Source organism: Bradyrhizobium sp. UFLA05-108, from assembly GCF_059803455.1.
The window spans coordinates 55,008-112,006 of the sequence record NZ_JBANAZ010000012.1 but is presented as its reverse complement, the minus strand read 5'-3'; the positions used below and the strand labels follow the sequence as shown (position 1 = coordinate 112,006).

General features: G+C 64.3%; 52 protein-coding genes, 1 tRNA gene, 1 other RNA gene and 1 pseudogene (2 of these 55 cut by a window edge). 17 read left to right on the top strand and 38 right to left on the bottom strand.

The window, feature by feature from the left end; all coding sequences use genetic code 11:
- The 7 genes from nudC to SO140_RS11915 form a co-directional block, all read right to left on the bottom strand.
- On the bottom strand, positions 1-259 hold the start of the coding sequence (gene nudC / locus SO140_RS11945; protein WP_449378233.1) for an NAD(+) diphosphatase. Its footprint begins 686 nt before the window's first position; only the first 259 of its 945 coding nucleotides appear in the window; the start codon lies at positions 257-259; the stop codon falls past the left edge of the window.
- Positions 260-286: 27 nt separating this feature from the next.
- Positions 287-706 carry an HIT domain-containing protein gene (locus SO140_RS11940; RefSeq protein WP_449378232.1) on the bottom strand — a complete coding sequence of 140 codons (420 nt, stop codon included), beginning with the start codon at positions 704-706 and terminating at the stop codon, positions 287-289.
- A 325-nt stretch (positions 707-1,031) separates the two neighbouring features.
- Positions 1,032-2,159 (bottom strand): muconate cycloisomerase family protein, encoded by a 1,128-nt coding sequence (locus SO140_RS11935; RefSeq protein WP_449378231.1) that lies wholly within the window; start codon positions 2,157-2,159, stop codon positions 1,032-1,034.
- Positions 2,156-2,911: an SDR family NAD(P)-dependent oxidoreductase gene (locus tag SO140_RS11930; RefSeq protein ID WP_449378230.1), complete on the bottom strand. Its 756-nt coding sequence runs from the start codon at positions 2,909-2,911 to the stop codon at positions 2,156-2,158. Before SO140_RS11930 ends, SO140_RS11935 begins: the two co-directional genes overlap by 4 nt.
- Positions 2,911-3,729 carry an amino acid ABC transporter ATP-binding protein gene (locus tag SO140_RS11925; protein WP_449378229.1) on the bottom strand — a complete coding sequence of 273 codons (819 nt, stop codon included), beginning with the start codon at positions 3,727-3,729 and terminating at the stop codon, positions 2,911-2,913. Before SO140_RS11925 ends, SO140_RS11930 begins: the two co-directional genes overlap by 1 nt.
- Entirely contained in the window at positions 3,726-4,388 is a 663-nt protein-coding gene (locus tag SO140_RS11920; RefSeq protein ID WP_254110009.1) for an amino acid ABC transporter permease, read from the bottom strand. Before SO140_RS11920 ends, SO140_RS11925 begins: the two co-directional genes overlap by 4 nt.
- A 217-nt stretch (positions 4,389-4,605) precedes the next feature.
- Positions 4,606-5,466, bottom strand: a complete 861-nt coding sequence (locus SO140_RS11915) for a transporter substrate-binding domain-containing protein (protein ID WP_449378228.1) — start codon at positions 5,464-5,466, stop codon at positions 4,606-4,608.
- 178 nt (positions 5,467-5,644) lie between these two features.
- Between SO140_RS11915 and ffs the strand changes: the two genes are divergently transcribed.
- From ffs to SO140_RS11890, 5 genes are all read left to right on the top strand, one after another.
- Positions 5,645-5,741, top strand: an RNA gene (gene ffs / locus SO140_RS11910) — signal recognition particle sRNA small type.
- Positions 5,742-5,835: 94 nt separating this feature from the next.
- Positions 5,836-7,674, top strand: coding sequence for a DNA polymerase III subunit gamma/tau (locus SO140_RS11905; protein ID WP_449378227.1), 1,839 nt, complete (start codon positions 5,836-5,838; stop codon positions 7,672-7,674).
- Between the two features lie 26 nt (positions 7,675-7,700).
- The gene (locus tag SO140_RS11900) at positions 7,701-8,021 is read left to right on the top strand and encodes a YbaB/EbfC family nucleoid-associated protein (RefSeq protein ID WP_449378226.1); all 321 of its coding nucleotides are present in this window, start codon (positions 7,701-7,703) and stop codon (positions 8,019-8,021) included.
- A gap of 1 nt (position 8,022) precedes the next feature.
- The gene (recR, locus tag SO140_RS11895; protein ID WP_284271008.1) at positions 8,023-8,625 is read left to right on the top strand and encodes a recombination mediator RecR; all 603 of its coding nucleotides are present in this window, start codon (positions 8,023-8,025) and stop codon (positions 8,623-8,625) included.
- A 30-nt stretch (positions 8,626-8,655) separates the two neighbouring features.
- Positions 8,656-9,087 (top strand): hypothetical protein, encoded by a 432-nt coding sequence (locus tag SO140_RS11890; protein WP_449378225.1) that lies wholly within the window; start codon positions 8,656-8,658, stop codon positions 9,085-9,087.
- A gap of 139 nt (positions 9,088-9,226) precedes the next feature.
- On the opposite strand, the gene SO140_RS11885 is transcribed toward SO140_RS11890, so the two are convergent.
- From SO140_RS11885 to SO140_RS11875, 3 genes are all read right to left on the bottom strand, one after another.
- A complete protein-coding gene (locus tag SO140_RS11885; RefSeq protein WP_449378224.1) occupies positions 9,227-10,600 on the bottom strand; it encodes an AmpG family muropeptide MFS transporter in 1,374 nt (457 codons plus the stop codon).
- Positions 10,601-10,686: 86 nt separating this feature from the next.
- A complete protein-coding gene (locus tag SO140_RS11880; RefSeq protein ID WP_449378223.1) occupies positions 10,687-10,989 on the bottom strand; it encodes a GIY-YIG nuclease family protein in 303 nt (100 codons plus the stop codon).
- 78 nt (positions 10,990-11,067) lie between these two features.
- Positions 11,068-12,264, bottom strand: a complete 1,197-nt coding sequence (locus SO140_RS11875; RefSeq protein WP_449378222.1) for a DNA recombination protein RmuC — start codon at positions 12,262-12,264, stop codon at positions 11,068-11,070.
- 170 nt (positions 12,265-12,434) lie between these two features.
- Here SO140_RS11875 and def point away from each other — a divergent pair, with 170 nt between their 5' ends.
- The 3 genes from def to truA all read left to right on the top strand — a co-directional run bounded on the left by def (position 12,435) and on the right by truA (position 14,888).
- Positions 12,435-12,962, top strand: coding sequence for a peptide deformylase (gene def / locus SO140_RS11870; RefSeq protein ID WP_449378221.1), 528 nt, complete (start codon positions 12,435-12,437; stop codon positions 12,960-12,962).
- 137 nt (positions 12,963-13,099) lie between these two features.
- Positions 13,100-14,035, top strand: coding sequence for a methionyl-tRNA formyltransferase (fmt, locus tag SO140_RS11865; RefSeq protein ID WP_449378220.1), 936 nt, complete (start codon positions 13,100-13,102; stop codon positions 14,033-14,035).
- Positions 14,036-14,150: 115 nt separating this feature from the next.
- A complete protein-coding gene (gene truA, locus SO140_RS11860; RefSeq protein WP_449378219.1) occupies positions 14,151-14,888 on the top strand; it encodes a tRNA pseudouridine(38-40) synthase TruA in 738 nt (245 codons plus the stop codon).
- Positions 14,889-15,070: 182 nt separating this feature from the next.
- Here truA and dapE read toward each other — a convergent pair whose 3' ends face one another.
- From dapE to rpmH, 10 genes are all read right to left on the bottom strand, one after another.
- The gene (gene dapE / locus SO140_RS11855; protein ID WP_449378218.1) at positions 15,071-16,237 is read right to left on the bottom strand and encodes a succinyl-diaminopimelate desuccinylase; all 1,167 of its coding nucleotides are present in this window, start codon (positions 16,235-16,237) and stop codon (positions 15,071-15,073) included.
- Between the two features lie 251 nt (positions 16,238-16,488).
- Complete coding sequence (gene dapD / locus SO140_RS11850) at positions 16,489-17,334, bottom strand: 2,3,4,5-tetrahydropyridine-2,6-dicarboxylate N-succinyltransferase (protein ID WP_449378217.1); 846 nt, start codon at positions 17,332-17,334, stop codon at positions 16,489-16,491.
- 92 nt (positions 17,335-17,426) lie between these two features.
- Positions 17,427-18,122, bottom strand: coding sequence for a pyrimidine 5'-nucleotidase (locus SO140_RS11845; RefSeq protein WP_449378216.1), 696 nt, complete (start codon positions 18,120-18,122; stop codon positions 17,427-17,429).
- Between the two features lie 204 nt (positions 18,123-18,326).
- The gene (locus SO140_RS11840; protein WP_449378267.1) at positions 18,327-19,313 is read right to left on the bottom strand and encodes a DUF1036 domain-containing protein; all 987 of its coding nucleotides are present in this window, start codon (positions 19,311-19,313) and stop codon (positions 18,327-18,329) included.
- Between the two features lie 155 nt (positions 19,314-19,468).
- Positions 19,469-20,356: an acetylglutamate kinase gene (argB, locus tag SO140_RS11835; RefSeq protein ID WP_449378215.1), complete on the bottom strand. Its 888-nt coding sequence runs from the start codon at positions 20,354-20,356 to the stop codon at positions 19,469-19,471.
- A 108-nt stretch (positions 20,357-20,464) separates the two neighbouring features.
- Positions 20,465-20,833, bottom strand: coding sequence for a DUF423 domain-containing protein (locus SO140_RS11830; RefSeq protein WP_449378266.1), 369 nt, complete (start codon positions 20,831-20,833; stop codon positions 20,465-20,467).
- Positions 20,833-21,486 carry a ribosome biogenesis GTP-binding protein YihA/YsxC gene (gene yihA / locus SO140_RS11825; RefSeq protein WP_449378214.1) on the bottom strand — a complete coding sequence of 218 codons (654 nt, stop codon included), beginning with the start codon at positions 21,484-21,486 and terminating at the stop codon, positions 20,833-20,835. Before yihA ends, SO140_RS11830 begins: the two co-directional genes overlap by 1 nt.
- A gap of 138 nt (positions 21,487-21,624) precedes the next feature.
- On the bottom strand, positions 21,625-23,478 hold the full coding sequence (gene yidC / locus SO140_RS11820; protein ID WP_449378213.1) for a membrane protein insertase YidC: 1,854 nt from the start codon (positions 23,476-23,478) through the stop codon (positions 21,625-21,627).
- 16 nt (positions 23,479-23,494) lie between these two features.
- Complete coding sequence (rnpA, locus tag SO140_RS11815) at positions 23,495-23,872, bottom strand: ribonuclease P protein component (RefSeq protein WP_449378212.1); 378 nt, start codon at positions 23,870-23,872, stop codon at positions 23,495-23,497.
- A 29-nt stretch (positions 23,873-23,901) separates the two neighbouring features.
- Positions 23,902-24,036: a 50S ribosomal protein L34 gene (gene rpmH / locus SO140_RS11810; RefSeq protein WP_008542748.1), complete on the bottom strand. Its 135-nt coding sequence runs from the start codon at positions 24,034-24,036 to the stop codon at positions 23,902-23,904.
- A gap of 350 nt (positions 24,037-24,386) precedes the next feature.
- Between rpmH and SO140_RS11805 the strand changes: the two genes are divergently transcribed.
- Both SO140_RS11805 and SO140_RS11800 read left to right on the top strand, forming a co-directional pair.
- A complete protein-coding gene (locus SO140_RS11805) occupies positions 24,387-25,928 on the top strand; it encodes an ATP-binding protein (RefSeq protein WP_449378211.1) in 1,542 nt (513 codons plus the stop codon).
- A gap of 287 nt (positions 25,929-26,215) precedes the next feature.
- Positions 26,216-26,292: transfer RNA gene (locus tag SO140_RS11800), tRNA-Arg, on the top strand.
- Positions 26,293-26,333: 41 nt separating this feature from the next.
- Here the strand turns inward: SO140_RS11800 and SO140_RS11795 are convergent.
- A complete protein-coding gene (locus tag SO140_RS11795) occupies positions 26,334-29,807 on the bottom strand; it encodes a DUF4132 domain-containing protein (RefSeq protein ID WP_449378210.1) in 3,474 nt (1,157 codons plus the stop codon).
- A 39-nt stretch (positions 29,808-29,846) separates the two neighbouring features.
- Positions 29,847-30,305 carry a hypothetical protein gene (locus tag SO140_RS11790; RefSeq protein ID WP_449378209.1) on the bottom strand — a complete coding sequence of 153 codons (459 nt, stop codon included), beginning with the start codon at positions 30,303-30,305 and terminating at the stop codon, positions 29,847-29,849.
- 525 nt (positions 30,306-30,830) lie between these two features.
- Between SO140_RS11790 and SO140_RS11785 the strand changes: the two genes are divergently transcribed.
- On the top strand, positions 30,831-31,205 hold the full coding sequence (locus SO140_RS11785) for a hypothetical protein (protein WP_449378208.1): 375 nt from the start codon (positions 30,831-30,833) through the stop codon (positions 31,203-31,205).
- 110 nt (positions 31,206-31,315) lie between these two features.
- On the opposite strand, the gene SO140_RS11780 is transcribed toward SO140_RS11785, so the two are convergent.
- Complete coding sequence (locus SO140_RS11780; protein ID WP_449378207.1) at positions 31,316-31,675, bottom strand: hypothetical protein; 360 nt, start codon at positions 31,673-31,675, stop codon at positions 31,316-31,318.
- A 237-nt stretch (positions 31,676-31,912) separates the two neighbouring features.
- Here SO140_RS11780 and SO140_RS11775 point away from each other — a divergent pair, with 237 nt between their 5' ends.
- Entirely contained in the window at positions 31,913-32,152 is a 240-nt protein-coding gene (locus tag SO140_RS11775) for a hypothetical protein (RefSeq protein ID WP_449378206.1), read from the top strand.
- Positions 32,153-32,210: 58 nt separating this feature from the next.
- Here the strand turns inward: SO140_RS11775 and mctP are convergent, their stop codons facing one another.
- From mctP to SO140_RS11720, 11 genes are all read right to left on the bottom strand, one after another.
- Entirely contained in the window at positions 32,211-33,764 is a 1,554-nt protein-coding gene (mctP, locus tag SO140_RS11770; RefSeq protein WP_449378205.1) for a monocarboxylate uptake permease MctP, read from the bottom strand.
- 66 nt (positions 33,765-33,830) lie between these two features.
- Positions 33,831-34,082 carry a DUF3311 domain-containing protein gene (locus SO140_RS11765; RefSeq protein ID WP_449378204.1) on the bottom strand — a complete coding sequence of 84 codons (252 nt, stop codon included), beginning with the start codon at positions 34,080-34,082 and terminating at the stop codon, positions 33,831-33,833.
- A 422-nt stretch (positions 34,083-34,504) separates the two neighbouring features.
- The gene (locus tag SO140_RS11760; protein WP_449378203.1) at positions 34,505-35,326 is read right to left on the bottom strand and encodes a TIGR04222 domain-containing membrane protein; all 822 of its coding nucleotides are present in this window, start codon (positions 35,324-35,326) and stop codon (positions 34,505-34,507) included.
- Entirely contained in the window at positions 35,323-35,886 is a 564-nt protein-coding gene (locus SO140_RS11755; protein WP_449378202.1) for a glycine-rich domain-containing protein, read from the bottom strand. Before SO140_RS11755 ends, SO140_RS11760 begins: the two co-directional genes overlap by 4 nt.
- Before the next feature lie 171 nt (positions 35,887-36,057).
- Positions 36,058-37,077 (bottom strand): alpha/beta hydrolase, encoded by a 1,020-nt coding sequence (locus SO140_RS11750; protein ID WP_449378201.1) that lies wholly within the window; start codon positions 37,075-37,077, stop codon positions 36,058-36,060.
- Positions 37,078-37,191: 114 nt separating this feature from the next.
- Entirely contained in the window at positions 37,192-37,527 is a 336-nt protein-coding gene (locus tag SO140_RS11745) for a hypothetical protein (protein ID WP_449378200.1), read from the bottom strand.
- Positions 37,528-37,553: 26 nt separating this feature from the next.
- Positions 37,554-42,368: an NAD-glutamate dehydrogenase gene (locus SO140_RS11740; protein ID WP_449378199.1), complete on the bottom strand. Its 4,815-nt coding sequence runs from the start codon at positions 42,366-42,368 to the stop codon at positions 37,554-37,556.
- A 70-nt stretch (positions 42,369-42,438) separates the two neighbouring features.
- Complete coding sequence (locus SO140_RS11735; RefSeq protein ID WP_449378198.1) at positions 42,439-42,861, bottom strand: CBS domain-containing protein; 423 nt, start codon at positions 42,859-42,861, stop codon at positions 42,439-42,441.
- Between the two features lie 113 nt (positions 42,862-42,974).
- Complete coding sequence (locus SO140_RS11730) at positions 42,975-43,445, bottom strand: aminoacyl-tRNA deacylase (RefSeq protein WP_449378197.1); 471 nt, start codon at positions 43,443-43,445, stop codon at positions 42,975-42,977.
- Positions 43,446-43,654: 209 nt separating this feature from the next.
- On the bottom strand, positions 43,655-44,338 hold the full coding sequence (locus SO140_RS11725) for a DUF2270 domain-containing protein (RefSeq protein ID WP_449378196.1): 684 nt from the start codon (positions 44,336-44,338) through the stop codon (positions 43,655-43,657).
- Positions 44,339-44,504: 166 nt separating this feature from the next.
- Positions 44,505-46,526 carry a YgiQ family radical SAM protein gene (locus SO140_RS11720; protein ID WP_449378195.1) on the bottom strand — a complete coding sequence of 674 codons (2,022 nt, stop codon included), beginning with the start codon at positions 46,524-46,526 and terminating at the stop codon, positions 44,505-44,507.
- Between the two features lie 194 nt (positions 46,527-46,720).
- On the opposite strand from SO140_RS11720, the gene SO140_RS11715 reads away from it, so the two are divergent.
- Both SO140_RS11715 and SO140_RS11710 read left to right on the top strand, forming a co-directional pair.
- Positions 46,721-47,668: a PAS domain-containing protein gene (locus tag SO140_RS11715; protein WP_449378194.1), complete on the top strand. Its 948-nt coding sequence runs from the start codon at positions 46,721-46,723 to the stop codon at positions 47,666-47,668.
- Positions 47,669-47,694: 26 nt separating this feature from the next.
- Positions 47,695-49,647: a putative bifunctional diguanylate cyclase/phosphodiesterase gene (locus SO140_RS11710; protein WP_449378193.1), complete on the top strand. Its 1,953-nt coding sequence runs from the start codon at positions 47,695-47,697 to the stop codon at positions 49,645-49,647.
- A 114-nt stretch (positions 49,648-49,761) separates the two neighbouring features.
- Here SO140_RS11710 and SO140_RS11705 read toward each other — a convergent pair.
- Both SO140_RS11705 and SO140_RS11700 read right to left on the bottom strand, forming a co-directional pair.
- Positions 49,762-50,749, bottom strand: a pseudogene (locus tag SO140_RS11705) (aldo/keto reductase).
- Position 50,750: 1 nt separating this feature from the next.
- Entirely contained in the window at positions 50,751-51,503 is a 753-nt protein-coding gene (locus SO140_RS11700; RefSeq protein ID WP_449378192.1) for an SDR family NAD(P)-dependent oxidoreductase, read from the bottom strand.
- A 102-nt stretch (positions 51,504-51,605) separates the two neighbouring features.
- Between SO140_RS11700 and SO140_RS11695 the strand changes: the two genes are divergently transcribed.
- The 3 genes from SO140_RS11695 (at position 51,606) to SO140_RS11685 (ending at position 56,134) form a co-directional block, all read left to right on the top strand.
- Complete coding sequence (locus SO140_RS11695; RefSeq protein ID WP_449378191.1) at positions 51,606-52,499, top strand: LysR family transcriptional regulator; 894 nt, start codon at positions 51,606-51,608, stop codon at positions 52,497-52,499.
- A gap of 137 nt (positions 52,500-52,636) precedes the next feature.
- Entirely contained in the window at positions 52,637-54,961 is a 2,325-nt protein-coding gene (locus tag SO140_RS11690; RefSeq protein WP_474800396.1) for a TonB-dependent siderophore receptor, read from the top strand.
- Positions 54,962-54,964: 3 nt separating this feature from the next.
- Entirely contained in the window at positions 54,965-56,134 is a 1,170-nt protein-coding gene (locus SO140_RS11685) for a PepSY-associated TM helix domain-containing protein (protein WP_449378265.1), read from the top strand.
- Positions 56,135-56,262: 128 nt separating this feature from the next.
- Here the strand turns inward: SO140_RS11685 and SO140_RS11680 are convergent, their stop codons facing one another.
- Together SO140_RS11680 and SO140_RS11675 are read right to left on the bottom strand one after the other, a co-directional pair.
- Positions 56,263-56,928, bottom strand: coding sequence for a GntR family transcriptional regulator (locus tag SO140_RS11680; protein WP_449378190.1), 666 nt, complete (start codon positions 56,926-56,928; stop codon positions 56,263-56,265).
- 6 nt (positions 56,929-56,934) lie between these two features.
- Positions 56,935-56,999 carry the final stretch of an FAD-binding oxidoreductase gene (locus SO140_RS11675; RefSeq protein WP_449378189.1) on the bottom strand. 1,342 nt of this gene lie beyond the right edge of the window, so the window shows 65 of its 1,407 coding nt (coding positions 1,343-1,407); the start codon falls outside the window, past its right edge; its stop codon occupies positions 56,935-56,937.

Here is a 56,999-nt window from a genome sequence, read left to right as displayed (position 1 = left end):
CGCCATCGCGCAGCCCCAGGAAGATCGTGCCGGGATTGGCGCCGCATTTGGTGGCTTCATCGATCGAGAGCAGGGCGCGGACGCGCTCGCCCTCGCGCTTCACCAGGAGCGAGTCGCGGTAGATCACATAAGCGCGCGACGACGGGTTCTGTTCGAGTGCGAAGAGTTTTTCGTCATTGAGGCGCAGATGCGCGGCGCGATCGAGGACGTTGGTGACGAAGGCCGGCTGCCCCAGCGGAAACGAGTCGAATGCTGACATTATTGTTCTTTCAACCCAATCGTTCTTTCAACCCAACCAGATCTTGCGGCGAAGCGCGCTGATGAAGTTCTGCACCTCTTCGGCGTCATGCGCCAACGGCGGCATCACCCCCCAGACCGGGCGCGGCCAGGCAGCGTCGCTGGTGCGGCGCGCGATGATGTGCACGTGAAGCTGCGGCACGAGGTTGCCAAGCGCTGCGACGTTGAGCTTGTCGCATTTGGTGGTCTCTTTCAGCGCCCGGGAGACGCGCGTGATCTCCGTCATCAATTGCGCCTGCTGGACCTCGTCGAGATCGATGATCTCGACCGCATCCGCACGGCGCGGCACCAGCAACAGCCAGGGGTAATGCGCGTCCTTGATGACCAGCACTTTCGACAACGGCAGGTCGCCGATATCGATGGTGTCCTCTTTCAGGCGGGAGTGCAGCGACCAGGCGGGATCAGGCATGAAAGTGTTTCCGAAAGGCCCGGCGCGATCGGGCGGCGAGGGCAGGAACCCCTGAGTGTTGGCTCCGACCATACGACAGCGATTCCGTTAGGGGAAGGATCGTGCTCCGCGGAGTCCGCATACTCGATCGTCGTCCCGGACAAGCGCAGCGAAGCGGAGCGCAGATCCGGGACCCATAATCCCAGGAAGGAGTCATGGCGCGAGTTGGTAACCCCGAGTCTTCGCCAAACTCAATCCTGTGGTTATGGATCCCGGGTCTGCGCTGACGCTTGCCCGGGACGACGATTGAGTTTGTGGCTGGCGCCGGCGGCCATGCCGACGCTCCTCACGCCTCCGCCAGCACGCGCGCGTTGGCGCGGACTGAGGCTTCGCTGACGCGGATGCCAAGCCCCGGACCATCGGGCACGACGACATGGCCGCCTCGGTTCGGGATGCGCTCCTCCAGGACGTCCTCGGTCAGTACGTGGTGCGGCATGTAGAATTCGCAGCCAAGCGAGATGCCGGGCGTTGCCGCGATGAGCTGCGTGGCGGCGGCGAGCCCGATGCCGCCTTCCCACAGCGTGCCGCCATAGCCGGGCAGCCCGGCGACATCGGCGATCGCCATGATGGCTTGCGCCTCGAACAGGCCGCCGGCCTTCATCAGCTTGATGGACACGGCGTCAGCAGCTTGCCGGCGCACCACGTCCATCATGTCGCGGCGCTCGAAGCAGCTCTCGTCGGCGAGCACGGGTGTCTCCAGCTCCGCTGTGAGCTGTGCCATGACGTCGAGATATCTACGCGGCACGGGCTGCTCGATGAAGGTCGGCGAAAATTGCTCGATATCGCGCAGGATCTTGATGGCGCCGAACGGCGCCAAGGCCTGGTTGTAGTCGACGCGAAGATCGACCTTGTCGCCGAACTCCTTGCGGATCGCCGCGAGGTGATCGAGGTCCTCGCGATGCGGCTTCACGCCGGTCTTGACCTTGTAGATGACGTTGCCGTCCGGAACCATTTTGCGCATGCGCTCGAGGTCGGCGGCGAAATCGGGATCGGCGATCGAAAAGGAGAGGGGGATCGAGTCGCGCACACGGCCGCCGAGCAGATCGGCGACCGAAAGTCCCGCCGATTTGCCGACGATGTCGAGCAGCGCCATCTCGATTGCGACTTTTGCTTCGGCATGTCCAACCAGCGCGCGCTCGAGTTCCGCCATCAGCGCGCGGATGCGGCGCACCGGCTTGCCGAGCAGGATCGGACGCAAGTAGATGTCGAGCGCGGAGAACGCCGCCTCCGGCGTTCCCGTAAACACCTCCCACGGCGCCGCTTCGCCCCAGCCGACCACACCGTCGCTCGCGGTGAGCTCGAGCAGCACGCGCTTCACTGTGCCCTTGACGTTGCCGACGCCCTGAAGCCGCGCCATCTTGATCGGGCTTTCGATCAGGAACAGCCTAAGACGCTCGACGGTCGCTTCGGTCATGTCAGGCCTCCATTGACGTGCCAGACCTGGCCGGTGACATAGGATGCCTTCGGTGACGCCAGGAAGGCGATGATCTCGGCCACTTCCTCCGGCCGTCCGCGACGGCGCATCGGGATCAATGCTTCTGTTGCGGCGATCTGCTCGGGTGAAAGTCGGCTCTCGCTCGGCTTGTCCTTGACGATGAGGCCCGGCGCAACCGCGTTGACAGTGATGCCGTCGCCGGCGAGCTCGACCGCGGTGAGCCGTACCAGGGCTTCCAGTGCAGCGCGGCTCGCGGCCGTTGCCGCGAAGGGCGCGAAATCAGGGCGGATTGCGTGTGCGACGAAGGACGACACCGCGACAATCCGCGCATCGCGGCCTGCACGCAGGAGCGGAAGCGCGGCCTTGACGAAACGTGTGAAGGCGAGGGCGGATTCGTCCATAGCCTGCAGGAATTGATCTGCGGGCGTGCCGATCGGACTGCCGCGGCGGGCGTGGCCTCCAACCAGGATCAATCCGTCAAGCCGGTCAAAATTGAGATGCGCAGTCGCACATGCAAGCGTCACAGCCACTTCATTGGCGAGATCGCCGAGACATGTTGCAACGGCCGCACCGCATGCTTCGGCGTCCGCCGCGCTCGCCCTAAGTCCGTCCTCGTTCGCGCGCGTATGCAGAACGAGCCCAATGCCGGGCGCGGCGAGCAGCTTTGCCGTGGCGCGGCCGATACCGCTGGCGGCACCGGTGACGAGATAGACGCGATCGATATCTGACATCAGGATGCTGTGGTGGCCGGCGGCAACGCGCCGGTGCGGTGGAAATGGCTGAGGAAGGCGCGCGTCGCGGCCTCGCGCGGGCTGTCGATCACCTGCCGCGCCGGGCCGTCCTCGACCACGACGCCGCCGCGCATGAACACCACGCGGCCCGCGACCTCGCGGGCAAAGGCGATCTCATGCGTCACGATCACCATGGTCATGCCTTCGGAAGCGAGCTGCTGCATCACGCCCAGCACCTCGCCGACGAGCTCTGGATCGAGCGCGGAGGTCGCTTCATCGAACAGCATCACGTCCGGCTCCATCGCGAGCGCCCGCGCGATAGCGACGCGCTGCTTCTGTCCGCCCGAGAGTGTCGCCGGATATTGATCGGCCTTTTCCAGAAGCCCGACCTTTGCCAGTTGCGCTCGCGCCAATTTCTCGGCGCCTGCCTTCGGCATGCGGCGCACCGTGACGGGCCCCTCCATGACGTTCTGGAGGGTCGTCATGTGCGGGAAGAGATTAAAATGCTGGAACACCATGCCGGTGGTGGCGCGGAATTTTGCCAACGTCTTCACATCAGGCAGCTTCGCGCCTTCACCGAATGCGAAACGCGTCTCGCCGACACGGACGCTGCCGCCATCGGGCACGACCAGCAGGTTGATGCAGCGGAGCAGCGTCGACTTGCCGGAGCCCGACGGCCCGATCAGCGCGACCACGCCGCCCTTGGCGACGTCGAGGTTGATGTTTTTCAGCACCTCGTTGCTGCCGAAGCTTTTGCGCAAGCCGCGGATCTCGATCTTGCAAGTATCCTTGCAAGTATCTTTGGACGTATCGCTCATTCGCTGACCGCCAGACGCTTCTCGCCCCGCCGCACGATGATGGTCAGGGGAATCAGGATCGCGGCATAGGCGAGCGCCACCGCGGTGTAGGTCTCGAGCGGCCGGTAGCTGTCATGCGCGGCGACCTGGCTCTGATAGACGAGGTCGGGCACCGCGAGCACCGAGACCAGCGAGGTGTTCTTGAACTGGATGATCGACTGGTTCATCAGCGCCGGGATCATGCGCTTGATCGCCTGGGGCAGGACGATGCGCATCATGGCCTGGCGCGGCGTCATGCCGAGCGCGGCGCCTGCTTCGGACTGGCCGCTGTCGATCGAGACGATGCCGCCGCGGATGATTTCCGAATAGAACGAGCCGCCATAGAGCGACAGTGCCAGCGCCGAAGCCGTGATCGGCGTCATCTCGACGCCGGCGAGGATCGGCAGCGCGTAATAGAACCAGATCAGCTGCACCAGGATCGGCGTGCAGCGGAACGCCTCGACGAAGGTCAGCGCAATGCCGCGCAGCCAGCCAAAGCGCGACAGCATCGCGAGCGCGGCGATGAGGCCGAACAGCAGCCCGAGCAGCACGATGACCACGGTGAAGCCGACGGTGACGCCGAGCCCGTTCAGGAAGAGCCAGCGATAGCCCCAGAGGATGCCGAAGTCCCACTGATACATGTTGCGCTACTCAGCCGTCGAAAGCTTGGAATACTGGCGCCGCAGTCTCGCTGCACCTCTCCCGCTTGCGGGAGAGGTCGGCGCGAAGCGCCGGGTGAGGGCTCTCTCCTCATCGGGGTTCTTCATTGTGGAAATACCCTCTCCCCAACCCTCTCCCGCAAGCGGGAGAGGGAGCGCAGCAGAGTGTGCGGATCGAACTCGAGCCAATCTCACCACACTACAACGTCACGCCCGGCGGAATGTCCGCTTCCGTCACCCCCACGAGCTCCATGTTGGTGAGGATCGCGGTGCGGATGAAGCCGAGGCCCTTGTTGAAGTCGATCCAGGTGTTGACGTAGTCGCGCCAGGTCTTGTCGGTCTCGCGGCGGAAGCCGGCGTTCGAGGTGGTGGCGAAGATCGGCGTCGGCAGCACGAACTGACCGAGCGAGGGATTCTTCTTCAACACCGTGAGCGAGAGCATGGTGATCAGGCACTGCGCGTCGACGCGGCCGGTCTGCAGCGCGGCGGTGGCGTCATCCGCCGTCTTCAGGCGCGAGATCTGCGCCTTCGGGATCAGGCGGCTGACGACCTGGTCGTGCGAGGAGCCCTGGTCGACGGCGATCTTGATGTCGGGCGAATTCAGCTCGGCCCAGGTCTTCGGCTTGAAATCCTTTTTCGCGAGGAAGCCGAAGGCGTTGTTGAAGACGGGAATCGAGAAATCGACCACCAGCGCGCGCTTCGGCGTCGGGTTGAGGCCGAAGAAGATGTCGATCTTGTTGGACTGCAGATCGAGCACCGAATTGCCCCAGGTCGTCTCGGTGATCTCGAGCTCGGCTTCCATGTCGTCGGCGAGCGCTTTCGCGATGTCGACGTAAAAACCCTTCCACTGGCCGCTGGCGAGGTCCTTCATGTAGTAGGGCGCACCGCCATTGACTGCGCCGATCCGCATCTTCTTGGTGCGGCGGATGCGCGCGAAGGTGGATTCGCTGGGATCGGGGGCCGTCTGCGCCACCGCCGGGGATGCGACCGCGCCTGCCGCCATTGCCGCGCCGACCGCGCCCAGCCCGACAATCGATGCAACATCACGACGTGTAACCATTTTTGTTATCGCTTTTCTGATTGGGTGAAGTTCCGGCAGCGTTCTTACCAAGGCGGCACTGTCAGCGAAAGCACAGCCTCTTGGCGCTTTGGGCGGGGATTTGCCCGGATGCTGGGCAGGCTGATACCGACCCGATACCCGCTTGCTTTCCGGCCCTTTTGGCCCCAAATAGGGACCGGGAGATTGGCGGTGGACGAGCCACTCGCCAACCGGGTCAGGTCCGGAAGGAAGCAGCCCTAACGAGGTCCGGATCGGGTCGCTCGTCAGTCTCCTACCTGTTTTTCGAGCGAATTGCGCCGGCGGGACTCCCCGCCAGCGCGCTCCTTTCCGCAAAAGCCGGCCGAGAGAGATTTCATTGCGGATCGACCGATGACCGACGCTGGCGCCCCCACCGATCCTGACAGCGCCAGCCAGGCTGGCTTTGCGCTCGGCGCCCAGCCGGGAACGCCGTACCGGGTGCTGGCGCGCAAATACCGTCCCTCCAGCTTTGACGATCTGATCGGCCAGGAGGCCGTGGTCCGCACCGTCTCCAATGCGTTCGAAACCGGGCGTATTCCGCAGGCCTGGATCCTCACCGGCGTCCGCGGCGTCGGCAAGACCACCACCGCGCGCATCCTCGCCCGCGCGCTCAACTACGAGATGCCAGACGGCTCGGTGAAGGGCCCGACCATCCACATGCCGACGCTCGGCGTGCATTGCCAGGCCATCATGGAAAGCCGGCACATGGACGTGCTGGAGATGGACGCCGCGTCGCACACCGGCGTTGATGACGTCCGCCAGATCAACGACAGCGTGCGCTATGCGCCGGCCAGCGCCCGCTACAAGGTCTACATCATCGACGAAGTCCACATGCTGTCGACGGCGGCGTTCAACGCCTTCCTGAAGACGCTGGAGGAGCCGCCGGAGCACGCCAAGTTCGTGTTCGCGACCACCGAGATCCGCAAGGTTCCGGTCACGGTGCTGTCGCGCTGTCAGCGCTTCGACCTGCGCCGGGTCGAGGCCGACGTGCTGATGAAGCACCTTGCCAACATCGCCGCGAAGGAAGGCGTCGAGATCGAGCCGGAGGCGCTCGGCATCATCGCCCGCGCGGCGGAAGGTTCCGTGCGCGATTCGCTGTCGCTGCTCGACCAGGCGATCGCGCATGCGGCCGGCCAGGTGAAGGCCGACGCCGTGCGGCAGATGCTGGGGCTTGCCGACCGCACCCGCGTCATCGACCTCTTCGATTCGCTGGTCCGCGCCGACATCGCGTCAGCCTTCAAGGAGTTCCGCGACCAGTACGACACCGGTGCCGATCCGATCGTCGTGCTCTCGGATCTCGCCGAGTTCGTCAACTTCGTCACCCGCGTCAAGATCGTGCCGGCCACCGCCGACAACGTCGCCTATGGCGAGACCGAGCGGCTGCGCGCGCGCGACTTTGCGTCGAAGATCTCGATGCGCGTCTTGTCGCGGATGTGGCAGATGCTGCTCAAGGGCATCACCGAGGTGCAGGCCGCAACGCGCCCGGCAGCCGCCGCGGAGATGGTGCTGGTCCGCATCGCCTATGTCGCCGACCTGCCGACGCCGGACGAAGCGATCAGGATGCTGGAACAGAACGGTGGTGGTTCGCCGATCGTGAGCGGCGGAAGCGCTGCGCGCAGTACGCCGACCGCGCCGGTTGCCTCGGCGGCGCCGGTGCGCGCGCCGTCGTCGCCGTCCTCGTTCGGTGGTGGTGCGCGGCCGCAAATGGCAGCGCCCGCGCCGGAGACTCAGGGCTCGGCGCCCGCGCTGCGTATCACGAGCTTTACCCAGCTCGTCGCGCTCGCCGGCCAGAAGCGCGACCTCATGACCAAGGGCGCGCTCGAAGCCGATATGCGCCTCGTCCGTTTCGAGGAGGGCCGGCTGGAGGTTGCGCTCGAGCCCAACGCCTCCAAGACCATGATTTCCGAGCTGGCGCGCAAATTCGAGCTCTGGACCGGTCGCCGCTGGACGGTGATCGTGTCCAACGAGCAGGGCCAGCCGACGCTGCGCTCGGTCAACCAGGCCGCCAAGCAGGAGCACGCGCGGACCGCCGAGGCCGATCCACGGGTGCAGGAGGTGCTGTCGCGCTTCCCCGGCGCCAAGGTGGTCGAGGTCCGCAGGCTTGCCCCCGAGACGCCGGAATCCAATATTAACGCCGACTATGGCAGTGACGATCCGCCCGACGGTTCCGACGGCGACGACGATCTCTGAGCCTATCTTTCCAAGGACGAACACCCATGGCTGATTTTCTCGGCATGATGAAGCAGGCGGCGCAGCTGCAATCCAAGATGCAGGCGATGCAGGACGAGCTCGGCAATGTCGAGGTCGAGGGCATATCCGGCGGCGGCCTGGTTGCGGTGCGCATGACCGCGAAGATGGACGTCAAGGGCGTCAGGATCGATCCCTCGCTGATGAAGGCCGAGGAGCGCGAGGTGCTGGAGGATCTGCTCGTCACCGCATTGGGCGATGCGCGCCGCAAGGCGGAAGCCGCCATGCAGGAGAAGATGCAGGCGCTCACCGGCGGACTCGGCCTGCCGCCGGGCCTGTTCGGCCAGTGACATGGGAGCCGTTGCCGGTCCCGAGATCGAACGCCTGATCCAGCTTCTGGCGCGGCTGCCCGGTTTGGGGCCGCGCTCGGCGCGGCGCGCCGCGCTGCATCTGATCAAGAAGCGCGAAGCGCTGATGATGCCACTCTCCGCCGCCTTGCAGGTCGCGCTCGACAAGGTCCAGGTGTGCAAGACCTGCGGCAATATCGATACGCAAAGTCCCTGCACGGTCTGCACCGACCCGCGGCGCGATGGCGCCATCATCGTCGTGGTCGCCGACGTCGCCGATCTCTGGGCGCTGGAGCGGGCCAATGCGACGCAAGGGCGCTATCACGTGCTTGGCGCGACATTGTCGCCGCTCGACGGCGTCGGACCGCAGGACCTCACCATCGACGCGCTGGTCGCCCGCGCGCATGATCCGCAGGTACACGAGATCATCTTGGCGCTGAACGCGACGGTGGACGGCCAGACCACGGCGCATTACATCACTGACCTGCTCCAGGACGCCAACGTCAAGGTGACGCGGCTCGCCCATGGCGTGCCGGTTGGCGGAGAACTTGATTATCTCGATGAAGGTACGCTATCGGCAGCAATGCGGCAGCGGACCCTGTTCTAGCTATTCCCTTAAGACGACGGAACGGACGACATGACGAAACGATTCGCCAGACGGTTGGCTTTGGTCGCGACGATGATGACGCTGGTGACGCCGGCCGTCTCCGCGCAACAGGAGGATGAGGCGCCCCCGCCGTCAAAGCCCGGCAAGCCGATCAGCAACGGCGAGGTGCTCTCCGGCGAGCTGAACACCATGCGCGTGCGCGACGTCAAGAATGGCAAGAAGGTTGCGACCTACCAGATCACGTCCGAGCCACGCCGCCTGCCGGCGCCGAGCGGGTTGTGCAATCTCGAGACCGGTCCCGAGACATTCCAGCTCGTCACCTCCAGTGACGCGCAGGCCACGCAGCTGAAATCATTCGTCGGCAAGGAAATTTCCGTGAAGGTCGACGAAGTCACCTGCGCCAGCGATCCCGGCCAGATGAGCGAAGCCGTGATCACGAAGTGGAGCCTGGTGAAGAAGTAGTTGGGGGCGGCTCGCCGCGAAGGCAGCTGCCGTAGGGTGGGCAAAGGCGCGCTTGCGCCGTGCCCACCATCTTTGCACGATTGCAACAGAAGAGGTGGGCACGCTCAGCTTTGCCCACCCTACGGCGGCCACCGCAGCGCTACACCCTGACCGGCCCCAGCGTCTCGAAATGTCCGCGCTTCTGCAAATATGCGAGCAGGATCAGGCTCGGCACCGCGACCACCACGCAGATCATGAAGAACAGCGGCCATCCCGTCATCTTCGCCACGAAGCCGGCGCCTGACGACAGATAGGTGCGCCCGACCGCGGCCAGCGCGGTGAGCAGCGCATATTGCGTCGCCGTGTGCAGCGGGTTCTGGCACAGCGCGGAGAGATAGGCGACGAAGATCACGGTGCCGATGGCGCTGGTGAAGTTCTCGCAGGTGATCGCAAAGGCGAGCGCCCATTGGTTGGTGCCGACCAGCGCAAGCCATGAGAAGGACAGGTTGGCAATCGCCTGCACCACGCCGCCGATCCACAGGCTCGTTGCCAGCGAATAGCGCCGCGCGACGAAACCGCCGGCAAAACCGCCGATCAGAGTCGCGGCAAGGCCGACGCCCTTCACGATCGCGGCATAGTCGTTGCGGGAGAAGCCGAGGTCGATCACGAACGGGGCCGTCATGGTGCCGGAGAATGCATCGGTGAACTTGAACAGCACCACGAAAGCGAGCGCAGCGAACGCATCCTTGCGCGACAGAAATTCCGAGAAGGCGCCGATCGCGGCGTGCAGGACGCGCGCGAATGCCGTCTCGGTCTGCGTTGCGGCCTCCGCCTTTGCCGATTGTGCGGGCTCAGTGGCGAGCAGCGCGGTGATCGTGCCGATCAGCACCATCGCCGCCATCACCACATAGCCCCACATCCACGCGGACGGCTTCGGAATGCCGGTGCTTTCGAAGCCGGATACGATGAACAGCGCGCCTGCGGTCGAGACCAGCATGCCGATGCGATAGGCCGCCACATAGGACGCCATGCCGGCCGCCTGCTCGCTCTCGGGCAGGCTCTCGACGCGGAAGGCGTCGACCACGATGTCCTGTGTCGAGGACGTCGTTGCCACCAGCAAGGCGCCGAGCGCGACGAAGAACGGCGAGCGCGCAGGATCGGTCAGCGCCAGCAGCAGGATCGAGATGATCAGCAAGAGCTGCGAGAACAGCAGCCAGCCGCGGCGGCGCCCGAAGGCGCGGGTGAACAGCGGCACATGCAGCGCATCCACCAGCGGTGCCCAGATAAACTTCAGCGTATAGGGCGTGCCGACCAGCGCAAACAGCCCGATGGTCCCGAGATCGACGCCGGACTCCCGCATCCACACCAGCAGCGTCGAGCCCGACAGCGCCAGCGGCAGGCCGGAGGAGAAGCCGAGAAACAGCACGATCAGCACCCGCGGCTGCAGGTACACGGCCAGGCTCTCGCGCCAGGAAGTGGCGGGAGCATCGGTAGTCGCGGGAGCGGTTCCGGAAGTCGCGTCAGGTGCGGTCATGGAGGGGTGTTAGCAGATTCTGACGGCCACAAGTGAGGTGTCGTCGCCCGGCTTGACCGGGCGACCCAGTATTCCAGAGACCGCAGTTATGGAGGACCAGCGATCCCCGGGTAGAGATCGTTCCAGTCGGGATTGTCCTTTTCGATCAGCGCGATCTTCCATGCGCGCTTCCATTTCTTGAGGCGCTTCTCCCGCTTGATCGCATTCTCGGGATCATCGAACTGCTCGAAATAGACCAGCTTCAGGACGTCGTATTCCTTCGTAAAGCTCTCGACCAATTTCAGCCTGTGCTCGGCCACCCGGCGGACCAAATCATTTGTCACACCGATATAAAGCGTTCCACCGATCTTGCTGGCCAGAATGTAGACGTAGTAGCAGCGTGCGCTCATCTGACGTCTCTGGGATACTGGGTCGCCCGGTCAAGCCGGGCGACGACAGCGGGCGGCAGGTTACTTCATCTAAGACGATCACTCCCCCGCTTGCAGCTTGCGCGGGAACAGCTCTGGGCCGCTTGCGACGAGCCGCGGCCCCTCCGGCGCGTCAGTCTTGCTGAAATCGAGCTCCTCGATGCGGCCGGCGCGCTTCTCGATCTTGTCGGCCGAGATCAGGACCTGGCGCACGTCCTCGTTCACGTCGGCAAAGTGCTTCTGCAGTTTCAGCACGCGATCGCGCAGGCGACCGAGATCGTCGCCGAGCTTGATCACCTCGGTACGGATCTGGTCGGCGGCGTCGCGCATGCGCGCGTCCTTCATGATCTGCTGCATGACCTGGATTGCGAGCATCAGCAGCGAGGGCGACACCAGCACGACGCGGGCGCGATAGGCCTTCTGGATCACGTCGTCGAAGCCATCGTGGATTTCGGCATAGACCGACTCCGACGGCACGAACATCAGCGCCATCTCCTGGGTCTCGCCGGTGACGAGATATTTTTCGGAGATGTCGCTGACATGCTTCATCACGTCGCCGCGCAGCCGCTGCGTGGCGATGCGCCGCTCCTCGTCGGTGCGCGCGTCGTGCAGCGCAGTCATCGCCTCCAGCGGAAATTTGGCGTCGATGCAGAGCGGGCGCTGGTCGGGCAGGAACACCACGCAGTCGGGCCGCTTGCCGGTCGAGAGCGTGAACTGGAACTCGTAGGAGCCCTTCGGCAGCCCGTCCTGGACGATCGCTTCCATCCGCGCCTGGCCGAACGCGCCGCGCGACTGCTTGTTGGCGAGCACGTCGCGCAAGGTCGTCACCTGCGTGGTCAGGTCGGTGAGGTTCTTATGCGCGCTGTCGATGATCCCGAGCCGCTCGTGCAGCGCCCGCAGGCTCTCCATGGTGTTGCGGGTCGTATGCTCCATGGACTGGCCGACGCGATGGGTGACCGAATCCAGCCGCTCGTTGACCGCGCGCGCCATCTCGGCCTGGCGGCCGGCGAGCGCCTGCGCCATGGCGTCGACGCGGCCCGACGCCTCGCTCTGGGCGTGCAGCATCTGGCTCAGGCGCTCCTCCAGCTCGTCGGCCCGGATGGTCTGGGCCATGGCGAGTTCCGCGCCCCGCCGCGAGCCGCGCGCAATCACGATGGCGATCACGAGGAGCAGGATGAGGGCCAGCACACCGAAGCCGATCAGCGCATCCACGGTGCGCACCGGCCAGTCGCCAGCGGTAAAAATGATCTCGTTCATGTAGTCCTTCTAGCCGATTCGCGAGAGCGCGCGAACGAAGAGGGAACATTTATGGTTAACCAGCAGTGAATTTTTATGGTTAACGGAAGCCTAATTTTTATGGTTAGCGAACCTTTAACGGTGTTCCCGGCCACATTGACCGCATCGGGCGGCCGGCTTAAATCGCCGCCATGGCCCTAAGAGAAATCATCATCCTGCCCGACAAGCAGTTGCGTCTGGTCTCCAAGCCGATCGAGAAGGTCACGGCGGAGATCCGCAAGCTTGCCGACGACATGTTCGAGACCATGTACGACGCGCCCGGCATCGGGCTTGCGGCGATCCAGGTCGCGCAACCCCTGCGCCTCATCACCATGGACCTCGCCAAGCGTGACGAGAACGGCGAGACCGCGCGAGAGCCGCGCGTCTTCATCAATCCGGAGATCGTCGCCTCATCCGAGGAGCTGTCGGTCTACGAGGAAGGCTGTCTGTCGATCCCCGAATATTACGAGGAGGTCGAGCGGCCTGCGAAGGTGCGGGTGCGCTTCATCGATCTCGACGGCAAGCTGCACGAGGAGGATGCCGAAGGGCTCTACGCCACCTGCATCCAGCACGAGATCGACCATCTCAATGGCGTGCTGTTCGTCGACTATTTGTCGAAGCTCAAGCGCGACCGCGTGTTCAAGAAGTTCGAGAAAGCCGCCAAGCGCGCGGTGGAGTGAGGCGCCTCCTCCGCCGTCATGCCCGGCCTTGTGCCGGGCATCCACGTTCTTCGCTCCGCGAGCAAGAAGGGCGTGGATGGCCGGGACAAGCCCGGCCATGACGAGTACCTTGCTCGTTCTGAGGATTGTCTCGCCCCATGCCTCTCCGCCTCATCTTCATGGGCACGCCCGATTTTTCCGTGCCGACGCTGCTCGAGCTCGTCGCGCATGGCCACGAGATCGTGGCCGTCTACACTCGCGCGCCGAAGCCGGGCGGGCGGCGCGGGCTGCAGTTGCAACCGACGCCGGTGGAAGACGCCGCGCGAAAGCTCGGCATTCCCGTACTGACACCAAAGACGCTGAAGACGCCGGAAGCGCTCGACGAATTCCGCGCATTCGACGCCAATGCGGCCGTCGTGGTCGCTTACGGCATGATCCTGTCGCAGGCGATCCTCGATGCCCCAAAGCTCGGCTGCTACAATCTGCATGCCTCACTGCTGCCACGCTGGCGCGGTGCCGCGCCGATCAACCGCGCGATCATGGCTGGTGATGCCGAGAGTGGCGTCATGGTGATGAAGATGGACGTGGGGCTGGACACCGGCGACGTCGCCATGGCCGAGCGTCTTGCGATCTCGGACACCATGACCGCCGCCGATCTGCACGATCGCCTCGCCCGGCTCGGCGCAGACCTGATGGTGCGCGCCGTGGCCGCGCTCGAACGCGGCGGGCTCCAGCTCAAGAAGCAGAGCGAGGACGGCGTCACCTATGCGGCCAAGATCGACAAGGCCGAGGCGCGGATCGACTGGAGCAAGCCGGCGCGCGCGGTCCTACGCCACATCCACGGCTTGTCGCCGTTTCCCGGCGCCTGGAGCGAGCTCACTGGCGTGACCGAGAACGCCCGCGTCAAAATCCTGCGCTGTGAGCTAGCAAAAGGCTCGGGTGCGCCGGGCGAGGTGCTCGACGACCTCCTCACGATCGCCTGCGGCGAGGGTGCGATCCGCATCATCGAGCTGCAGCGCGAGGGCAAGGCGCGGATGCAGGCTGCGGACTTCTTGCGCGGCGTGCCGCTGAAGGCGGGTGCGAAATTCACCTGACACTGTCATACCCCGCGAAGGCAGGGTATCCAGTACGCCGAGGCACTTGAAAATTGGACCGAACCGTCACGGCGTACTGGATCGTCCGCCTGCGCGGACGATGACACCGGGAAAAATGCCCCGCTACAAGCTCACCATCGAATATGACGGCGCGCCGTTCTGCGGCTGGCAGGTGCAGGAGACGCTGCCTTCCGTGCAGGGCGCACTCGAGATGGCCGTGAAGGCAATGTGCGGCAGGGCGGTGCGCGTGCACGGCGCCGGCCGCACCGATGCCGGCGTGCATGCACTTGGCCAGGTCGCGCATGTCGATATCGAAAAGCCCTTTGCGCCGGATCGCCTTCGCGATGGCCTGAACGCGCATCTGCGCCCCGCTCCGATCGCGGTGCTCGAAGCTGAGATCGTGCCGGAAACTTTCGAGGCGCGCTTCTCGGCCATCAAGCGCCACTACCGCTATCGGATCGTCAACACGCGCGCCAACCTCGCGCTCGATGCCGGCCATGCCTGGCGCGTGGCGCGCCGGCTCGACACCGACGCCATGCACGCGGCCGCACAGCGCCTGATCGGCAAGCACGATTTCACGACCTTTCGCGATACCGAGTGCCAGGCCAAATCGCCGGAGAAGACGCTCGACCAGCTCGACGTGCTGCGCGACGGGCGCGAGGTGACGATCCTCACCTCGGCGCGCTCTTTCCTGCACAGCCAGGTCCGCTCGATGGTCGGCTCGCTGGTCTGGGTCGGCGAAGGCCGCTGGAGCGCCGATGACCTCTCCGCGGCGCTCGCCGCCCGCAACCGCGCCGCCTGCGGCATCGTCGCCCCGCCGCAGGGGCTGTATCTGGTGCGGGTGGATTACTAAGCGACGAGCGACTGAGGCTCTTGCCACGCTCTCCATTGTCATTCCCCGCGAAGGCGGGGAATCCAGTACGCCGCGGCTCCTCCGTATTCGTCGCTGTCTCTGGAATACTGGATCGTCCGCCTTCGCGGACGATGACAGCGGAGTGGGAGGCGACGGCGGAGTGAACGGCGGCAGCGGAAGCCCTAAGCGAAATACCGCGTCAAAATCCCGCGATAGACCTTCGTCAGCTTCTCCAGGTCCGCCACCGTTACGCGTTCGTCGACCTGGTGCATGGTCTGGCCGACGAGGCCAAATTCGATCACCGGGCAATAGCTGGAAATGAAGCGCGCATCCGAGGTGCCGCCTGATGTCGACAGCTCGGGCTTGCGTCCCGTCACCTCCTCGATCGCGGAGACCGCGAGATCGGTGAACGGGCCGGGCTTGGTGACGAACACGTTGGAGTTCGAAGGCTCCCAGGCGATGTGCGCGCGGATGCGGTTGCCGCAGGCTTTGGTCAGCCGCGTCTCGACCAGCTCACGCAGGCTCGCCTGCGTGTGGTTGTCGTTGTAGCGGATGTTGAACTTGGCGCGGGCCTGGCCGGGGATCACGTTGTAGGCGGAGTTGCCGACGTCGACGGAAGTGAATTCCAGGTTGGAGGCCTGGAATTGCGCGCTGCCATGGTCCAGCGGCTCCTCCGAGATCGCCACGATCAGCCGGGAGATATCAGGCACCGGATTGGACGCGCGGTGTGGGTAGGCGACGTGGCCTTGCCGTCCCTCGACATGGAGCGTGCCGGATTGCGAGCCGCGGCGGCCGACCTTGATGGTGTCGCCGAGTGTCTCGACATTGGAGGGCTCGCCGAGCACGCAATGATCGAACGTCTCGCCGCGCGCCGCGGCCCACTTCAACAGCTTGATCGTGCCGTTGATCGAGACGTCTTCCTCGTCGCCCGTGATCAGGAAGGAGATCGAGCCCTTGCCGTCAGTGCGCGCCTTGCCGCCGTTCGCAGCGAGATGCTCCAGCACCGCTGCAACCGAGCAGGCGATGCCGCCCTTCATGTCGACCGCGCCGCGGCCGTGCAGGACGCCGTCCTTCACCTCGCCGGAGAACGCACCGACGCTCCAGGCGCTTTCATCACCCGGCGGCACCACGTCGGTGTGGCCGGCAAAGGTGATATGCGGACCTTCGCTGCCGATCCGCGCGTAGAGATTGTCGACATCGGCAAAGCCTGCTTCGGAGAAGGTCACGCGATGGCAGGTGAAGCCGGCCTCAGTGAGGAGCCTTTCGAGCACCCCGAGCGCACCGGCATCGGCCGGCGTTACCGAGGGACAGCGGATGAGATCGCGGGCAATGGACAGGGCATCGGTCATGACCCCCGCTTAACATGCATGCCGCTGGGCGGGCTAGCGCTGGGCGGGACAAATTCGAGCTCGCTCTGCTGGTCCCAGGGCTGCGACGCGCGAGCCGATTCCGATATCGGCGTCGTCCCGGCGCAGGCCGGGACCCATTACCACAGGGCGTAGTTTGGCGAAGATTCGTTGCCCGGTACTTCGACGATCCGCAACGAGGGATTCCGCGGTACGGGTCCTGGCTTTCGCCAGGACGACCTTGGAGACGCAGATCAATCCCGCAGCAGCTCGTTGATGCTGGTCTTCGATCGCGTGCGCTCGTCGACGCGCTTCATGATCACCGCGCAGGCGGTGCTTGGGCCGATCTGGCCGTTCTTCATCGGCTTGCCGGGCAGCGCACCCGGCACCACCACCGAATATTCCGGCACTTCGCCGACGAAGACCTCTCCGGTCTCGCGGTCCACGATCTTGGTCGAAGCGCCCAGGAACACGCCCATGGCCAGCACCGCGCCCTTGCGCACGATGACGCCCTCGGCAACCTCGCTGCGCGCGCCGATGAAGCAGTCGTCCTCGATGATGACGGGCTCGGCCTGCAGCGGCTCGAGCACGCCGCCGATGCCGACGCCGCCGGAGATGTGCACGCGCTTGCCGATCTGCGCGCAAGAGCCGACGGTCGACCAGGTGTCGATCATGGTCGCCTCATCGACGTAAGCGCCGAGATTGACGAAGGACGGCATCAACACGACGTTGCGCGCGATGAAGGCCGAGCGGCGCACGATCGCGCCGGGCACGGCACGGAAGCCGGCGTCGCGAAACCGGTTCTCGCCCCAGCCGTCGAACTTCGAGGGCACCTTGTCCCACCAGGAGGCCTTGCCGGGACCACCGGGAATGGCACTCATGTCGTTGAGGCGAAAGGAGAGCAGCACCGCCTTCTTCAGCCACTGATTGACCTTCCACTTGCCGCTGGCCTCACGCTCGGCGACGCGCGCCTCGCCCTTGTCCAGAATCTCCAGCGCATGATCCACGGCCTCGCGAACTTCGCCCTTGGTGGAGGTCGAGATGCCGTCACGCGCATCGAAGGCGCCGTTGATGGTGGATTCGAGGGCTTGGAGGGACATCGGGATTTCCTCTCGGGAAGACGGAGATGCGTGATGAATTGGGACGCTTTTTCGGGATTCGGGCCCGCGGAGTCAAGGCATACTCAGCCGGGCTACGATTTCGGCGACAGCCTCGCCAAGAACCCCGCCAGATCATCCGTGACATGGTCGACATGGGCGGCGTCGCGGCCTTCCAGTTCCCAGTCCTCGCGGACCACTTCCTTCGTGCCGTCGGGCACCACCAGCACCGTGGTCATGCCGAGCTCGTGCGGAACGGTGAGGTTGCGGGCGAGGTCCTCGAACATCGCGGCCCGGGTCGGATCGACCGCGTGCTGGCTCAGGAATTTCTGGTAGGTCTGCCGCGCCGGCTTCGGCTCGAATTCGGCCGCGATGATGTCGAACACCGCATCGAAGTGCGTGGCGAGGCCGAGCCGTGACAGCACGGCATCGACGTGGTCGACCGAGCCGTTGGTCAGGATCAGCTTGCGCCCCGGAAGCTTCGCGATGGCCTCGCCGAGCGCCGGGTTCGGCTCCAGCGGCGAGTGGTCGATCTTGTGCACATAGGCGAGGTAGTCGTCGGCGCGCACGCCATGCAGTGTCATCATGCCGCGCATGGTGGTGCCGAAGCGGCGGTAATAGTCCTTCTGGATATTGCGGGCTTCCTCAGCCGTCACGTTCAGCCAACTGCAAACGAACTCACCGATCCGCGCATCGACCTGCTGCCACAGGTTGACGTGATGCGGGTAGAGCGTGTTGTCGAGATCGAACACCCAGGTGTCGATATGGGTGAAGGGGCGGGGTGGGGTCATCACAAATCTCTATCCGTTGACCGCGGCGGCGCTCTGCGCTCAATCGTCGTCCTGGCGAAAGCCAAGACCCATACCGCGTGATTTATCGATGGGGCACTCTGGTCGTCGTTCTTCGCCAAACCCAATCCTGGGGTAGTGGGTCCTGGCTTTCGCCAGGACGACGACGGAGTGTGTGGCGTCGTCGTCATCATCCCATCAACACCATCACGGCATCGCAAAGCGCAGCGTCTTGCCGCCGCTGCTCATGTCCACCGCGCCAAATCCCGACGCCGCAAATCCTCGCGCTCCACAATCGGCCTGCTCGTTGGTTTCGAACTTGGTCTCGCGCGTGCAAAGCTGCTTCTCGCCGCCCCAGTTCAGCGGCTTGTCCTTCAGCTTGATGGTGCGGTTGTCGGCGTCGACGGCTTCCGCAAAGCTGAAAATCTGTTTCGGCTGGCCGGCGACGTCAGGATGCAGGCACTTGCCGGGATCGATGCGGTACCAGCCGCGGCTCGTCACGGCCTTGCCGTCGTCGGTCGCGACCGCCGCCATCACCCTGTGCGGGGTGTCGTTGCACCAGGTCAGGCCGCTCGTTGACGGTGTCTGCACCGCGTCAACCATGGTCTTGAAGAGGTTGGGCGACTGCACGACGTCGGACGGCAGTCCGCGGCTCCTGAGGAAAGCGGCGAGCGCTGATTGCGTCTTCGGCCCGTCGACGCCGTCGATCGCGCCGGCGTCATAGCCGGCGATCGCCAGCAGCCGCTGGATGCCGGCGAGCCGGGCCTGCTCGTCGTCATACTCTGAGTCCTCGGCCAGATAGGCGATGAGGTTGCCGTCGTCGCCCTGGGTCGGCGTCACCTGGGTGAAGGCGGCTTGCGTTTGCCCGCTGCGGCATTGGCGCGCGGCGGCGATCACGAAATTCTCCTGCGCGATGCACAGCATGTCGCTGCCGTTCTGCGGGATCGGCGAGGCGCCATAGACGCCGAGCGCGCGGGCGTTGAGCAGGATACGGTCGGCGGTCAGCGTGCCCTGCACCACCACGCGGCAGGTGGCGGGATCGATCCGGAACCAGCCGCGCGTCGCGGTCGCCGCCTTGTCGTCGATGCCGATCGCGGCTTCCACGACATAGGACATGCGGTTGCAGATCTTGAGGTCGGCGAGAGCCGGGGCGGAGGAGAAGAAGAAAGACAAAGCCGCTGTCGGCAGGGTCATCAGGAAGCGAGTGAGGGGAGAGCGACCGTGCCGCCTCGTTCTCTGCTCGTCATGCCCGGGCTTGTCCCGGGCATCCACGTTCTTTGTATGGGCCGAAAGGTCGTGGATGGCCGGGACAAGCCCGGCCATGACGTCTCTCTTTTGCCGCTCGTCCATCACTTGTGGATCAGCGTTCCCGTGCCCTGGTTGGTGAAGAGCTCGAGCAGCACCGCGTGCTGCATCTTGCCGTCGATGATGACGACGCCCTGCACGCCCTGTTCGAGCGCATAGATGCAAGTCTCGACCTTCGGGATCATGCCGCCGGAAATGGTGCCGTCGGCGATCAGCTTCCGCGCGTCCTTGACGGAGAGTTGCGGGATCAGCTTCTTCGACTTGTCGAGCACGCCCGGCACGTCGGTGAGCAGCAGCAGACGTTTTGCCTTCAGCGCGCCGGCGACGGCCCCTGCAAAGGTGTCGGCGTTGACGTTCAGCGTCAGGCCTTCCTTGGAGGTCGCGAGCGGCGCCAGCACCGGGATCAGCTCGTAGCCGATCAGCTGATTGAGCAGCGTGAGGTCGACCTTCTCGGGGTCGCCGACGAAGCCGAGATCGACCGCCTTCTCGATATGCGAGTCCGGATCGATGATGGTGCGCGTCGTCTTCGACGCCTTCACCATGTTGCCGTCCTTGCCGGACAGCCCCACGGCCTTGCCGCCAGCTTCGTTGATGTAGCCGACGATCTGCTTGTTGACGGAGCCGGCCAGTACCATCTCGACGATCTCGATGGTCGCGGCATCGGTGATGCGCAGGCCGGCGGCGAATTCGGAGACGATGCCGAGGCGCTTGAGCATGGTCGCGATCTGCGGCCCGCCGCCATGCACGACCACCGGATTGATGGCAGTCTGCTCGAGCAGCACGATGTCGCGGGCAAAATTCTTCGCGGTCTCCTCGTCGCCCATGGCATGGCCGCCATACTTGATGACGATGGTTTCCTCGTCGTACTGCTGCATGTGCGGCAGCGCTTCGGACAGGATGCGGGCCTGGTCGAGCGGAGAGATGTCGGTCATGGGGCGGATCTCGCTGGCGGGACTGTCGGCCGCGTTCTATCCGATTGGCGGCGTTCACGCAAAGCGATGTTCCTACCCTCCCTCTTCAGGGGAGGGTAAGTTGAAGCGTTACTTCCTTGGCCACATCGAAGCGACGCTCACCGCCAGCCAGCTCGCAATCAACAGCGTGCCGCCGGTCGGCGCGGCATAAGGAAACAGTCCGTGGCCGGCATATTGGCGCACGGTGAGGTCGCCCGCGAACAATCCTGCCCCGATTACGAAGCCGAACGCTGCGACAAGACCAATTTCGCCGTGCAGAAGGCCGTGCGCGATCAGTGCGACGGTGGCAAATATGATGGTTGCATGAAACAGCAGCATGGCGCTTGCCGGGCCAAGCCGGCCCGCGGCGTCGCCATGGGCGGCGGCTGCCGCCAGCGCTACGCCGGCCGCGCCCATCAGGCCGGCAAGGACGATCGGCAGGCGCAACAATCGTGGCATCACGATGCCCGCTCTTCCAAGAGCCGCGCCATCGCGGCGCGCAAGCTCTCCATGCCGGTCGAGCTGCGCGAGGAGGTCGCGAGCACGTTGGGAAACGCGGCCGGGTGCTTTGCCAGCGCCGCTTCGGTCTCGGTGATGCGGCTGCCAAGCTCGGAAGCCTTCACCTGATCGGCCTTGGTGAGCACGATCTGGTAGCTGACGGCCGAGCGATCGAGCGTCTTCAGGATTTCGAGATCGACATCCTTGAGGCCATGCCGCGCGTCGATCAGCACGTAGACGCGCGCCAGTGACGCGCGGCCGAGCAGGAATTTGTGAATCAGGTCGGTCCAGGATGCGACTTGCGTCTTCGGCGCCTTGGCATAGCCATAGCCGGGCATGTCGACGAGCCGCAGGCCGGTGTTGTCGGGGCCCTCGAAGAAGATCAGCTCCTGCGTCCGCCCTGGCGTATGCGAGGTGCGCGCGAGATTGTTGCGGCCGGTCAGCGCGTTGATCAGGCTGGACTTGCCGACATTGGAGCGTCCGGCAAAGGCGACCTCCAGCCCCGCCATCGGTGGCAGCGTTTGAATCGAGGGCGACGCCCACACGAACCGCCACTCGCGCGCGAACAGCTTTCGCCCCGCTTCGATCAGCCTGTCGTCGATGTCGTCACTCATGCCACGGCCCAGTGCTAGTCCCTCATGGTGAGGAGGCGCGTCAAGCGCCGTCTCGAACCATGAAGACCCCGGTGCCCGTGGCCATCCTTCGAGACGCGGCCTTGCGGCCGCTCCTCAGGATGAGGTTCGAAGTTGTGGCTACGTCGCCTTCTTTGCGAACGTCGCCTTGAGATTGTCGAACAGCTCCACCTTCACGCCGTTGCGGCGCATGATGAAGCTCTGCTGGATCACCGAGAGCATGTTGTTCCAGGCCCAGTAGATCACGAGGCCCGCGGGGAAGCCCGCCAGCATGAAGGTGAAGATCAGCGGCATCCAGTCGAAGATGATCTTCTGCGTCGGATCCGGCGGCGTCGGGTTGAGCTTCATCTGGAACCACATCGTGATGCCCATGATGATCGGCCAGACGCCGAGCGCGAGATAGTGGCCGAACACCGGGATCGTGGTCGGATCGAACGGGATCAGCCCGAACAGCGTGAACAAATTGGTCGGATCCGGCGCCGAGAGGTCCTTGATCCAGCCGTAGAAATGCGCGTGCCGCATCTCGATGGTGACGAACAGCACCTTGTAGAGCGAGAAGAACACCGGGATCTGGATCACCACGGGAAGACAGCCGGCGACCGGATTGATCTTCTCCTTGCGGTAGATCTCCATCATCTCCTGCTGCTGCTTCACCTTGTCGTCGGGATAGCGCTCGCGGAGCGCCTGAAGCTGCGGCTGGATCGACTTCATCTTCGCCATCGAGGCGTAGGACTTGTTCGCCAGCGGGAAGAACAGCAGCTTCACGATCACGGTCACGAGCAGGATCGAGATGCCGAAATTGCCGAAGAAGCGGTAGAAGAAGTCGAGCCCCAGGAACATCGGCTTGGTGATGAAGTAGAACCAGCCCCAGTCGATCAACAGATCGAAATGGTTCAGGCCGAGATCCTTATTGTAGCCGCCGAGCCCGGCGAACGGGAACACGCCGACGACGCCGGCTTCCTTGGCGCCCGCAAACAGCCGCGCATTGGCCGTCGCGGTGCCGCCGATCGCGACCGTGACGGGATCGAGCAGATAGTCGGTCTGGTAGGTGTGCAAATTGCCGGTGGGGTTCGACGAGAAACGGGCCTGGAGCTGGGCATTGGTGTCGGGCAACAGCGCCGAGGCCCAGTACTTGTCGGTCATGCCGAGCCAGCCGTTGGTGGCCTTGAAGTTCACCTGCTTGGCTTCGTCGATCTTCTTGTAGGCGTATTCCTGCAAGCCCTGGTCGCCGAGATAGCCGATCAGGCCTTCATGCAGGATGTAGTAGCCCGAGACCTGCGGCGTGCCGTGGCGCGAGATCAGGGCGAAAGGATAGAGCGTGACCGGCGCATTGCCGACGTTGCTCACCTCGTCCTTGATGGTGAAGAGATAGTGGTCGTCGACCGAGATGGTGCGGCGGAAGCTGAGGCCCTCGCCATTGTCCCATTTCAGCACCACCGGCGTCGACGGCGTCAGGCTGCCGCTGCCGTCCTGCTGCCAGATGGTCTGGGCGTCCGGCAGCTTGGCCGTGACACCCGTCGCCGGCACCCAGCCGAACTCGGCGTAATAGGGTTCCGCCGTGCCCGAGGGCGAATAGAGGACGATCGGCGGCGAACTCGGATCGACCGTTTCGCGGTATTGCACCAGCGCAAGGTCGTCGATGCGTCCGCCCTTCAGCGAAACGCTGCCGGCAAGCCGCGGCGTGTCGATCTTCACGCGCGGGGCTGCGGCAAGCGCGGTGTCGCGGGCAACGACCGGCTGGGCCTGCTGGTTCGCGGCCGGCGCCGCCGACGGCTGGCCTGCGTTGCCGGCTTGCGGCGTGGCGCCGGGCGTCGCGGTGGCTGTCGGCTGCGGCGTGCTCTTCTGGAGCTCGGCCTGAGCCTGCTGCTGCGCGCGCTGCTTCTCCATCTGCGGCACGTTGTAGAAATACTGCCAGGCGATCAGCACCAGGCCGGACAGAATGACGGCGATGATGGTGTTGCGATTGTCGGTCATCTCTGGATTCTCGTCATCAGTCCGGTTTGCGGCCCGTGAGTGAGGGCTTCTGCCCACGTCCCTTCGACGCCGGGCGCTGCGATTGGGCGAACGCCGCGCGGAGGTCGTCGAGCATGACCGCGAAGTCGCGCGTGAGCGCGTCCCTGCGGCCGACTAGCACATAATCATGGTGGGGGTGCATCGACACTGGGTCGCAGCGCTTCACCAGTTCGCGAAGCCTGCGCCGGATGCGATTGCGCTCGGTGGCAGTGCCGTTTTTTTTGGTAACGGTAAAGCCGACCCTGATCGGGCCGGCGTCATCGCGGCAACGGCTTTGCAGGACGAACGCGGGCCTGTTCACCCGCGCGCCATTGGCAACGGCGAGGAAATCCGCCCGCTGCCTCAGCCGATCCATGATGAAATCCCAAAAAGGGCCAGTCCGGCTCAGGCGCTCAGACGCTTGCGGCCGCGGGCTCTCCGGGCGGCGAGGACCTTGCGGCCGCCGGCGGTGGCGAGGCGGGCACGGAAGCCGTGACGGCGCTTGCGCACCAGTTTGCTGGGTTGATAAGTCCGCTTCACGGGTTGTTCTCCGCTGACCGGGCAATTTGCCTTTGGAATTGATGGATACGTCCGAAAGATGCGGCCCAAAGCGGGCCCTTTCCGGCCCCAAAAGAGCCGCTCCCGGTGTCACACCGGGTCATCGCGGACAATTCGGCGCGGCTTATAAGGGAGCGTCCCCTTTTCGTCAACGCTGCGCGGCGGGTCCAATTGGCGAATATCGCTGTTTCCGCGGGGTTTTTCCCAGTGGAGGTAGCGACTCGCAGTTTCCGCGCCTACATCCTACGTTGGCAGATTAGCGATCCGTAATTTGACCGACCGGTGTCAGGGGCCGCATCCTCCGCGAGTCGAGGCCAACGAAGGCGATATTCGTGTCAGCGACAGACCTTCAGCCCGCCCAAAGGGGCTTGGAGCGCCAGGACCTAGGGCGCCAAGACCTGGAATCCATGGGGCCGCCTGACCCGGCGGCGGTGCGGCCGCGTGCCCCGCGCCGGCTCGGCCTGTCCGGCAAGCTGCTGCTGCTGACCGTCCCCCTCGTGATGATCGCGGCGAGCATGCTCTACGTGCCCGCGATCGCCAACTTCTGGGTCAACCGGCTGAACGACCGCGTCGCCGCGGCGAACACCGCAGCGCTGGTGCTCGACGCCGCGCCGCTCGGCATGGTCCCGGACTCGCTGTCGCGGCAGATTCTCAGGAGCATCAATGCGCGCGCGGTCGCGATCAAGATGGGCCAGCAGCGCCGTCTGCTCGCCAGCGCCGACTTGCCTGCCGCGATCGAGCACGACATCGACCTGCGCGAGATGACGGCATGGCAGGCGATCACCGGCTCCTTCCAGATGATGCTGGAGACCGGCAACCAGGCCATCCGCATCGTCGGCCCGGCGAGCGGCAATGCGCAGTTCATCGAGGTCGTCACCGATGAATTGCCGCTGCGGCAGGCGATGTACCGCTTCTCCCGCAACGTCGTGGTCGTCGCCCTGTTCATCGCGGTCCTGACCGCGGGCCTCGTCTATCTCGCGCTCCACTATCTGTTCGTGCGGCCGATGCGGCGGCTGACCGCGAGCCTGGTGGGCTTCCATGAAAACCCCGAGAGCTCGGCGGGAATCATCGTGCCGAGCCAGCGCGGCGACGAGATCGGGGTTGCCGAGCGCGAGCTGTCGGACATGCAGCGCGACCTGATGTCGATGCTGCATCAGAAGAGCCGGCTCGCGGCGCTTGGCCTTGCCGTCTCCAAGATCAACCACGATTTGCGCAACCTGCTGGCCTCAGCGCAGCTGTTGTCCGACCAGCTTGCGAGCGTGCCCGATCCGCGGGTGCAGCGCTTTGCGCCCAAGCTCGTGCGCTCGCTCGAGCGCGCCATCGCGTTCTGCCAGTCGACCCTGTCCTACGGCCGCGCCCAGGAGGCCGCGCCCGATCGCCGCCTGATTTTGATCGAGCCGGTGGTCGTGGAGGTGCGCGAGACCGCGGGCCTTGGCTCCGATGCCTCGATCACCTGGGTTGCCGCAATCGAGCGCGGGCTGTCGATCGATGCCGACCCCGACCAGCTGTTCCGCGTGCTGCTCAACCTCGTCCGCAACGCGGCGCAGGCGCTGGAAACCCACGCCGCGAGCGCGACCAGCCCGCAGCAGATCCGGATCACCGGCAAGCGCGAGGGTGCGGTCGCGATTCTGGAAGTTTCCGACACCGGCCCCGGCGTGCCGACAAAGACCCGGGAGCACCTGTTCGAGGCGTTCCAGACCTCGGGCCGCCCCGGCGGCAGTGGTCTTGGGCTCGCGATCGCCGCCGAGCTCGTCCGCGCCCATGGCGGCGACATTCACCTCGTCGAGGGCACCATCGGCGCCACCTTCCGGATCGTGATCCCCGACCGCCCCGTGGAACTCCTCTCCATTCGCAACGAGCGGGCGAGGGCGTAAGGTCGGCCAGCGGCCGACCGGCGCCGCGTTTCCGAGCACCCACGCGTCATTCCGGGGCTCGCGTAGCGAGAACCCGGAATCTCGCGCCAAAACCTCTGGATTCCGGGCTTGATGCTCCGCATCGCCCCGGAATGACATCGTGGGGAGGCGCAAATGCCCCAAATACCGCCCTCCCAGACCTTGCCAACCGGGACAAGAGCGGCTAGTCAGAGCGCTCTTTCGCACCCCCTCCGGCTCCGTCCGGAGGCTGCGTGCGGGCCTCGCCCGCACAGCTGTTTGCGAAACACGCGCCCGTAGCTCAGCTGGATAGAGCATCAGACTACGAATCTGAGGGTCGGACGTTCGAATCGTTCCGGGCGCGCCATTTCGCAGCAAAGCCGGTCACTCAAAACCTGCCGTCCGCGTTCACCGTTCGAGCTGGCTCAGGATGCTGGCGTCGGTGATCTTGTCATCGTCGGCGAGCATGGCCGCCTTTGACAGGATGATCGACAGCATGTTGTCGCCCTCGAACGGCAGGCGCACCTCGGCCCCGGCCCACGCCGCCGACGCCGGGACGATGCACAGATACCGGTCGTTCGGCTCCATGAGGATGCTGCCGGAGCCAAGATGAATCTTGTAGGCGCGCCGCTTGCCCTCGACGCGCAGATATTTGCCGTCGACGATGCGGGAGACCTTGCCGATGGCTAGACTCGGCAGAAGCGCCGTCAACAGAGCAAGGCGCGTCTCGGCCATCGCGCTGAGATCGCCGAAAGCCTGCCTCCGCCAGTACGCGGTGCCGACCGTGCGGCGCCACTGGTTGGGATGTTCCGCGGCTTGGCCGCCATCGGCCCAATAGGGGTCGTTCGCGACGGAGGCGACGCCGACGAACAGGTCGCAATGGCGCATCACCTCGGACAATGCGAGCGGCGGGACGTCCTCGATATTGACGACTGCTCCCCTTTCCGGGCCGCGCGCCGATGCGACGACCGGCTTGGCGGGATCTGCGATCCGGTAGAAGCGGAGCTGATCGGTCGTCAGATAGAGATAAGCCTGCGACTCGCTGACCTCGGGATCATCGCCGCCGGCGCCCGCCGTCCAGAATTCCGCGACGAGACCCTGCCGCGGCAGCACGATGTGCGTCGGCTCGTCGTTGGGCCTGTCGGCCCAGATACGATGCGTGATCATCCAGCCATTGAGGCGCGCCAGCGCCATGAGCTGGTGCTGCTTGACGATGTGCCCGGCAAAGCGGTTCGAGTAGGCGCCGGTACGCCGTTCGGCGTCGGTGACGAGATACACTTCCCGGTGCGCCTGCTTGAACGGCTGCGTGATATCCAGTGCACGGAGCTTCTCCCGCCATGCCATCACCTCCTCGACCGCACAGCCGATCGGATGCCAGAGCGTGATCTCCGCGCCGTCGATCGAAACCGGCTTGCCGCTCACGTCGGTCATGCCGTCATCTGACCATATGGCAGCGACCCGGCCGTCTCCGTGGTGCACGTTCCAGATCAACCGGCGGCTCAGCGCGCCGAGCAAGGGATGCTCCGCGTAACGCTGCCGCCAGATCTCGGCCGTCCAGCGCCGGTCATCGAGCCACAAGCGTTGCAGGCGTGGAGGCTGAACGGCCAGATCAGCCTCGATCTCCTTGGCAAGCGCCTTGACCGACTTGATCGCGTCCTTGTGCTCCTTGAGCGCGGCCGGGACGGATTTGGACACTTTCCCGTTCGCCGCGCGCCACGTCACGTCGATCGAGGCCGTGCCCGCGATCGCCAGCAGCGCCGCGCCTTCACCGACCGCGATCTCGGCGGCGCCGCGCGCGTTAAGGTCATGCGTCGGGATCGACAGCTCGTCGAGCTCGCTGCGGGCGATGCCCGCTTCGGCCGCCGCTTCGTTCAGCGCCGCCTCGATACGCTTTTTCACCTTCGGATATTTTATGCGCGTCAGCAGCCGGGCCAGATAAGGCACGCCGCCACCCTCCTTGAGGTGGATCAAGGCCCACAGGCAGGCGTTGCCGAGGCGCTCGTTGCGCATGCCCCAGCCGGGAACGGCATCGAAGCAAACGTTCTGCGCGTAGCGTGTCAGGAACGGTCCGACAGCATCGGCTGCACAGTCGGCCGAGAGGTAGACGACCGCGCGTGCCAGATTGTCGGTCGGAAATCCCATCGCCGGCGTGAGGATGTCGAGCACCGTGGTCAGAAACGCGGTCCGCTGCTCCGGACTCAAGCTCGCGATAGACGGGCGCGCGGCCTTCATCCACTTGTCCGACGGCGCGCTCTTGCCCTCGAGTTCGTAGGCGTGACCATGCAGCGCCTTCCACGCCGCATGAAATTCCGCGGGCGCCTGTGCGGCCTTTCGCATCCGCTCCATGAGCGCTTCTGGGAACTGGCGTCTGTTCGTATGCCAGTGGCTTATCGCCCACTCTTCGGCAAACCCTTCCTGTGTCATCCCCTCCGTGACCTTAAATCGCGTTGTGGGTTGCTCAGGTCCCTTCAGATAGTCCTCGATGAAGGCGAACTCCTGCGGCGCACATTTTCGCAAGTCGTTGAGATTGCCGTAGTAGGTCGTCAGCTCCTTTTCGAATGCAACGGCGTTGGCCCATCCGTTCAGTATGGGGCGCGGCGGCAACGGCCCCTCGGCTGTAGCCTTGGCGCCCGCTGCGGCGCCGGTGTTGTCGAGCGCGGCCTTGAGGCGGTGCGCAGCCTGGGCGCGAAAAGACTTGTCGGCCGCCCAAACCCCGTCGTGCTTCGCGATCCACGCAAGACATGCGACGGCGGCCTGTCTGGTTTGCGGCGCGGGTTCCGCCTTCATCGTCGCAATCGCAATGTTGATGACCCGAAGGTCCTGCATCACGTTTGCGGTTGGCATCGCGATGAGCAACGCGGCAGCCGCCGCGTCGCCGGCGACGACCTTGGTCCTGAGAAGCTGACCGACCAGATCCGGAATTGGACCCGATAAGTTGCAGGAAATGTTGCCAATGCCTGTGATACTCGAATACTCGCTGTAAGGAGGGAATTTCGCGACTTTTCCTGCTACCAGCGCCTCCTTGCGGCGATCTACCTCGACAATCATGGCAAGTGCTTCCCCCTTCGCGGGTGGGGAAAAAGCCAATATCTCCGCTGCGAGAGACTTCTGCACCTCTTGCGGGGCTCTCTCGCAGAGCGCCTCGATCAATGCCTTGAGCGTTGGACTTGTCTCCTCGCAAACATGGGCGACGGCCAGGCGCGACGTATCCTTTGCCCGCTCCTCGCGCTGAAAAAGGGCGCTTTCGGAAAAATTGCGCCCGAGCCGTTGATACAAGGGCTCGACGGCGTTGAAGGCGATGCCATAACGATGGGACTCCCACGCAAAGCCATCGATCGCGTCGGCGGCCTCGGCGAGTGCTCGTCGCTGCGCGTGGCTCATCGGCTCGGGCGTGCAGCCAACAAGGAACTTGGCAAGGTGCATGGGATGACACGTCCCAGGCACCGGTAAGTGGATGCGTGCGGCGCGCGCCAAAGCGGCAACTGCCTCATCGTCGAGCTGGATCTTCGAGTTCTCGATTGACCAAACGGCGCGATCGAGCAGGGTCGCCCAGATCTTGGCTTTGGCCGCTTGAATCGTTTCAGGCGATGTCGCGTTGATATACGTGATGACCGCCGAGGTCTGCGCCGCGCGTGCGACGAACCGCAGCCGGTCGCTCGTGGGTAGCTCGCCGACGATCTGCGCCGGCCGACAGTAGTCGATATCATGGGAACTGCGATCGGTGTCGAGGCACTCGGCCAGAAAGGCATCGAGCGCTGCGACGCCCGACCGCCGCATGTCGGCGATCAGCGCGTTCATGTCGATGCGCGAGCGAGGGACATCCGGCGACCAATCCTCGAGGGTACGGACCTTCGTGGTGGTGAACAAGTCGAGCAGCGCCATGCATCATGCTCCTTCAAACTCTAACGTGCGTTGAAATCCTCAGCCGCCGACCAGCGGCACGAGCCGCAGGAAGGTCACGGCGCTGTCCTCCTTGACGGTCAGAACCTCGTCGAGGTCGACGATCTGACGGCCGTCGAAGATCATGAAGAAGCCGTTGCTCGCGAACGCCTTGAGCGCGACCGCGATCAAGGTTTCGCTCTTGATCGGGCGCAGGCGTTTGACACCCGGACCATATGCGCGCGGGCCGTTCAACGCTCGCTCGACCCCGCCGGGCGCGACCAGCCATTTGTTGCGCGCGTCGCGGTCGGCGTCCTGGGCGGCGATCGTCCCGTCAAGGCGCGCGCGTTCAACGGCATTATGGATGGCCAGGTCCGCCTCGATGCGGCAGCGGATCAGGTCGCGGGCCGTCATTCGTTCGGCCGGCAATTCGAGCCGGTGGCGCAACTGGCGCTCGGCGCCGGGCCGCTGCTCGTCATAGATGTCCAGCACCGCACTCATGCATCGCTCTCCCGGCACGCTCGCGCAGGTAGAATGACCTAACGGGGATTACGATTCTGAAAATGCGCTCGGTTGGGATGGAGATGTTATGCTCAATTTTGGATTAAGCATGCGGGTCAAATGCTGAAGGTCGGACGTCCGAATCGTTCCCAGCTTGAAGGTTGTGTGGAGCCGTGCCACGCATCGCTAGATGCGTGACCCCTACGAGCCCAAATTCAATTTCTTGAAGGCTGTCGCCGCCGGAGAGGCGCCGCTGTCTGGATCGTCTTGGCGGCCGCAGCATCATAGCGCCGCGGCGAAGCAGTAGTGCCCATCTTTATCGGCCGTGGCGCGCCATTTCTGCTAGCAATTTCAAGCGCTGTTCTGCGCCATTACCGTAAGCGTCGCGAGGAGGGCGCACGGGCAAGATTGCGCACGCCCCAAGAGCGAAACCCTTTCTCGGCCAGACGAAGCCAGCCGGAAATAAATCAGGTCTAAGTTTCCGCGAGCTGCCCCGTCCAATCCAATTCAAAAGGGGAGGATCCGATGAAAGCAGCGCTGCTGGCATTATCGCTTCTTGGCCACCCTGCGGTCCTGATTTCAGACCGCGTGCCCATCCTGAACGTGGAAGCTCTTTGCAGGGACGTTTCTGCCGACGACAAGGCGTCGGGGCTCGCCCTGGCGCAGGACGCCGGCGAATGCATGCGTGACGAGACACTCGCACAGCAACAGCTGAGTAAGACCTGGCTGACCGTTCCTGCTCCGATGCGTGACACTTGCGAAGGCGAGGCTTCGCAAGGGGGAATACAAAGTTATGTCGATCTGCTCACCTGTCTGCAGATGGCGGGCTGGGACAATCCGGCTCCATCACCGGCGGTCCCGCTCAGAGGAGCGAGCAAGACGCGGAACGCCAAGAACTAATTGCGCCAGGAATTGGTTCGCAAAGACCTCGCTAAGCTGCTGACTGCAGTTCTTGGCGATCTGGACGCTGTTCGCCGGATAAGACGATTCGTGACATCCCTGCGCCGAGATCAATGAGCGATCGCTGCGGGAGCGGTCATGTGGCATCTGACGAAGCGCTGGATGTGCTCCGGCACCGGCACGGCATCGATGTCGCAACGTGTCTGGATTTCCTCCGCGAGCTCTCTCGAGATGTCCTTCGACAAGTGGGCGTTCGGGTCGAAGGCAATGATGCGGACCGGATCATTGAAGTGACCGTCGACAAGGCTGGCGATCATGGTTTCGAGATCGGATCGTTCGACCTCGAGCTTCAGGCGTGCGCGGCCGGGCCATCCCACGACGTTGTCGACGATCAGATAGACGATTCTGTGAGCCGCACTCCGATGAGCCGCACGTACGCCGGCCATCGGCACCAAGCCATTTCGAGCCATACTCGTCTCCAATGCAAATAGAGCCGATTCTCTGTCCCGGCGGAACCAGCCTGAATTGATCGAGCACAACGATATGTAGTCCGGGGCGGCTAGGGAGCCGCATCAGGACCAAAGTACGATCAGGACCTAAGTAGGATGACGCGTCGATAGCCCTCGGTAAGATCGGCCCCGCTGAAGGGCGAGGACGCTGCAATCGTGCACGCAGCCGGCCCGGCGAACCGGAAGGGATGCGATGCAATGTTCGTGACCGTCGTTGCAATTCTCTGTCACCTCGGCGGCGCCGCCGCGGGCAGTTGCGTCGAGGAGATCGTGACCGACAGCAGCATGACGCCCGACATCACGTTTCAGGACTGCATGAAGGGGGCGCAGGCGCCGCTTGCGAAGTGGATGGGTGAACATCCGCTGTATCATTCGAACTGGCGGATCGAACGCTACAAATGCGTGCCGGGTCACTATGAGATCAAGGGCCGGGCATAGCGTGTGACGTGATCCGGCATCGGTGTGCGCAGTGCACTTTTCCGTCTTGCGATCTTTCTCAGGTTCGCAACGGCGCCCTATACTCGGTCGCGAGAGTCTCATCGGTCGAGGTGCGGCTGACGAGATTGAACAGCGGCGTGAGGACGAGTGTCAGAACGAGGTTGAGAACCACGGCGTACAGCGCCGAATAGCCGGGAAAGCTGAAGTCGCCTACCGCAAGAGCATAGGTCGGGGTAAGGTTCGCGGCGACGAACATCGCGGTCCCGGCAACAATTCCCGCGGCCCATCCGACGAAGAGTGCCCAATCGTTGAACCATCGCGTGTAGACGCCGAGCATCACGGCAGGCAGCGTCTGGATGATCCAGATTCCACCGAGGAGCTGCAGATAGATCGCAAATTTCGACGGCACGAACACGATGAAGGCCAGCGCGCCGAACTTGACGATGAGCGACACCAACTTTGCCATCTGCGCTTCCTGCTTGTCGGTGGGCGCGTCATTGATGAATTCGCGGTGAATGTTGCGCGTGTAGAGATTGGCGGCAGCGATCGACATGATCGCGGCCGGTACGAGCGCTCCGATGCCGATGGCTGCAAAGGCGATGCCGACGAACCATGACGGGAAGCTGTGCAGGAACAGGGCCGGCACCGCAAAGTTGTTGCCGAACTGTTTGAAGCCGGTCGCGTATTCGGGAAGATTGCCGACCCCTGCGGCAATGGCGAAGAAGCCGACCAGCGCTAGCAGGCCAAGCATGAATGAATAGGCCGGCAAAAGTGCCGCGTTGCGCCTGACGGCGTGTCCGCTGCTGGCGCTCAGGATGCCCGTGATCGAATGAGGGTAAAGGAAGAGCGCCAGTGCCGATCCGAGCGCCAGCGTCGCGTAGGCGCCGTACGCGCCGGTCGTGTTGGCGCCGGGCGTAGCCAGCAGCAGTTTCGAATCCGGTACGGCTGCGAAGATCTTCTCAAAGCCGCCTAGCTGTATGGGAACGAGGACGATGGTGGCGAACGCCGTGATGTAGATCAGGATGTCCTTGACGATGGCGATTGACGCGGGGGCCCGCAGTCCGCTCGAATAGGTGAAGGCGGCGAGGATGATGAACGCGAACAGCAACGGCAGGTCGCCACTATAGCCCTCGCCGGAAACGCCCATTCCTCCGATCACGACCTGAAGCCCGACAAGCTGGAGCGCAATATAGGGCAATGTCGCGACGATGCCGGTGACCGCCATCGCCAGTGCAAGCCAGCGATTGCCGAAGCGCCCGCGGACGAAGTCGGCGGCCGTGATGTAGTTGTGCCGGTGGCAGACGTACCAAAGCCGCGGAAAAACCAGGAAGAGGATGGGATACGCGATGATCGTATACGGGACGGCAAAGAAGGCGACCGCACCGGCCCCGAAAGCCAGCGCCGGAACGGCGATGAAGGTGTAGGCCGTGTAGAGGTCGCCGCCGATCAGGAACCAGGTGACGATCGTGCCGAAGCGACGTCCGCCAAGCCCCCATTCGTGCAACTGATCGAGATCGCCCTTGCGCCAATGCGCCGCGGCGAAGCCGAGCCACGTGATCAGGGCAAACAGCACCAGGAAGATGATCAAGGCAGTCCAGTTGACGTCCTGCACGGCATTCCTCCCGATTGGCCCTCCCGCGTTATTGTTTCCCCTCGCGTGATTGCACCCGCGACCGGACTATTCCTCCGTCGCGAAATAGACGATCGCGGTCAGGATGGCTCCAACGATGACCCAGAGAAGCTGGTACCAGTAGAAGAATGGGATGCCGATGAGCTCAGGCTCGGCCATGTTGTAGAACGGCGGCCAGAGAACGGCGACGAATTGAATGAGGAGGAGCAGGTACCACCAGCTCCATCCGGTACGTTTTTCGTCCTGCCGGCCGGTGGCTGATTCCCGGATGCTAGATCTCGAACCGACGCCATTTGACATGCAGCCCTCCTTCACCGAGGTGCGCCCATGCCGGTCGATGATGCGGAAGGTGGCGCAGCTATCGCGAGAATCCCGGCAGCGATGCCTGGATCTCGTCACCTTCCAACGCGGCCTTCTCATCCGCGTCGTCGTAACGCATCACGTGTTCCCGGGTTCCATCTTCTTTCGGTTATGGCGGGCCTTCAGCGCGCGGAGATCGCCAGCGCCAACGGGAGGTGGCGCGACGTGATCGATGACCTGCCCGTTGCGTTGGGTGCATCAGGAGGAGGTCGTAAGGTACTTCGTTCCTTGAGGCTCTATCCGAAATCGCGTGATTCGTTTGATGTTCAAATGACTTAGCCGAGTGCATAAGCCTCACGGCGGCAAATCGCCGGCTACTTTGCATGGGGTTGTTTTCGATGTTTTGCTTTCCGGCCGCCCCCTCAACTGCAGCCGCCGCATCCACCGCCACCTCCGCCGCCCCCACCGCAGCCGCCGCCACCATCGCCACCACTGCTGCTCATCGTCTGCGAGGCGGCATAGACGGGGGCGTAGGGCGTCCCCGACAGGACGACGGCACCCGAGAGCGCCACGGCGAGCAGCAGCTCGTGATCGCGCGGCGCGCGCGAGGCTCGCGCGTTGGAGGTCTGATAGCTTGCGAGGGCCTCTTGGCCGGCTCGCGTCCGTATGGGGCGCTTCGCCAGCATGATGCCCCCGATCACTGTGGCGACGAGCAGGACAATCAGGATCCCCACCGGGTGGTGCCGCTCTGCGCCGACGGCGGCCTTGATGGCTCCGAGACCCAGAAGAAGCACGACGAAAGGGAGGACCGTCATATGGAAGGACGTCATCTGCGCGTCGGTCGGGGTGTAGCCGAGCTGTTGCAGGCGCCCCTGAATCTGCTGGACGATCGGCCTGACCGCCGTCTGGAACTGCTGGCGCGACATGTCCGGCTGGATATCGAGCGATGCCGGCCTGCGCACGATCGTCGTCAGCGGCGTCTGGTCGGTGACGGTGATCGTGCGACCGTTCTGGGCGATGGTGGCGCCGTGCCCCGACGTTAGGCTGAGCAGGATCACATCGCCGAGGCGCCGTGCGCCGCCGGCGAGATAGGCCAGCTCCAGCGCGTTCAATTGGCGCGTCGCGTTCGCGGCGGGACCGATCGTCGACCTGAAATGGTAACCCAGCAGGAAGATGATGGCTGCGCTGGTCAGATAGAGAGTCAGGAAGGGACCAGCCGTCCAGTCCAGCGGATTCCACGTCATCTGTTCGTCCTCATCAATCGATCGCGAATCCATGCGATCGGTCTGGGGATGATAAGCCAGCGGCGGCGGTCCGTCACATGATAGCGTTGGCGCCCGAAGCGCAGATGTGTCGCCGGCCACAGCCCCGCGCTCGGCGGCCCGAACACGCGCTCATGCAGCGCGAGCGTCTCGGCATATTGCCGGCGATAGGTCACCTGAGCCTCGGGCCCGCCGGGAGTGGGATCATGGTGCAGCGGGGCCTGTAACCTCTCGGCGCACCAGATCGTCCAATAGTCGCGCGAATAGACGAGATGCTGGTGCCAGACCTCGTCGACGATCTCGCTCGGCGTGACCGGCGTCGGCGAGACGACGGCGAGAAAGCAGAAGCGGCGATAGGCCTCGACGGCCGCGCGAGCTTCCTGCACGCTCCAGCCGTGGTCGCGCGCGAGGCGCCGGGTGAAGTTCAGCGGCGTGTCGGGCTCGAAATCATGCTGCCCAATGCGTCGCCACAGCGCCTCGCGCGCCGGCGTCCAGACCGGCTCGCCCGTCTGGATGACGATTTTGAACTGCTGGCGCTGCAACCGAGGCTCCCGATGGATTTCCGCGCAGCATGATAGCATGGGATCGCGCGGACGGGATGACGGTCGAGCGACGAGCCGGCCGCGACACAAGCGGCGCAGCCGAGTGCGACGCTGCGCTGTGGTTCATCTTGCAAGGTGTTTTCGCCCAAAGGCGGAGCGGCAGGCGCGCTCTCAGGCGGCCGTACCGTCGATCGAGCGACGGATTACCCGCTGCACGTCGGCGTTCGACAGAAACAGATCGTGGTTGATGATACCCCAGCCCGCGTCCGAGGCGTCGATCACGCGCACGCCAAGCCGCTCGATGGCGGCCTTCTCGGCGGCGCCGACCCGTGTCATTCCGCCGGCGATTTGCCCCGACAGCGCCAGTGCGCGATCGTTCGTTGCGGCAATCACGGTGATCTTGCCGGCAAGCGGACCCATGCGCTGGATCGCCGACGAGAACACGTCCATGTCGATATCGGGTGCGGCAAACACGATCGCGCCGATCTTGCTGGTCACCGTATCGCCGTATCGCGCATAGAGCTGACGCAGGCTTTCGAGCGTCAGCATGGTCCCCATGCTGTGCGCAACGATGTGCACGCGGCCGCCGGTTGGGGCCGACACGATGGACGAGAGCACGCGCTCAAAATCGTCGCGCGACCACATCGCGCTGTCGCGGTCATAGGCATAGTCGAACAGTCCTGCCTTGGAGGGCCAGGAGAACACCATGGTCCGGCCGCGGAACTTGATCCCATCGGAGAGATGGGCGGCATCGAGCGCCGCCGTCTCGAATGTCTGCTTGAAGCCGTGCACGTAGATCAGCACGTCTCCTCCCCCGCCGGCCTGCGCAAGGAGATCGCCAGCGTCGGCCGACACCGGTTCGACCCGGTCAAGGCGCCAATCGCCAAGTCCGACCGCGGCGAGAGAAAGACGGCTCTCGTCCGGCGCCACCAGCTTTGCCCGTGCGACCGTCATTGTGGTCGCGCGCTCCGGCCCGAACCAGGGTTTCGTGCGACCGCCGTTCACGGGCTTGCGCGTGGTGGTGACGAGCAGAGTGGGGTCAACGGAAAGCGACGACGCGTCATAGCGAGCGCCCGTCGCGCCCAAGCCCGTGCATCCGCCGAGTGCGAGGATGCCAAAGGACGCGAACCCTCGCAGGAGCGCGCGGCGCGACACGTGAGTTTCATGTTGCAGAAGATGTCGGACGATCACACGGAACCTTCGGGAACACTGCCCACCGTTTGCCCCGCTCCGCTAGCTCCGTGAATGATGATGGCGGCGAGAAAAGGGCGAGCCCGGTTCCGCTTCGATCAGAGCCGATAAACCTTATCGCTGACGTCGACGCGGAATTCGTGCCACAATTTCAGGCCGGTTCTTCTCGAGCCATGCCATGGCGTCCGGTCCGTCGACGACACACTCGAAGGTTTCCCAGGTCGGGTCCTCCAGGGACTCCTCTTGAAGTCGCTTGGCCGCATATTCCATGAGGTCATGCAAGCCTTCGTATCCTCGTCGGCGTTCGAGTGACTCGGCAATTGCGGCACTCGTCCATTCGCGCCGGGCGAGATCGATGATGCTCGGAGCGTCGGCCTCGCTGAACCAGGGCGTGGCATCGAACTCGAGACAGACGACGTTGTCGGCGGTATGGCAAGTCGCATGGATCATGGGGTCCCTCCGTTTGCGGGCGCGCGTCAGCCCTTGACCAGATCTCCCAGCAGGTTCGCAGCCACCGTCAGCTTGGCGAGCGTCAGGCCGCTGGCGGCGATCTCCTCGACCGAGCGGCGGGTGCGCGTCGCTTCGGGGTGAGCCGTGAGCCAGATCTCGACGGCTTGCTTGCCGGACTGGCCGGTCGCCAGCATATCCGCAGCCAGTCGCCTTTCGGCCGCTGCGATCTGGTCGACGGCGCGGTCGATGGCGAGGCGTTCGAAATAATCGTTGGCCGGGACGCTGCGGGCGGCGGCGATGATGCGATCGAGACGGAAATTGGCTTCCGCAGCGAAGAAGGTCGCGGCGGCATCCCCGATGGCGCGGCTGGTGCGTTCGGCGACCGTCACGATATCGGGTGCCGCGACCAGGGCGTCGAGGTCGGCGAGCTCGCTGGCAAGGCTGGCCGGGACACCGGCCTCAGTGAGGTCCTGCCGACGCTTGCTGCGCACGGCCTGCAAGTCCGGCGGCAGCGAGTTGTCGAGGGAGGCCGTGGTCTCGCGGATGCCCGGCCCGAAACGTGCGATCACCGCCTCCAGGCCATCCCTGAAATCGACATTGCGCACGTACCAGACCATGCGGGACAACAGAAGGTCCTGGATCGTCGCGTAGAGCGACAGCTGCAACTGCCCGTCGATGCAGGCGTCGAGCTTGTCGATCGCGTCATTGAGCCATTGGAGCCCGTAGGATTCATCCACCGCCACATAGGCCATGACGATGGTAGGGATATCGGCATCGGTCTCGTCGATCAGGCGCACCATGCATGCCGGGCCGCCGCGGTTGATGACGGCATTGGCGAGGCTGGTCGCGATGATCTCCCGTCGCAGGCGGTGGAATTCGACCGCTGTCGGGAATTTGTCCTGGACCTCGCTCGGAAAATACTGGGACAGTTCGCGGGCAAGATAGGGATCATCAGGCACGCTGGTCACGAGCAGGTCATCGTAAAGCGTCAGCTTGGCGTAGGCGAGCAACACGGCAAGTTCGGGCCGTGTCAGGGACTGCCCGCGCCTCACCCGTTCGGTGATCGCCGCATCGTCCGGCAAGAACTCCACGGCGCGGCTGAGCAGACCGCGCTGCTCGAGCGATTGCATCAGGCGTGTGAGGAAGCCGGTCTCGGCCACGCCCTTGCGTTCTGCGAGTGAGAGCGCCAGCGTCTGCAGATAGTTGTTGCGCAGCACCAGTTCGCCGACCTCGTCGGTCATCGCTGCAAGCAGGCTGTTGCGGTCGGCGGGGCTGAGGCGCCCCTCGCGCTCGGGGCGCGCCAGCGCAATCTTGATATTGACCTCGACGTCGGAGGTGTTCACGCCGGCCGAATTGTCGATGGCGTCGGTGTTGAGCTTGATGCCCTTCTGCGCCGCTTCGATGCGGCCGCGCTGGGTGACGCCGAGGTTGGCGCCTTCGCCGATCACCCGGGCGCGGACCTCAGTGCCGGTGATGCGGATCGGATCATTGGCGCGGTCGCCGGCCTGATCGTCGCTTTCCGAGGACGAGCGGATATAAGTGCCGATGCCGCCAAACCAAAGGAGGTCCGTGCGCGCTTTCAGGATTGCCGTCATCACTTCGAAAGGCGTCGCCTGCGGCTTGTCGAGATCGAGCAGGGCGCGCACTTCCGGTGCGAGCGGGATCGCCTTCAGTGAGCGCGGGAACACACCGCCGCCTTGCGAGATCAGCGACTTGTTGTAGTCCTGCCAGCTCGATCGCGGCAGGTCGAACAGGCGCTGGCGCTCGGCGAAGCTGGTCGCCGGATCGGGCGAAGGATCGATGAAGATGTCGCGGTGATCGAAAGCCGCCACGAGCTTCGTCGCCGGCGAGAGCAGCATGCCGTTGCCGAAGACGTCGCCGGACATGTCGCCGACGCCGGCGACGGTGAATGGCATGGTCTGAATGTCGGTGCCGAGCTCGCGGAAGTGGCGCTTGACCGCCTCCCAGGCGCCGCGCGCCGTGATCCCCATCTTCTTGTGGTCGTAGCCCTGGCTGCCACCGGAGGCGAAGGCGTCGCCGAGCCAATGATTCTTCTCGGCCGAGATCGCGTTGGCGATATCGGAGAAGGTGGCGGTGCCCTTGTCGGCGGCGACGACCAGATAGGGATCGTCGCCGTTATGCCGCACGGTCGAGTCGGGCGGCACGATGTCGTCGCCGTCGAGGTTGTCCGTCAGTTCGAGCAGAGAGCGAACGAAGATGCGATAGGCTTCCGTGCCTTCGGCCATAAAGTGGTCGCGGTTGGAGGGGGAGGGCAGGCGCTTGGGCACGAAGCCGCCTTTGGCCCCGACCGGCACGATCACGGCGTTCTTGACCTGCTGCGCCTTTACAAGGCCCAGGATCTCGGTGCGGAAATCCTGCGGCCGGTCGGACCAGCGCAGTCCCCCCCGCGCAACCTTGCCGAAGCGCAAGTGAATGCCTTCGACACGGGGTGAATGCACGAAAATCTCGTACAGCGGTCGCGGCGCCGGCAGGTCCTCGATCCCGCGCGCGTCGAACTTGAATGAGATCACCGGACGCGGATGTCCGTCCTGGCCGACCTGCCACAAATTGGTGCGGATGATCGACTGCACCAGATTGGTGAACCGACGCAGGATGCGGTCTTCATCGAGCGAGGCGACGGATTTGAGCTGCTCCTCGATCTCTGCGAGCAGGGTCGTCTCGCGCGCCGCACGCTCGGCCTCCGTCAGGGTGAGGCGCGGATCGAGGCGGGCCTGGAACAGCGCGACGAGGTTGGCGGTGATCGCGGCGTTCTTGCGCAAGGTCTCCCACATATAGTCCTGGCTGAACGGAGCGCGAATCTGGTGCAAATAGCGAGACAGTGCCCGGATACTCGAGACTTCCCGCCAGCCCAGGGCTGTGCGCACGATCAGGGCGTTGTATCCGTCGGATTCAGCGCGATCGCTGACAACGGCCATGATCGATGCTTCCAGGCGATGGCTCAATTCCGGACTGATCTCGATCGGCTTGCCGTCGCTGGTTTCGATCGTCATGTCGTGTAGCCAGACCGGTTCGGGCCTGTTACCGGGCACGATCTGATAGGTGCGCTCGTTGACCACGCGCAGGCCGTGATTTTCGATCACCGGCACCCGATAGGACAGCGACAGCGGCGCGGCGTCCGAAAACACCTTCAGGCCGAAGCGCCTGGGATCGTCCTTGCCCTCGAAGCGGTGAACCGAAATCGTTACCGGGCGGGCTGCCGTCAGCCTTTCGATGGTCGCGATGTCGGCGACCGATTGTTCCGCCGTGAATACCTCGGCATAGCCGCCGCTAAAGGCCTGCGCATAGCGATTGGCGAGCATGCGCGCCCGCATGCCATCGGTTGACGCAGTCAGCGCGGCCTTCAGCTTGTCAGCCCAGGTTGCGGCAATGGCGCTGATGCCGGCTTCCAGCGTAGCGCGCTCGACGGCGGGAGTCTTCGCTTCATAGCGCCCGATGATGTAGTGGACCCGCGCCAATGCGCCTTCGGGGAAGGACACGTAGGAGGCCGACAGGGTCCCCCGGTAGGCCTGCGCCAGGAAATTGGCGACGCGCGTGCGCACGTCGGTGTCGTATTTGTCGCGCGGAATGAAGACCAGGATCGAGACGAATCTATCGAACTTGTCGACCCGAGCCAGCGCCCGGACGCGGGGGCGCTCATAGAGGATCAGGATCTCCATGACGAAATCGTAGAGCGTGTCGACGTCGATCTGGAACAGCTCGTCACGCGGATACTCTTCGAGAATGTGCATGAACGCCTTGCCCGAATGGCCGCTCGGATCGAAGCCGGCGCGTTGGAGCACCCGCGACACCTTGTGGCGAACATAAGGGATCTGTCGGACGGAGCGCGTATAGGCGCCCGAGGTGAACAGGCCGACGACGCGCAACTCGCCCTCGAGCCGGCCGTCGGGCGTGTAGAGCTTGATCCCGACATAGTCCATCCGGATGCGGCGATGGACGCGGCTGCTGACATTGGCCTTGATGACGATGAGCAGGGTAGGCTCGCGCATGAACTCGCGAATCTCCGACGTCATCACCACCATTTCGTTGCCGCGGCGCAGGACCTTCGCATCGGGGTCGCTCAGGATGCCGAGGCCTTCGCCAGTCGTGATGTCATCCGACGCATCGCTGTCGGGCGAGAAGCGATATTCGCGCACGCCCAGAAACGTGAAATTGTCGGCACACAGCCATTGCAGGAATTGGTTGGCCTCGGCGACCTCGTCGATTGGGAGCGGCGGCGGGTTGGACGTGAACGTCTTGATCGCTTGCTCGACGCGGTCCCGCATGGCTCGCCAGTCGGTGACGCAGGCGCGCACGTCGTTCAACGTCCGGGTGAGGCCGACGATCAGCTTCTGCTGGTCGGCCTCGGCATCCAGGCGGGTGATGTGGAGATGAATCAGGCTCTCGCGCGCGCCCCTTGCCCCTTCCGGCAATGCTTCACCGTAGAAACGCAGGAGCTTGCCCTGGTCATCGCGCTCCACCGCGATGATCGGGTGAGCGACGAGGGTGACCTCGATGCCCTGCTCGGTGAGCTCCGCCATGGTGGAGTCGAACAGGAAGGGCATGTTGTCGTTGAGAATTTCGAGTACGGAAATCTCGCGCCCGTCCGGCATCGCCGGATTGACGACGCGGATATCGGCACTGCCAGCCGTGCGTCGCTGCACATGCTCCCAGGCTTGCTCCGCGAGCAGGGCCAGCGAGGAGGCATCGTAATTGGCGAGGTCCTCGAGATTGGTGTAGCCGAACAGAAGCTCGGCAAAGGCCCGAGGGCTCTTGCCCGGCTGAATGCTTCCTGCCGCATCGTGGATCAGGGTCGCCCGGGCCTTGTCGTCGCGCCACGCCATCATGTCCTCCCTTGCCCGCGCCGTTTGGGCACGGAGCCATCGACGTCCCTCCGGCCGAGCCGGCGTTGCCTCAATGGTGATGGGCCGACACGCCCTTGACGCATTGGGTCAACAGATCGGTGGTGGCGGATTGGCCGACATCACCCAGGCTGATCATGCCGACCATCCGCTTGCTCCTGTTGATCACGGGCAGCCTGCGGATCTTCAGCGTCTCCATGTGATGCACGGCCTTCGCCAGATCGTCGTCTTCCCGGCAGCAATGGATGCCTTCGGTCATCACGTCCCGCGCTGTCATGCGCGCGGCGTTGAAGTCCTTGATTGCAAGGCCTTTGCAGACGATGTCGCGATCGGTCACCATCCCGATCAGATGGTCGTCTTCACCGATCGGAATGCAACCGATGTCGTGCCCTTGCATCAACTTCGCGATCTCGGTGATCGGGGTGTCGGGGCTGACCCAATCGACGCCCTTGTGCATCACGTCCCTGACTTTCATGAGGACCTCCGTTGCGAACGCAGCCCCGTCGCGTGACTATACAACAAACCGGGCGCGACCGCACGCGCGATGCGACGAGGGCGCATCGGTGGATCATCTCGCGTCGCGCCGCGTCAGTCGTGCACGCTGAAGCGTCCATGCGGCGCATTGGCCGTCAGGCGCGCGAACTGCGCATGCGTCAGCTGGAGCAGCGTCTCGTGATCGCCGGCTTCGATATAGACCTCGGGCTGGGCCTGGATGGTGTCATCGACGATGAGATCGAGCCCGTAGCACCTGCCGACGGCCGGCACTGCTCCGTGCGCGCAGTCGGCGAAGATCCGATTGATCTCGGTTTCGTTGGCCATCGCGAGATCCTCCCCGAGCCTCTGCTTCAGGTCCGGCAGGTTGAGATGGTGCGATGCCGGCACGACCGCGAGCATATAGCCGCCGTCATGCCGCAACACGACGGCCTTGGCGAGACGATCGCCCGACACGTGACAGGCCTGCGCCGTGCGCGTCGATGACATGGTGAGATCGTGCGGGATCTCGGCATAGTGGATTTTCTCGGCGGTGAGATATCGGTGCAGTGTCGGAGCAATGGACATGGCGTGCTCTCCGATGGGTATGCAAGCCGTCCACCGTGGGCCCTGCCGCACGATAGGCGGCCGCGTGATTGGCTGGGCTCAAGATAGGCGTTGCGGTCGAATGCCGCAATTCGTCACTGCATCGCGACACGATTCGATTCCAGCCACCTCGTAGTTAGACAGTATTGCCGACCTATCTGCGAACCGCGGGGATCGCGCCGGCTCGTCGGTCAACCCATTCCTCCTGCGGAGGGTCGTGTGCCATGCGCACGCCGATCAAGCCAATATGTCGCGACGGCAAGCACAACCCAGCAGAGATTGTAGAGAAGGCCGCAGCAAATCACCACCCAGCCCGGGATCGGGCCGATTGCGGCGCGATCGATGAGTTCATCCAGGTGAGTCGCCATTTGCGGATGGATCGCGAGTTTGCCGACATAGGCCGATGTCTGGATCACGATGATCCAGATGTATGTGCGGCGAATACGACGTCCGGCGGCGCGAACGAAGCTGATATGATGACGCGGATGCAGGTAGTCTTCCGCGAGGATGGTTCGCCAACTCGCATCGTCCTCTCCGCGTTTGCCGCTCAGGATCGGAACGTACCAGTGTGTTTCGAGGAAGCGCGCCCGCGCGCGCCAGACGTTGAAATAGCGATAACGGCGCGCCTCGAGTCCGAGAAAGACCGCGAGCAGCATGCCTATCAGGATGAGCGGCAGCGCTGATGCTTCTTTAGACGAGAATGTCGACGACAGGGCGATGCCCAAGGTCACGATCGACCAGTTGGTCGTGTTGTCGAGGCGTGTGCGCCAGATGGTGCTGCGATAGATTTCGCCGCGATAGAGGTGGGCAATCGCACCGAATTCAGCTGGGTTCAGCTCTTGGACTTCACGTGTGTCTTCTGCGGGCCTGAGCATGGCGCGAACCACCCGAGACCAGTGAAATTTCAGGTCGTGCTTTCGACAGCGACCCGATGATACTACCACAATTCTGCTTCGTTTGGACAATTCCGCGATCGATGCCAAGTGAGGCGTGCGCACTTCACGGCGCAGATCACCCCCAACCCGCAACGGGCGCGGTCGTTCACTTCATCACACGCACACCCTTCGTCGTGAAGCGCTGCGTCCGGCCACCCGGGCGCACGGGACGTCGCGTTCCGGCGGCCTTGCCAGTGCCGGGCGGCTGGTGGGCGGGCACGAGCTGGTCGGGGCGGGAGCCGATCAGATCGGCACGGCCCATCTCCTTCAGCGCCTCGCGCAGCACCGGCCAGTTGTCGGGGTCGTGATAGCGCAGGAACGCCTTGTGCAGCCGGCGCTGCCGAAGCCCCTTGATCGCCTCGACCTTGTCGCTGCCGCCGCGACGCACGCCGCGCAGCGGATTGACGCCGGTGTGGTACATCGCCGTGGCGGTCGCCATCGGCGAGGGCAGGAAGGTCTGCACCTGGTCGGCGCGATAGCGGTTCTTCTTGAGCCAGAGCGCGAGGTTCATCATGTCCTCGTCGGTCGTGCCCGGATGCGCCGCGATGAAATAGGGGATCAGGTAATATTTCTTGCCGGCCTGTTCTGCTGCGGCATCGAACATCCGCTTGAAGCGGTTATAGGCGCCGATGCCCGGCTTCATCATCTTGTCGAGCGGGCCGCGCTCGGTATGCTCGGGCGCGATCTTCAAATAGCCGCCGACGTGATGGGTGACGAGCTCCTTGACATATTCCGGGCTCTCCACCGCGAGGTCGTACCGCACGCCGGAAGCGACCATCACCTTCTTGATGCCCTTGGTCTCGCGCACCTTGCGATAGAGCCGGATCAAGTCGTCGTGCGAGGTGTTGAGGTTCGGGCAGATCTCGGGGAAGACGCAGGACGGCCGCCGGCACGCCGCTTCGACCTTCGGATCCTTGCACGCCATCCGGTACATGTTGGCGGTCGGACCGCCGATGTCGGAGATCACGCCGGTGAAACCCGGCGTCTTGTCGCGGATGCGCTCGATCTCGCGCAGGATCGAGCCTTCCGAGCGGTTCTGGATGATGCGGCCCTCGTGCTCGGTAATCGAACAGAAGGTGCAGCCGCCGAAGCAGCCGCGCATGATCGTCACCGAGAACTTGATCATCTCCCAGGCCGGAATCCTGGCATCGCCGTAAGCCGGATGCGGCGCGCGGGCGTAGGGCAGATCGTAGACCGCGTCCATCTCCTCGGTGGTCAGCGGGATCGGCGGCGGGTTCAGCCAGAGGTCGCGATCGCCGTGACGCTGGACGAGTGGCCGCGCATTGCCGGGATTGCTCTCCCGGTGCAGCACGCGTGAAGCGCGCGCATAAGCCTCGCGGTCCTGCTCGACCTGCTCGCAGGCAGGCAGCCGGATCACGGTGTTACCGGGATGGCGAGCCGCGCCCTCATCGGCGGAATCGAGATCGTCCGCGTGCAGCTCGGTGTAGTCCTCGGGCGCGCGGCGGAACAGCGCTGTGCCCCGGATGGAATCGAGATCGCGGGGCGCCGTGCCCTCGGCGAGCCGGTGGGCCACCTCGACGACAGCACGTTCCGCATTGCCGTAGAGCAGGAGATCCGCCTTGGCGTCGGCCAGCACCGAGCGGCGCACCTTGTCGGACCAGTAGTCGTAATGCGCGATCCGGCGCAGCGAGGCCTCGATGCCGCCGAGCACGATCGGAACGTCCTTGAAAGCCTCACGGCAACGCTGAGCGTAGACGATCGTGCAGCGGTCCGGCCGCCTTCCGCCCTCGCCGCCGGGCGTATAGGCATCGTCGTGGCGCAAGCGCCGATCCGCCGTGTAACGGTTAACCATCGAATCCATGTTGCCGCCGGTGATGCCGAAGAAGACCTTCGGCTTGCCCAGCGCCTTGAACGGCTCGGCCGAATGCCAGTCCGGCTGCGCGATGATGCCGACCCGGAAGCCCTGCGCCTCCAGCAACCGGCCGATGATCGCCATGCCAAAGCTCGGGTGGTCGACATAGGCGTCACCCGTCACCAGCACGATGTCGCAGGCATCCCAGCCGAGCGCCGTCATCTCGGCGCGGCTCATGGGGAGGAATGGGGCCGCCTTGCGCGGCCGCGCCTGGGCCATCAGGGGCCTCTCGGCGGTCATGATCTGGGTGTTCATGGCGCTTACCGATAAGACCCCGGGCTGCCGAATTCAACCGACGGACGCGTCAAGGAGGCATATTTGCCGGCGTAGCGGTCCATTTTCCGAACCCTCCATCCGGGACTCAAATACGACGGAACCGAGGTAACGTTGCATTCACGGGGCTTCGATAGCGTTAGGCCGATGTGGGCAGAATGGCGGCAGTGGGGATCATGAAGACGGCGGAATTGGTCGAGCTGGCTGCGGGGCAAACCGCGCGCCCTGGATCGGCATCGACCATGCCGGAGGATGCGGGGATGTGGCACCTGCCGACGGCACCTTCCCCGCCGCTGGCGGGCGAGTTGACGCTCGACCAGATGCTGCTCAAGCACGTTCCATGTGGCATCGTGATCATCGATTGCGCAAGCCAGCGCTTCCTGGACTTCAGCGATCGGGCGAGCGCCGATCTCGGCTATTCGCGCGAAGAGTTCGCGCGGTTGTGTCTTGCCGATCTGATCTGCAGTGACGGGCCGGCGGCCCATGCTGGCGATACGACGGAGCGCCTCGCACGCAGCCCGAGCGCAACCATTGCGCTTCATCGCCACAAGAGCGGCGCGATCCTGCCGACCGAAGTCGTCTGCAAGCCGCTCAACTGGCATGATCGAGAGTGCACGCTGGCGTTCTGGACCGATGTGACCGAGCGGTTATCCCTTCAGGAACGCCTTACGATACAGGAAAGATACTATCGCGCGCTGCTGGCCAGCATTCCGATGCCGGCCTGGCTGGTAGGCGTGGATGGCCGCTTCATGGCCGTCAACTCGGCCTATCTAGCGAATATCGGCCGCACAAATCCGGACGAATTGATCGGAAAGCGATTTCACGATGTCTGGCCCGCTCACGTGGCCGAGGATCTCTGGGAATCCAATCGTCGTGTGATGGAAACCGGGCTGCCGCACCAATATGAAAGGCGGCTCATCCTGCAGGGAAGCGAGCACATCGTGTCCGTCTCGCTGTCTCCCATCCTCTCGGAAGCCGAGGTGATCGGGGTTGCCGGCGCCGGCCACAACATTACCGATCTTCGGAAAACGATCGAGGAATTGCACGAACGGGAGACCGAGCTTCGGACGCTTGCGGAGAACTCCCCGGATAATGTGATCCGCTTCGACCGCAACGGACGCTGACCTACATCAATTCCCACTATGCACGAATGATCGAGCTTCGCCCCGAAGCCGTCTACGGAAAAACCTTGAACGAGATCTGGCCCTCTGCCGGAGAGGGCCTCGCTCGCTTCATCGAAGCTATCGACACGGTGTCCACCACCGGTGAATCGCAGGTGCTTGAAATGCAGGTTCCGGTCGAGAGTGCAGTACTGCGGATGCACCATATCTCGATCGTCGCGGAGTGGGACCGCAACGGGGCAGTCCAGGGCGTTCTGGCGATCGGGCGCGATATTACGGAACGGCGCAGCATGGAGGAACAGCTCGCGCAGCGGGAGCAGGAGTTTCGGGCGCTTGCCAAGAACTCGCCGGATGCGATCGTCCGGTTCGACTCCGGATTGCGACGGCTCTATATCAATCCTGCGGCACAGGCGATCACCGGTCCCGCCTACAATTATGGCGTAGGGTGCACGCCGGACCACGGTTCGCCGGTTATCGACGTCGTGAGATTCAAGGCGCTGCTGCAAGAGGTGTTCGACCGCGGCGAGCAGCGCGAGGCCGAGTTCAAGGTCAGAAAGGTCGATGGGATCGGCACGGTGAACGCGCGTTTCGTTCCGGAGGTCGGCGAGTCGGGACAGGTGCAAACCGTGCTCGCGGTCTCCAGGGACATCACGGCCTCCGTCAACCAACGTGAACGCATCCAGCGGCTCGCCTATTCCGATTCCCTGACCGGGCTTGCCAATCGCGCCTTGCTCTACGATCGCGTCCGGGACGAGTTGAGTGTTGGGCCGAACACGCGTGGCGGTGTCGGCCTGATGCTGCTGGACATCGACCACTTCAAGGACGTGAATGACACGCTCGGCCACAGCCGTGGCGACGAGCTGCTCAAGGAGGTTGCAAGCCGCCTGAGCGCCTGCATCCGCGAGACGGACACCCTGGCACGTCTCGGCGGCGACGAATTCGTCATTCTGGTCGCAAACATCCGGGACGATGCCGAACTGCAAGAGATCGCCGAACGCATCCAGCGCGCGATGGCTCCCGTATTCCGGCTGAGTGGGTCGGAATTGTTCGTGTCCTGCAGCATCGGCATCACTACCGTCGTGAGTGGCGAATGGGATATCGACGAGCTGATGGGATCGGCGGACGAGGCGCTCTACGAGGCGAAGCGGAACGGACGCAACAAGGCCCAGTTCTACCGGCCCGAGCTCTCGCAACAAACCATGGAGAAGGTCGCCCTCGGTCAGGCGCTTCGCCAGGCGCTCGATCGCCGGGAATTCAGCCTGGTGTTTCAGCCAAAATGCCGGCTCGGCGACGGCCATCTCGTGGGCGTTGAAGCGCTGCTGCGTTGGAAGCATCCGACGCTCGGTCCACTATCGCCGGACCGGTTCATCAGCGTCGCCGAGGAGTCCGGACAAATCGTAGAGATCGGTCGCTGGGTGCTCGAGAGGGCCTGCGCGGCCATCGTGCGGCAGAACAAGTACCGCGCCCAGCCCATCACCATGGCGGTCAACATTTCGCCGAGGCAGATCACGACCGGCGCATTGACCGAGCACATCGCGCCGGCGCTCGAGGCGAGCGGTTGCCCGCCCGCCTGGCTCGAGATCGAGATCACCGAAGGAATGATGCTCCAGGACAGCGAGAGCGTTCAGGAGACGCTTTCGGCGATCTCGCGCATGGGTGTCTCCATCGCCGTCGACGACTTCGGCACCGGCCATTCGGCGTTGGCCTACATCGATCGTTTTCCGATCAATGTTGTGAAGATCGACCGCTCGTTCACCATGAGCATCGACCGCGATCCCCGCAAGGCCGCCGTGGTCCGGGCCTTCGTTTCGCTCGCGGACGCTCTGGATCTGGACGTGGTGGCGGAAGGTGTGGAGACGGCGGAACAGGTGCGTCTCTTGCGCAAATTCGGCTGCGAGATCGGTCAGGGATATTTCTACAGCAAGCCGATGACCGCGCTCGCGCTCGCGCGACGATACGGACTCTGCAAGCGACAGCCGTGAGTGTTTTCGCAATCTCGACGACACCGAGTGCGGACCACACGGATTCTTGTCCTTGCCATCGACCGGCCCATCAATTTCCGCCGCTTGCCATCACAATCGCTGCGCTCGCGCTCGTTAGGTTGATGGCTCGATTCCGACCATTCCGGTGCTCGGATAGCGCGAGCCGGCGATGGTATCGGGTGCAAACAACGTATCGAGCGTGCCGATCTCGTCAGGAGACAGCGTGATCTCCGCTGCCGTCGCATTCTCCTGGACGCGCTCAGGTCGGCGCGTGCCGAAAAGCGGAGTGACGTGCGGATGTTTCGACAAGAGCCACGCAAGCGCCATCTGCGCGGGCGTGAGGTTTCGCGTCCGGGCGATCCGGTCAAGCTGATTGACGAGTGCCTGGTTCGTCTCCCGCGCGCCGTCCTGGAAGCGCGGATTGGTCTTGCGAAAGTCGCCGTCCGCAAGTCCCGCCACATCCAGCCTGCCGGTAAGGAAGCCGCGGCCCAGCGGCGAATAGGCAACGAAGGTTGCTCCCAGCTCGCGGCAGGCTGCAAGCATTCCACCTTCCGGCTCGCGACTCCACAGCGAATATTCGCTCTGCACCGCCGAGATGGGGTGAACGGCAGATGCCAAGCGCAACGTGGTGGGCGAAACTTCGGACAGGCCAAGCAAGCGAACCTTGCCTTGCTCAACGAGCCGCGCCATGGCGCCGACCACCTCCTCGATGGGGACATCCGGATTGCGGCGGTGGCAGTAGTAGAGATCGATGGTTTCGATGCCGAGCCGCCGCAAAGAACCCTCGCAGGCAGTCCTGATGTAGGCAGGTGAGTTGTCGACATGCCGCTCATGGGCGTCTTTTGCATCGCACGATGCCAAACTTGGTGGCCAGCACAGCGCGATTGCGTTTGCCTTTCAGGAATTGCCCGAGCAACTCCTCATTGGAGCCAAAGCCATAGGTGTCGGCGGTGTCGAGAAGATCGACGCCGAGATCGAGCGCCCGTTCGATCGTAGCGAAGGATTGCGCATCCTCGCTTGGGCCGTAGAACTCGCTCATGCCCATGCAGCCGAGTCCGAGGGCAGAAACTGACACGGTGCCAAGACGACGGCGCCGCCGCATATCAGGCCACCGTCCAGCCGCCATCTGCAACGAGCGCCTGACCGCTCACATAGCTTGCTGCATTGGAGAGAAGATAAAGGATGGATGCGGCGATTTCCGCGGGAATGCCGGCGCGACCGGCGGGCGACGTCGTCATGGTGGCATTGAGATTGTCGAGGCTGCCGAAGCCGATTTCCGCCATCGGCGTGGCGATGGGGCCGGGGCTTACCGCATTGATGCGGATGCCCTTGCCGAAATACTCCAGTGCCGCCGTACGGGTGAGGCCCAGAACCGCATGTTTGCTGGCGACATAGGGGGCGACCTGGGCAAAGCCCACATGCGCGGCAATGGAGGCAACATTGACGATAGCTCCGCCGCCGCTCGGTAGCATGGCTGCGATCTGATACCTCATGGACCAGAAGACGCTCGTCACGTTGGCGGCCATGATCGTCTCGAAGTCGGCCGTTGCGGTCTCGTGGAGGGGCGCGGCGTGGCCTAGTTGGCCGGCATTGTTCACCGCGCCGTCGAGACGGCCGAAGTGCTCCACCGTCTGCGCGATCGTCGCGCGGATATCCTCCTCCCGCGTCACGTCGCATCGCAAGGCGAGGGCCCGTCCGCCAGCTTGCTCGATGTCTGCCGCGATCGTGCCGCACAAGTCCAGGCGGCGCGCAGCCAGCACGACATTCGCGCCCCTTAGTCCCAGGGCGCGGGCTGTTGCCGCGCCGATTCCCGAGGAAGCGCCGGTGACGACATAGGTCTTGTTCGAAAATTCCATTGATCGCGGTCCGTGTTTGAGAGACTGCGGATCTCTTTAGAAAGGTGCATGTAGAACGATAATCGGGTATTCATTGCATGAATCAATGAGTCATATTCACTAATGAAGCGCGCCGACCTTCCCGACCTTGCCGCTTTCGCGGCGATCGCGCGCCTGAAGAGCTTCCGGCGCGCAGCCAGCGAACTGAACGTGTCCCCGTCCGCTCTGAGCCACGGCATGCGCGCCCTCGAGGAGCGAATGGGCGTCCGGCTTCTCAACCGCACGACCCGCGCCTTGGCGTTGACGGAAGCCGGCCAGAAGCTGCTTGCCAAGCTCGATCCGGCGCTCGCAGCGATCGAAACCGCGGTGAACGAGGCGGCCTCCTTTGCTCATGGCCCGTCCGGCAGCCTCCGGATCAATGCACCACGTTCCGTCTCGCGGCTCATTCTGCTGCCTCCGCTCAAGCGCTTCCTGCGCCGCTATCCCCGCGTGAGCGTGGAGCTTGCGTCCGATGACGCGCTCACCGACATCGTGGCCGCCGGGTTCGATGCCGGGGTTCGCTTCGACGAGAAGCTGCCGCGCGACATGATCGCGATTGCCTTGTCTGGTCCCATGCGTTTCTCGCTGGTCGGCAGCCCGGACTATTTCGCCACCCGCGCCATTCCGCGCGTCCCTGCCGACCTGAAGGGGCACATGGGTATCTGCCAGCGCTTTCCCGGCGGCGGCCTCTTTGCCTGGCCATTGGAAAAGGATGGCGACGAGCTGGAATTCATCCCAGAAGGTCCGCTGGTTCTCGACGACCAGGAGCTCATCCTCGACGCCTGCCTCGAAGGCTTTGGCCTGGCCTGCGTGTTCGAGCCTTACGCCGCGCCCGATATTGCTGCTGGCCGCCTCAAGGCCGTGCTGTGCGACTGGCAGCCCATGTTCGCCGGCCCCTCGCTCTATTACCCCAGTCGCCGCCGCATGCCTCGGCCGCTTCGCGCTTTCATCGACATGGTGAGGGAAGAGCAGGCTTGATCGCGCACTGCGCCGCGCAACGCGCGCTCCGATTTAGAACCACTCGATCTTAGAGCTATTCAAGTCGCGCGGGCTGCGCGGGCTCTGCTAGACGCGCTTGCGTGAATGCAATTCTCTGACTTGGAAGTGACTCGAAAGTGCGTGCCAATGCTGATGGCCAGCGCGTCCGCGGCCATCGAAACCGTGCCGGCAGGAGTCGTGCGCGTGTTCTCCTCGGAGCAGTCGTCCTGCTCGCCGATTATTCCTCCTCCACAGGGATCGCAGAGGCGCAGTCGGCGCTGCCGCCGGTGACGGTGGAGGCGCCGACAAAGCGGCCGAAGGTGAATGCGGCTACGACATCGGCGCGTCGCACGCAGGCTACCGCGTGGCAACGCGATCGCAATCCGAAGCCGATGGAAGCTTCGCCGTCGGAGCGCGCGGCCGCTGCCGCGGCAGTCCTGAATGAAGCCAAGCTCGGTTATCGCGCGATGCCGAACTCGAGCACGCTGCGCACGGGCGCCTCGCCGCTTGATACGTCGCAGTCCGTCAACGTGGTGCCCGAGCAGGTCTTGAAGGACCAGTTGCCGCGCAATCTCGACGATGCGCTCGCCAACGTCTCCGGCATCACGCAAACCAACACGCTCGCCGGCACCCAGGACGCCATCATCCGCCGCGGTTTTGGCGATAACCGCGACGGCTCGGTCATGCGCAACGGCATGCCGCTGGTGCAAGGCCGCGGCCTCAACGCCGCGGTGGAAAGCGTCGAAGTGCTGAAGGGCCCGGCGTCGCTGATCTACGGCATCATGGATCCCGGCGGCATCGTCAACACCATCAGCAAGCGTCCCGAGCTCTATCAGCACGGCTCCGTCACCCTGCTCGGCTCGACCTATGGCGGACGCAGCGGCGGCGATGCGCTGTTCGACATCACGGGTCCGATCGGCAAGGATGGGCTCGCCTACCGATTCATCGCCTACGGCGTCGGCGAGGATTATTGGCGCAATTTCGGTACGCACAAGGAAACGCTGATCGCGCCGTCGCTCGCCTGGTACGGCAAGGACACCACGGTCCAGCTCAACTACGAGCACCGCGACTTCCTCTATCCCTTCGATCGCGGCACGGCGATCGATTCCCGCACCAAGAAGCCACTCGCGATCCCGGCGACGCGCCGGCTGGACGAGCCCTACAACAACATGTGGGGCACGTCCGATCTGGTGCAGGCTTCTGTGGAGCACCGCTTCAACCAGGATTGGAAGCTCTACGCGGGCTACGGCTACAACACCGAATCCTACGGCGCCTATCAGCTCCGCATTACCGCGGTGAATCCGGTTACGGGCATCGAGTCGCGCAGCAATGACGGCACGTTGGGCGCGCTCAGCAACATCAGCTACGGCACCTCCTATTTGCAGGGTGTGTTCTGGTTAGGGGAGATGCGCAACGAGGTGCTGTTCGGCGGCGACGCGCAGTATCGTACGATCTACCGCCAGGATCTGCTGCGGAAGACGCTGCCCAGCGTGTTCAACATCTATGATCCCGTCTACGGGCTGATCGGGCCGGGCACAACGGTGTCCGCCGCCGACAGCGACCAGACCGACAAGCTCGGCGAGCGCGCGCTGTTTTTCCAGGACACGTTGCATCTCACCGACCGCCTCGCCTTGGTCGGCGGCGTTCGCTGGATGGAATACGAGCAGCTCGCAGGCAAGGCGCGTCCGTTCGTGACCAACACGAATCTCAGTGGCGACAAGGCCCTGCCGCTCGGCGGCGCGATCCTCAAGCTCACCGAACAGGTCTCGCTTTATGCAAGCTACACGGAATCCCTGAAGCCGACCTCGACGATTGCACCGCTCACCGGCGGCGTGGTCGTCGGCTCGAACCTCGCACCCGAGCAAGGCACCCAGTATGAGACCGGCATCAAGTTCGATCTCAACCAGCGCCTCTCGGGCACCGCGGCGATGTACGACATCGACAAGCGGAACGTGCTGGTCTCGCAGCTCAATGCCGCAACCGGCGTCACCGAGTATCGCGCTGCCGGAAAAGTCCGCTCGCGCGGCGTCGAGGTCGACGTCACCGGGCGGCTGACCGACCACTGGAGCATGATCGGAAGCTATGGCTACACCGACGCGCGCGTGGCCGACGACCCGACCTACTACGGCAAGCAATTGCAGAACGTCGCGCTCAATACCGCCTCGCTCTATCTGGTCTACGATTTCGGCACTGCGCTGCCGGGCCGGCTCCGCCTCGGCGGCGGTGCGCGCTATGTCGGCGATCGTCCCGGTGATTCCGCCAACACCTTCGTGCTGCCGTCCTACGTCGTCGCGGACGTGTTTGCGACCTACGAGACGCGCTACGAAAAGCTGCCTGTGATCTACCAGCTCAACGTCAAGAACCTGTTCGACACCGTCTACTATCCATCGGCTGTCGATACTCTCAAAGTCGCGATCGGCGACGCGCGGCGCGTGTCCCTTTCGGCAACCGTGAAGTTCTGAATGATGGGTGCGCGGCGGATCAAATCTGTCCTGCTCGACGTCCACTCCATCCTGGGCCTCACGATCGCGCTTGTGCTGGCGGTGATCGGAATTACCGGCGCGATCATGAGCTTCGAGGACGAGATCCTCGACAGCCTCAATGCCGGGATCATGCATGTCGCGCCCCGCCCTTCGCCGGTGCTTGCGCCGGATCAGCTCGTCGCGAGACTGAAGGCCACGCAGGAGCTCGGCAAGGTCTCGGCCCTCATGATGACCCGCGATGCGTCCACGGCCGTGCACGTCCGTTTCGCCCGCGAAGAGCAGGGCGCGCGGCCGTCCTCGCTCTATGTCGATCCCTATGACGCGCGCGTGCTCGGGATGCCGCGCGGCGAGGAGTTCTTCGCAACCGTCCGGAGGCTGCATCGCTGGCTGCTGCTGCCCGGCGATAGCAAGGGCTATGGCCGGCAGATCACCGGAATCGCGGCGTTCGGCCTGATCGCGCTGCTGGTCTCCGGCTTCGTGCTGCGCTGGCCGCAGCGTGCCGGCAGTGTGAAGATGTGGCTCAAGCCCAATCTGGCCTTGCGTGGTCGCGGCCTGCACCGGTCGCTGCACGCGGTCATCGGCACCTGGGTGCTGCCGATCTATCTGGTGATGACGTTGACCGGGCTCTGGTACTCGTTCGATTGGTACAAGGATGGCGTCCTCTGGCTGTTGTCGCGCCCATCGACTGCCGCCGCGCGGATGCAGCCGAAGCCGGCGCGCGAGGCGGCGGAGCCGCCCGGATTCGACCGCGCGTGGTCGACGTTCCTGCGCGAGCAGGGCGGCTCGTTCGCGAGGGCGCAATTGACGTTGCCGGCTGGTGGCGGCACCGTCATGCGCATCCGGTCGTGGCCCACGGAAACCACGCTCGAAGGCGTGCGCGACGAATTCCGTATCGATGCCGCCACCGGCCAGCTCGTATCTGCGGATATCTACGCAAACAAGACGCTCGGCGAGCGGACCATCGCCGGCATTCTCGACATTCACCGCGGCGCTATTCTGGGCTGGCCCGGCAGGCTCGCCTTCATGCTGGCCGCTGGCCTGATGCCGCTATTCGCGGTCACGGGAGTGCTGCTCTATCTGTCGCGGCGCAGGCACCGGCGCCTGGCGCAGGCGAGCGAGCGGAGTGAGCCCGCCTGCAACGCCCGCGCTTGAGATGAGGCTTCAATCGCCGGCCAGTTCCTGACCTGTATCACACGAGTGGCCAGGAGCTCGCACGGCGCCAGATCCGGAGGACGCCACGCCAAATCCGTCGATTGAATCCGGCACGCGCACGATGAGGATCAGGCGACTTGCAAGGCACGGGCATAGGTCAGGCCCGAATTGGTGATGTGGGTCGTCATCAATTGCGCGAAACCGTCGAAGTCGCCGCGTTCGAACAGGCCCAACAATTTGTAATGCTCTTCGAACGAGGCCGGCGTCTGCACGTCAATCGGCGCGCTCAGATTGGTGCGCAGCGTTGCGACGCGCCCGGAAACGAGCTGATAGGACTCCTGGAGATAGCGATTGCCGCAATGGGCGAACAACGCATCATGGATCGCGCTGTCAGCGCGTCCATAGGCAACGTTGTCCTTGGCCGTGAGCGCCTCCTCCATCGCGGCAATGGCCTGCTCCATCGCCGCGACCGCACCGGCACGGTCGTGGGCGAAGGCAAGTTCGGCGGCCTTGGGCTCGATCGCGATCCGGAACGTGCAGAGCGCCGTGATGTCCTCCGCGCTCGGGGTAAAGACGAAGCTGCCGACTTGCGGCCGGATCACCACGAGGCCCTGCGCCTGCAACTGGCCCATCGCCTCGCGCACCGGCGTGCGGCTGACACCGAAGGATTGCGCGACCCTCTCCTCGGAAATCGCCGCGCCGAGTGCGAACTCGCCGTCGATGATGCCCTGGCGCAGCCGCAGCATCACACGCTGCGCCAGCGATTTCGGCGTATCGAGCTTCAGCGACTTCATCGGGATTCAGATGACCTTGCCGGGATTGAGCAGATGAGCGGGATCGAGCGCGGCCTTCAGCGTGCGCATCA

Coding starts and splice junctions, on each gene's coding strand:
- SO140_RS11940 (WP_449378232.1), bottom strand. CDS start 706: ATGCCTGATCCCGCCTGGTCGCTGCACTCCCGCCTGAAAGAGGACACC.
- truA (WP_449378219.1), top strand. CDS start 14,151: ATGCCCCGCTACAAGCTCACCATCGAATATGACGGCGCGCCGTTCTGC.
- SO140_RS11845 (WP_449378216.1), bottom strand. CDS start 18,122: ATGACCCCACCCCGCCCCTTCACCCATATCGACACCTGGGTGTTCGAT.
- recR (WP_284271008.1), top strand. CDS start 8,023: ATGGGAGCCGTTGCCGGTCCCGAGATCGAACGCCTGATCCAGCTTCTG.
- SO140_RS11760 (WP_449378203.1), bottom strand. CDS start 35,326: ATGACGTGGAATCCGCTGGACTGGACGGCTGGTCCCTTCCTGACTCTC.
- SO140_RS11840 (WP_449378267.1), bottom strand. CDS start 19,313: ATGACCCTGCCGACAGCGGCTTTGTCTTTCTTCTTCTCCTCCGCCCCG.
- SO140_RS11680 (WP_449378190.1), bottom strand. CDS start 56,928: ATGAAGTCGCTGAAGCTCGATACGCCGAAATCGCTGGCGCAGCGTGTG.
- SO140_RS11715 (WP_449378194.1), top strand. CDS start 46,721: ATGAAGACGGCGGAATTGGTCGAGCTGGCTGCGGGGCAAACCGCGCGC.
- SO140_RS11880 (WP_449378223.1), bottom strand. CDS start 10,989: ATGAGCGCACGCTGCTACTACGTCTACATTCTGGCCAGCAAGATCGGT.
- SO140_RS11905 (WP_449378227.1), top strand. CDS start 5,836: ATGACCGACGCTGGCGCCCCCACCGATCCTGACAGCGCCAGCCAGGCT.
- SO140_RS11875 (WP_449378222.1), bottom strand. CDS start 12,264: ATGAACGAGATCATTTTTACCGCTGGCGACTGGCCGGTGCGCACCGTG.
- SO140_RS11925 (WP_449378229.1), bottom strand. CDS start 3,729: ATGAGCGATACGTCCAAAGATACTTGCAAGGATACTTGCAAGATCGAG.
- SO140_RS11730 (WP_449378197.1), bottom strand. CDS start 43,445: ATGTCCATTGCTCCGACACTGCACCGATATCTCACCGCCGAGAAAATC.
- SO140_RS11785 (WP_449378208.1), top strand. CDS start 30,831: ATGAAAGCAGCGCTGCTGGCATTATCGCTTCTTGGCCACCCTGCGGTC.
- dapE (WP_449378218.1), bottom strand. CDS start 16,237: ATGACCGATGCCCTGTCCATTGCCCGCGATCTCATCCGCTGTCCCTCG.
- SO140_RS11780 (WP_449378207.1), bottom strand. CDS start 31,675: ATGGCTCGAAATGGCTTGGTGCCGATGGCCGGCGTACGTGCGGCTCAT.
- SO140_RS11830 (WP_449378266.1), bottom strand. CDS start 20,833: ATGCCACGATTGTTGCGCCTGCCGATCGTCCTTGCCGGCCTGATGGGC.
- SO140_RS11765 (WP_449378204.1), bottom strand. CDS start 34,082: ATGTCAAATGGCGTCGGTTCGAGATCTAGCATCCGGGAATCAGCCACC.
- SO140_RS11890 (WP_449378225.1), top strand. CDS start 8,656: ATGACGAAACGATTCGCCAGACGGTTGGCTTTGGTCGCGACGATGATG.
- SO140_RS11740 (WP_449378199.1), bottom strand. CDS start 42,368: ATGGCGTGGCGCGACGACAAGGCCCGGGCGACCCTGATCCACGATGCG.
- SO140_RS11745 (WP_449378200.1), bottom strand. CDS start 37,527: ATGATCCATGCGACTTGCCATACCGCCGACAACGTCGTCTGTCTCGAG.
- yihA (WP_449378214.1), bottom strand. CDS start 21,486: ATGAGTGACGACATCGACGACAGGCTGATCGAAGCGGGGCGAAAGCTG.
- SO140_RS11725 (WP_449378196.1), bottom strand. CDS start 44,338: ATGCTCAGGCCCGCAGAAGACACACGTGAAGTCCAAGAGCTGAACCCA.
- yidC (WP_449378213.1), bottom strand. CDS start 23,478: ATGACCGACAATCGCAACACCATCATCGCCGTCATTCTGTCCGGCCTG.
- SO140_RS11685 (WP_449378265.1), top strand. CDS start 54,965: ATGGGTGCGCGGCGGATCAAATCTGTCCTGCTCGACGTCCACTCCATC.
- SO140_RS11935 (WP_449378231.1), bottom strand. CDS start 2,159: ATGACCGAAGCGACCGTCGAGCGTCTTAGGCTGTTCCTGATCGAAAGC.
- SO140_RS11885 (WP_449378224.1), bottom strand. CDS start 10,600: ATGACCGCACCTGACGCGACTTCCGGAACCGCTCCCGCGACTACCGAT.
- def (WP_449378221.1), top strand. CDS start 12,435: ATGGCCCTAAGAGAAATCATCATCCTGCCCGACAAGCAGTTGCGTCTG.
- dapD (WP_449378217.1), bottom strand. CDS start 17,334: ATGTCCCTCCAAGCCCTCGAATCCACCATCAACGGCGCCTTCGATGCG.
- SO140_RS11700 (WP_449378192.1), bottom strand. CDS start 51,503: ATGGAATTTTCGAACAAGACCTATGTCGTCACCGGCGCTTCCTCGGGA.
- SO140_RS11795 (WP_449378210.1), bottom strand. CDS start 29,807: ATGGCGCTGCTCGACTTGTTCACCACCACGAAGGTCCGTACCCTCGAG.
- SO140_RS11920 (WP_254110009.1), bottom strand. CDS start 4,388: ATGTATCAGTGGGACTTCGGCATCCTCTGGGGCTATCGCTGGCTCTTC.
- SO140_RS11900 (WP_449378226.1), top strand. CDS start 7,701: ATGGCTGATTTTCTCGGCATGATGAAGCAGGCGGCGCAGCTGCAATCC.
- SO140_RS11710 (WP_449378193.1), top strand. CDS start 47,695: ATGATCGAGCTTCGCCCCGAAGCCGTCTACGGAAAAACCTTGAACGAG.
- SO140_RS11915 (WP_449378228.1), bottom strand. CDS start 5,466: ATGGTTACACGTCGTGATGTTGCATCGATTGTCGGGCTGGGCGCGGTC.
- rnpA (WP_449378212.1), bottom strand. CDS start 23,872: ATGGATCGGCTGAGGCAGCGGGCGGATTTCCTCGCCGTTGCCAATGGC.
- fmt (WP_449378220.1), top strand. CDS start 13,100: ATGCCTCTCCGCCTCATCTTCATGGGCACGCCCGATTTTTCCGTGCCG.
- SO140_RS11775 (WP_449378206.1), top strand. CDS start 31,913: ATGTTCGTGACCGTCGTTGCAATTCTCTGTCACCTCGGCGGCGCCGCC.
- argB (WP_449378215.1), bottom strand. CDS start 20,356: ATGACCGACATCTCTCCGCTCGACCAGGCCCGCATCCTGTCCGAAGCG.
- SO140_RS11790 (WP_449378209.1), bottom strand. CDS start 30,305: ATGAGTGCGGTGCTGGACATCTATGACGAGCAGCGGCCCGGCGCCGAG.
- SO140_RS11930 (WP_449378230.1), bottom strand. CDS start 2,911: ATGTCAGATATCGATCGCGTCTATCTCGTCACCGGTGCCGCCAGCGGT.
- SO140_RS11735 (WP_449378198.1), bottom strand. CDS start 42,861: ATGAAAGTCAGGGACGTGATGCACAAGGGCGTCGATTGGGTCAGCCCC.
- SO140_RS11695 (WP_449378191.1), top strand. CDS start 51,606: ATGAAGCGCGCCGACCTTCCCGACCTTGCCGCTTTCGCGGCGATCGCG.
- SO140_RS11720 (WP_449378195.1), bottom strand. CDS start 46,526: ATGAACACCCAGATCATGACCGCCGAGAGGCCCCTGATGGCCCAGGCG.